The organism is Wolbachia endosymbiont (group A) of Gymnosoma rotundatum (assembly GCF_947250765.1).
GTDB lineage: Bacteria > Pseudomonadota > Alphaproteobacteria > Rickettsiales > Anaplasmataceae > Wolbachia > Wolbachia pipientis.
Window position 1 is genome coordinate 807400 of sequence record NZ_OX366347.1, and the last position, 56878, is coordinate 864277.

63 protein-coding genes, 2 tRNA genes and 2 pseudogenes (2 of these 67 running past the window's edge) are annotated in these 56878 nt (G+C 35.4%); 42 read left to right on the top strand and 25 right to left on the bottom strand.

Going from position 1 to position 56878, the window contains the following annotated elements:
* Positions 1 to 2405, bottom strand: the 5' portion of a protein-coding gene (locus tag OOK97_RS04000) for an ankyrin repeat domain-containing protein (RefSeq protein ID WP_264704954.1). The gene continues 364 nt to the left of window position 1, outside the view; 2405 of the gene's 2769 nt are visible here — the first part of the coding sequence; the start codon lies at positions 2403 to 2405; the stop codon falls past the left edge of the window.
* A 294-nt stretch (positions 2406 to 2699) separates the two neighbouring features.
* Complete coding sequence (locus OOK97_RS04005; protein ID WP_264704955.1) at positions 2700 to 3572, bottom strand: Rpn family recombination-promoting nuclease/putative transposase; 873 nt, start codon at positions 3570 to 3572, stop codon at positions 2700 to 2702.
* Between the two features lie 113 nt (positions 3573 to 3685).
* Between OOK97_RS04005 and wmk the strand changes: the two genes are divergently transcribed.
* From wmk to OOK97_RS04020, 3 genes and pseudogenes are all read left to right on the top strand, one after another.
* Complete coding sequence (gene wmk, locus OOK97_RS04010) at positions 3686 to 4597, top strand: WO male-killing family protein Wmk (protein ID WP_264704956.1); 912 nt, start codon at positions 3686 to 3688, stop codon at positions 4595 to 4597.
* Positions 4598 to 4767: 170 nt separating this feature from the next.
* Positions 4768 to 5433, top strand: a complete 666-nt coding sequence (locus OOK97_RS04015) for a JAB domain-containing protein (RefSeq protein ID WP_015587821.1) — start codon at positions 4768 to 4770, stop codon at positions 5431 to 5433.
* Positions 5434 to 5603: 170 nt separating this feature from the next.
* Positions 5604 to 6465, top strand: a pseudogene (locus OOK97_RS04020) (hypothetical protein); the annotation flags it as partial.
* A gap of 172 nt (positions 6466 to 6637) precedes the next feature.
* On the opposite strand, the gene OOK97_RS04025 reads toward OOK97_RS04020, so the two are convergent.
* From OOK97_RS04025 to OOK97_RS04045, 5 genes are all read right to left on the bottom strand, one after another.
* The gene (locus OOK97_RS04025) at positions 6638 to 7591 is read right to left on the bottom strand and encodes an IS110 family RNA-guided transposase (RefSeq protein ID WP_264377791.1); all 954 of its coding nucleotides are present in this window, start codon (positions 7589 to 7591) and stop codon (positions 6638 to 6640) included.
* A 204-nt stretch (positions 7592 to 7795) separates the two neighbouring features.
* Positions 7796 to 8563 (bottom strand): hypothetical protein, encoded by a 768-nt coding sequence (locus tag OOK97_RS04030; protein WP_264704957.1) that lies wholly within the window; start codon positions 8561 to 8563, stop codon positions 7796 to 7798.
* A 416-nt stretch (positions 8564 to 8979) separates the two neighbouring features.
* Positions 8980 to 9369 (bottom strand): helix-turn-helix domain-containing protein, encoded by a 390-nt coding sequence (locus OOK97_RS04035; protein ID WP_264704958.1) that lies wholly within the window; start codon positions 9367 to 9369, stop codon positions 8980 to 8982.
* 34 nt (positions 9370 to 9403) lie between these two features.
* Positions 9404 to 9736, bottom strand: a complete 333-nt coding sequence (locus OOK97_RS04040; RefSeq protein ID WP_264704959.1) for a helix-turn-helix domain-containing protein — start codon at positions 9734 to 9736, stop codon at positions 9404 to 9406.
* Between the two features lie 52 nt (positions 9737 to 9788).
* Complete coding sequence (locus tag OOK97_RS04045) at positions 9789 to 10733, bottom strand: hypothetical protein (RefSeq protein ID WP_264704960.1); 945 nt, start codon at positions 10731 to 10733, stop codon at positions 9789 to 9791.
* 169 nt (positions 10734 to 10902) lie between these two features.
* On the opposite strand from OOK97_RS04045, the gene OOK97_RS04050 reads away from it, so the two are divergent.
* Positions 10903 to 11976: a hypothetical protein gene (locus OOK97_RS04050; protein ID WP_264704961.1), complete on the top strand. Its 1074-nt coding sequence runs from the start codon at positions 10903 to 10905 to the stop codon at positions 11974 to 11976.
* A 150-nt stretch (positions 11977 to 12126) separates the two neighbouring features.
* Here OOK97_RS04050 and OOK97_RS04055 read toward each other — a convergent pair whose 3' ends face one another.
* The 4 genes from OOK97_RS04055 to OOK97_RS04070 all read right to left on the bottom strand — a co-directional run bounded on the left by OOK97_RS04055 (position 12127) and on the right by OOK97_RS04070 (position 13795).
* A complete protein-coding gene (locus tag OOK97_RS04055; RefSeq protein ID WP_264704962.1) occupies positions 12127 to 12489 on the bottom strand; it encodes a helix-turn-helix domain-containing protein in 363 nt (120 codons plus the stop codon).
* A gap of 1 nt (position 12490) precedes the next feature.
* Positions 12491 to 12826 carry a helix-turn-helix domain-containing protein gene (locus OOK97_RS04060; RefSeq protein ID WP_264704963.1) on the bottom strand — a complete coding sequence of 112 codons (336 nt, stop codon included), beginning with the start codon at positions 12824 to 12826 and terminating at the stop codon, positions 12491 to 12493.
* 102 nt (positions 12827 to 12928) lie between these two features.
* Positions 12929 to 13588 (bottom strand): JAB domain-containing protein, encoded by a 660-nt coding sequence (locus tag OOK97_RS04065; RefSeq protein ID WP_264704964.1) that lies wholly within the window; start codon positions 13586 to 13588, stop codon positions 12929 to 12931.
* Between the two features lie 84 nt (positions 13589 to 13672).
* A complete protein-coding gene (locus OOK97_RS04070) occupies positions 13673 to 13795 on the bottom strand; it encodes a hypothetical protein (RefSeq protein WP_255317433.1) in 123 nt (40 codons plus the stop codon).
* A 122-nt stretch (positions 13796 to 13917) separates the two neighbouring features.
* Here OOK97_RS04070 and OOK97_RS04075 point away from each other — a divergent pair, with 122 nt between their 5' ends.
* Together OOK97_RS04075 and OOK97_RS04080 are read left to right on the top strand one after the other, a co-directional pair.
* Positions 13918 to 14757: a polysaccharide deacetylase family protein gene (locus tag OOK97_RS04075; protein WP_264704965.1), complete on the top strand. Its 840-nt coding sequence runs from the start codon at positions 13918 to 13920 to the stop codon at positions 14755 to 14757.
* Positions 14712 to 16286: a penicillin-binding transpeptidase domain-containing protein gene (locus tag OOK97_RS04080; protein ID WP_213863006.1), complete on the top strand. Its 1575-nt coding sequence runs from the start codon at positions 14712 to 14714 to the stop codon at positions 16284 to 16286. The genes OOK97_RS04075 and OOK97_RS04080 overlap by 46 nt, the downstream gene beginning before the upstream one ends.
* 649 nt (positions 16287 to 16935) lie before the next feature.
* Here the strand turns inward: OOK97_RS04080 and OOK97_RS04085 are convergent.
* Entirely contained in the window at positions 16936 to 17109 is a 174-nt protein-coding gene (locus OOK97_RS04085) for a hypothetical protein (RefSeq protein ID WP_264704966.1), read from the bottom strand.
* Positions 17110 to 17242: 133 nt separating this feature from the next.
* On the opposite strand from OOK97_RS04085, the gene terL reads away from it, so the two are divergent.
* Together terL and OOK97_RS04095 are read left to right on the top strand one after the other, a co-directional pair.
* Complete coding sequence (terL, locus tag OOK97_RS04090) at positions 17243 to 18694, top strand: phage terminase large subunit (protein WP_264704967.1); 1452 nt, start codon at positions 17243 to 17245, stop codon at positions 18692 to 18694.
* 203 nt (positions 18695 to 18897) lie between these two features.
* The gene (locus tag OOK97_RS04095) at positions 18898 to 19143 is read left to right on the top strand and encodes a hypothetical protein (RefSeq protein ID WP_182320466.1); all 246 of its coding nucleotides are present in this window, start codon (positions 18898 to 18900) and stop codon (positions 19141 to 19143) included.
* Between the two features lie 92 nt (positions 19144 to 19235).
* On the opposite strand, the gene OOK97_RS04100 is transcribed toward OOK97_RS04095, so the two are convergent.
* Positions 19236 to 20285 carry a class I SAM-dependent methyltransferase gene (locus OOK97_RS04100; protein ID WP_182320464.1) on the bottom strand — a complete coding sequence of 350 codons (1050 nt, stop codon included), beginning with the start codon at positions 20283 to 20285 and terminating at the stop codon, positions 19236 to 19238.
* 101 nt (positions 20286 to 20386) lie between these two features.
* On the opposite strand from OOK97_RS04100, the gene OOK97_RS04105 reads away from it, so the two are divergent.
* On the top strand, positions 20387 to 20758 hold the full coding sequence (locus OOK97_RS04105; protein ID WP_064125057.1) for a hypothetical protein: 372 nt from the start codon (positions 20387 to 20389) through the stop codon (positions 20756 to 20758).
* Positions 20759 to 21043: a DUF2610 domain-containing protein gene (locus OOK97_RS04110; RefSeq protein WP_007549418.1), complete on the top strand. Its 285-nt coding sequence runs from the start codon at positions 20759 to 20761 to the stop codon at positions 21041 to 21043. It begins immediately after the preceding gene.
* A 6-nt stretch (positions 21044 to 21049) separates the two neighbouring features.
* Here the strand turns inward: OOK97_RS04110 and dapD are convergent, their stop codons facing one another.
* Complete coding sequence (dapD, locus tag OOK97_RS04115; RefSeq protein WP_264704968.1) at positions 21050 to 21880, bottom strand: 2,3,4,5-tetrahydropyridine-2,6-dicarboxylate N-succinyltransferase; 831 nt, start codon at positions 21878 to 21880, stop codon at positions 21050 to 21052.
* Between the two features lie 75 nt (positions 21881 to 21955).
* Between dapD and OOK97_RS04120 the strand changes: the two genes are divergently transcribed.
* Together OOK97_RS04120 and rpe are read left to right on the top strand one after the other, a co-directional pair.
* The gene (locus tag OOK97_RS04120; RefSeq protein WP_264704970.1) at positions 21956 to 22384 is read left to right on the top strand and encodes a zinc-ribbon domain-containing protein; all 429 of its coding nucleotides are present in this window, start codon (positions 21956 to 21958) and stop codon (positions 22382 to 22384) included.
* A 102-nt stretch (positions 22385 to 22486) separates the two neighbouring features.
* Positions 22487 to 23167, top strand: a complete 681-nt coding sequence (rpe, locus tag OOK97_RS04125) for a ribulose-phosphate 3-epimerase (protein ID WP_264704971.1) — start codon at positions 22487 to 22489, stop codon at positions 23165 to 23167.
* Between the two features lie 143 nt (positions 23168 to 23310).
* On the opposite strand, the pseudogene tnpC reads toward rpe, so the two are convergent.
* The 3 genes and pseudogenes from tnpC to OOK97_RS04140 all read right to left on the bottom strand — a co-directional run bounded on the left by tnpC (position 23311) and on the right by OOK97_RS04140 (position 27052).
* A pseudogene (tnpC, locus tag OOK97_RS04130) lies at positions 23311 to 24658 on the bottom strand (IS66 family transposase).
* Positions 24659 to 24770: 112 nt separating this feature from the next.
* Complete coding sequence (ribD, locus tag OOK97_RS04135) at positions 24771 to 25853, bottom strand: bifunctional diaminohydroxyphosphoribosylaminopyrimidine deaminase/5-amino-6-(5-phosphoribosylamino)uracil reductase RibD (protein ID WP_264704972.1); 1083 nt, start codon at positions 25851 to 25853, stop codon at positions 24771 to 24773.
* The gene (locus tag OOK97_RS04140) at positions 25853 to 27052 is read right to left on the bottom strand and encodes a deoxyguanosinetriphosphate triphosphohydrolase (RefSeq protein ID WP_070356885.1); all 1200 of its coding nucleotides are present in this window, start codon (positions 27050 to 27052) and stop codon (positions 25853 to 25855) included. Before OOK97_RS04140 ends, ribD begins: the two co-directional genes overlap by 1 nt.
* A gap of 47 nt (positions 27053 to 27099) precedes the next feature.
* Between OOK97_RS04140 and OOK97_RS04145 the strand changes: the two genes are divergently transcribed.
* Both OOK97_RS04145 and OOK97_RS04150 read left to right on the top strand, forming a co-directional pair.
* Positions 27100 to 27567, top strand: coding sequence for a HesB/IscA family protein (locus tag OOK97_RS04145; RefSeq protein WP_096616045.1), 468 nt, complete (start codon positions 27100 to 27102; stop codon positions 27565 to 27567).
* Positions 27568 to 27606: 39 nt separating this feature from the next.
* Entirely contained in the window at positions 27607 to 28281 is a 675-nt protein-coding gene (locus tag OOK97_RS04150; RefSeq protein WP_264704973.1) for an ABC transporter ATP-binding protein, read from the top strand.
* 238 nt (positions 28282 to 28519) lie between these two features.
* Here OOK97_RS04150 and OOK97_RS04155 read toward each other — a convergent pair whose 3' ends face one another.
* Positions 28520 to 29218 carry an alpha/beta hydrolase gene (locus tag OOK97_RS04155; protein WP_264704974.1) on the bottom strand — a complete coding sequence of 233 codons (699 nt, stop codon included), beginning with the start codon at positions 29216 to 29218 and terminating at the stop codon, positions 28520 to 28522.
* A 155-nt stretch (positions 29219 to 29373) separates the two neighbouring features.
* Here OOK97_RS04155 and OOK97_RS04160 point away from each other — a divergent pair, with 155 nt between their 5' ends.
* The 3 genes from OOK97_RS04160 (at position 29374) to tsaD (ending at position 33220) form a co-directional block, all read left to right on the top strand.
* On the top strand, positions 29374 to 30510 hold the full coding sequence (locus OOK97_RS04160) for a cysteine desulfurase family protein (RefSeq protein WP_264704975.1): 1137 nt from the start codon (positions 29374 to 29376) through the stop codon (positions 30508 to 30510).
* Between the two features lie 528 nt (positions 30511 to 31038).
* The gene (locus OOK97_RS04165; RefSeq protein WP_264704976.1) at positions 31039 to 31776 is read left to right on the top strand and encodes a WD_0702 family putative metalloprotease; all 738 of its coding nucleotides are present in this window, start codon (positions 31039 to 31041) and stop codon (positions 31774 to 31776) included.
* 436 nt (positions 31777 to 32212) lie between these two features.
* Complete coding sequence (tsaD, locus tag OOK97_RS04170) at positions 32213 to 33220, top strand: tRNA (adenosine(37)-N6)-threonylcarbamoyltransferase complex transferase subunit TsaD (RefSeq protein WP_065095013.1); 1008 nt, start codon at positions 32213 to 32215, stop codon at positions 33218 to 33220.
* 352 nt (positions 33221 to 33572) lie between these two features.
* On the opposite strand, the gene OOK97_RS04175 is transcribed toward tsaD, so the two are convergent.
* The 3 genes from OOK97_RS04175 to OOK97_RS04185 form a co-directional block, all read right to left on the bottom strand.
* Positions 33573 to 34088, bottom strand: coding sequence for an IS110 family transposase (locus tag OOK97_RS04175; RefSeq protein ID WP_065095460.1), 516 nt, complete (start codon positions 34086 to 34088; stop codon positions 33573 to 33575).
* Complete coding sequence (locus OOK97_RS04180) at positions 34078 to 34341, bottom strand: hypothetical protein (protein WP_007552904.1); 264 nt, start codon at positions 34339 to 34341, stop codon at positions 34078 to 34080. The genes OOK97_RS04175 and OOK97_RS04180 overlap by 11 nt, the downstream gene beginning before the upstream one ends.
* 509 nt (positions 34342 to 34850) lie before the next feature.
* Positions 34851 to 36485 carry a hypothetical protein gene (locus tag OOK97_RS04185; RefSeq protein ID WP_264704977.1) on the bottom strand — a complete coding sequence of 545 codons (1635 nt, stop codon included), beginning with the start codon at positions 36483 to 36485 and terminating at the stop codon, positions 34851 to 34853.
* A 127-nt stretch (positions 36486 to 36612) separates the two neighbouring features.
* Between OOK97_RS04185 and OOK97_RS04190 the strand changes: the two genes are divergently transcribed.
* Entirely contained in the window at positions 36613 to 37968 is a 1356-nt protein-coding gene (locus OOK97_RS04190; RefSeq protein ID WP_264704978.1) for a phosphomannomutase/phosphoglucomutase, read from the top strand.
* 106 nt (positions 37969 to 38074) lie between these two features.
* On the opposite strand, the gene OOK97_RS04195 is transcribed toward OOK97_RS04190, so the two are convergent.
* Positions 38075 to 38926 carry an Rpn family recombination-promoting nuclease/putative transposase gene (locus tag OOK97_RS04195; protein WP_077188186.1) on the bottom strand — a complete coding sequence of 284 codons (852 nt, stop codon included), beginning with the start codon at positions 38924 to 38926 and terminating at the stop codon, positions 38075 to 38077.
* Positions 38927 to 39136: 210 nt separating this feature from the next.
* On the opposite strand from OOK97_RS04195, the gene ppdK reads away from it, so the two are divergent.
* Positions 39137 to 41872: a pyruvate, phosphate dikinase gene (gene ppdK, locus OOK97_RS04200; RefSeq protein WP_264705661.1), complete on the top strand. Its 2736-nt coding sequence runs from the start codon at positions 39137 to 39139 to the stop codon at positions 41870 to 41872.
* A gap of 85 nt (positions 41873 to 41957) precedes the next feature.
* Here the strand turns inward: ppdK and OOK97_RS04205 are convergent, their stop codons facing one another.
* The gene (locus tag OOK97_RS04205) at positions 41958 to 42254 is read right to left on the bottom strand and encodes a hypothetical protein (RefSeq protein WP_264704979.1); all 297 of its coding nucleotides are present in this window, start codon (positions 42252 to 42254) and stop codon (positions 41958 to 41960) included.
* A 14-nt stretch (positions 42255 to 42268) separates the two neighbouring features.
* Positions 42269 to 43201 carry an ankyrin repeat domain-containing protein gene (locus tag OOK97_RS04210; protein WP_264704980.1) on the bottom strand — a complete coding sequence of 311 codons (933 nt, stop codon included), beginning with the start codon at positions 43199 to 43201 and terminating at the stop codon, positions 42269 to 42271.
* Between the two features lie 115 nt (positions 43202 to 43316).
* Here OOK97_RS04210 and glpX point away from each other — a divergent pair, with 115 nt between their 5' ends.
* Together glpX and OOK97_RS04220 are read left to right on the top strand one after the other, a co-directional pair.
* Positions 43317 to 44243 carry a class II fructose-bisphosphatase gene (gene glpX / locus OOK97_RS04215; protein WP_264705662.1) on the top strand — a complete coding sequence of 309 codons (927 nt, stop codon included), beginning with the start codon at positions 43317 to 43319 and terminating at the stop codon, positions 44241 to 44243.
* An 81-nt stretch (positions 44244 to 44324) separates the two neighbouring features.
* Positions 44325 to 45677, top strand: a complete 1353-nt coding sequence (locus OOK97_RS04220) for a hypothetical protein (RefSeq protein ID WP_264704981.1) — start codon at positions 44325 to 44327, stop codon at positions 45675 to 45677.
* A gap of 451 nt (positions 45678 to 46128) precedes the next feature.
* On the opposite strand, the gene OOK97_RS04225 is transcribed toward OOK97_RS04220, so the two are convergent.
* Positions 46129 to 46614: a hypothetical protein gene (locus OOK97_RS04225; RefSeq protein ID WP_264704982.1), complete on the bottom strand. Its 486-nt coding sequence runs from the start codon at positions 46612 to 46614 to the stop codon at positions 46129 to 46131.
* Between the two features lie 201 nt (positions 46615 to 46815).
* On the opposite strand from OOK97_RS04225, the gene carA reads away from it, so the two are divergent.
* The 21 genes from carA to rplF all read left to right on the top strand — a co-directional run.
* On the top strand, positions 46816 to 47907 hold the full coding sequence (gene carA / locus OOK97_RS04230) for a glutamine-hydrolyzing carbamoyl-phosphate synthase small subunit (protein ID WP_264704983.1): 1092 nt from the start codon (positions 46816 to 46818) through the stop codon (positions 47905 to 47907).
* A 115-nt stretch (positions 47908 to 48022) separates the two neighbouring features.
* Positions 48023 to 48105 (top strand) — tRNA-Tyr (locus tag OOK97_RS04235).
* 4 nt (positions 48106 to 48109) lie between these two features.
* Positions 48110 to 48180 (top strand) — tRNA-Gly (locus OOK97_RS04240).
* A 78-nt stretch (positions 48181 to 48258) separates the two neighbouring features.
* Positions 48259 to 49431, top strand: a complete 1173-nt coding sequence (tuf, locus tag OOK97_RS04245; RefSeq protein ID WP_264704984.1) for an elongation factor Tu — start codon at positions 48259 to 48261, stop codon at positions 49429 to 49431.
* Positions 49432 to 49445: 14 nt separating this feature from the next.
* Positions 49446 to 49766, top strand: a complete 321-nt coding sequence (gene rpsJ, locus OOK97_RS04250; protein ID WP_012673184.1) for a 30S ribosomal protein S10 — start codon at positions 49446 to 49448, stop codon at positions 49764 to 49766.
* A 9-nt stretch (positions 49767 to 49775) separates the two neighbouring features.
* Positions 49776 to 50498 (top strand): 50S ribosomal protein L3, encoded by a 723-nt coding sequence (gene rplC / locus OOK97_RS04255; RefSeq protein WP_264704985.1) that lies wholly within the window; start codon positions 49776 to 49778, stop codon positions 50496 to 50498.
* Between the two features lie 2 nt (positions 50499 to 50500).
* Positions 50501 to 51115: a 50S ribosomal protein L4 gene (gene rplD, locus OOK97_RS04260; protein WP_264704987.1), complete on the top strand. Its 615-nt coding sequence runs from the start codon at positions 50501 to 50503 to the stop codon at positions 51113 to 51115.
* Positions 51112 to 51399: a 50S ribosomal protein L23 gene (locus tag OOK97_RS04265; RefSeq protein ID WP_015589144.1), complete on the top strand. Its 288-nt coding sequence runs from the start codon at positions 51112 to 51114 to the stop codon at positions 51397 to 51399. Before rplD ends, OOK97_RS04265 begins: the two co-directional genes overlap by 4 nt.
* A gap of 1 nt (position 51400) precedes the next feature.
* Entirely contained in the window at positions 51401 to 52225 is an 825-nt protein-coding gene (rplB, locus tag OOK97_RS04270) for a 50S ribosomal protein L2 (RefSeq protein WP_015589143.1), read from the top strand.
* Between the two features lie 3 nt (positions 52226 to 52228).
* A complete protein-coding gene (gene rpsS / locus OOK97_RS04275; RefSeq protein ID WP_006279181.1) occupies positions 52229 to 52513 on the top strand; it encodes a 30S ribosomal protein S19 in 285 nt (94 codons plus the stop codon).
* A 5-nt stretch (positions 52514 to 52518) separates the two neighbouring features.
* Positions 52519 to 52866, top strand: a complete 348-nt coding sequence (gene rplV / locus OOK97_RS04280; RefSeq protein ID WP_264704988.1) for a 50S ribosomal protein L22 — start codon at positions 52519 to 52521, stop codon at positions 52864 to 52866.
* A 39-nt stretch (positions 52867 to 52905) separates the two neighbouring features.
* Positions 52906 to 53520: a 30S ribosomal protein S3 gene (rpsC, locus tag OOK97_RS04285; RefSeq protein WP_264704989.1), complete on the top strand. Its 615-nt coding sequence runs from the start codon at positions 52906 to 52908 to the stop codon at positions 53518 to 53520.
* Positions 53521 to 53534: 14 nt separating this feature from the next.
* Positions 53535 to 53948, top strand: coding sequence for a 50S ribosomal protein L16 (rplP, locus tag OOK97_RS04290; RefSeq protein ID WP_010962752.1), 414 nt, complete (start codon positions 53535 to 53537; stop codon positions 53946 to 53948).
* A gap of 11 nt (positions 53949 to 53959) precedes the next feature.
* Entirely contained in the window at positions 53960 to 54163 is a 204-nt protein-coding gene (rpmC, locus tag OOK97_RS04295) for a 50S ribosomal protein L29 (RefSeq protein WP_006279350.1), read from the top strand.
* On the top strand, positions 54156 to 54392 hold the full coding sequence (rpsQ, locus tag OOK97_RS04300) for a 30S ribosomal protein S17 (protein ID WP_007549925.1): 237 nt from the start codon (positions 54156 to 54158) through the stop codon (positions 54390 to 54392). Before rpmC ends, rpsQ begins: the two co-directional genes overlap by 8 nt.
* A 13-nt stretch (positions 54393 to 54405) precedes the next feature.
* Positions 54406 to 54765 (top strand): 50S ribosomal protein L14, encoded by a 360-nt coding sequence (gene rplN, locus OOK97_RS04305; RefSeq protein ID WP_006279348.1) that lies wholly within the window; start codon positions 54406 to 54408, stop codon positions 54763 to 54765.
* Positions 54765 to 55082, top strand: a complete 318-nt coding sequence (gene rplX, locus OOK97_RS04310) for a 50S ribosomal protein L24 (RefSeq protein ID WP_006279347.1) — start codon at positions 54765 to 54767, stop codon at positions 55080 to 55082. The genes rplN and rplX overlap by 1 nt, the downstream gene beginning before the upstream one ends.
* A gap of 6 nt (positions 55083 to 55088) precedes the next feature.
* Positions 55089 to 55622 carry a 50S ribosomal protein L5 gene (rplE, locus tag OOK97_RS04315; protein WP_010962750.1) on the top strand — a complete coding sequence of 178 codons (534 nt, stop codon included), beginning with the start codon at positions 55089 to 55091 and terminating at the stop codon, positions 55620 to 55622.
* Between the two features lie 16 nt (positions 55623 to 55638).
* Complete coding sequence (gene rpsN / locus OOK97_RS04320; protein WP_006279345.1) at positions 55639 to 55947, top strand: 30S ribosomal protein S14; 309 nt, start codon at positions 55639 to 55641, stop codon at positions 55945 to 55947.
* 21 nt (positions 55948 to 55968) lie between these two features.
* The gene (gene rpsH / locus OOK97_RS04325; RefSeq protein ID WP_007551150.1) at positions 55969 to 56364 is read left to right on the top strand and encodes a 30S ribosomal protein S8; all 396 of its coding nucleotides are present in this window, start codon (positions 55969 to 55971) and stop codon (positions 56362 to 56364) included.
* Between the two features lie 16 nt (positions 56365 to 56380).
* Positions 56381 to 56878 carry the 5' portion of a 50S ribosomal protein L6 gene (gene rplF, locus OOK97_RS04330; RefSeq protein ID WP_007551152.1) on the top strand. 48 nt of this gene lie beyond the right edge of the window, so 498 of the gene's 546 nt are visible here — the first part of the coding sequence; the start codon lies at positions 56381 to 56383; its stop codon lies off the right edge, out of view.

A 56878-nucleotide genomic window follows, 5' to 3' on the forward strand; every position in this document is an offset into this window, starting at 1 on the left:
TTAGTATTTTTTCTACTTTCTATCAGGGCTTTTATTTCCTTATGAGTGGTTAAATCTAGAGGATTATTTCCTCTTTTATCGACCAGATCAACATTTGCTCCTTTCTCTAATAGAGTCTCTACTACCTCTTTTTTGCCACTTATGACAGCTAAATGCAAAGGAGTCTGTTTTTCTCCATTTTCTTCATTAACGTTTGCTTTTGCTTTTAATAGAGCATCTACTATATCTTTATTTCCAATTTTTGCAGCGAAATGTAAAGCAGTGTAACCATTGTTGTCTTTTTCATTAATATTAATCCCTTGTACCTTTATGAGTTGTTCAACTATCTTTATGTAGCCTTTTTTAGCAGCTAAACGTAAAACAATATTACTATCGCTATTTTCAACGCTAACATTTTTGTTCAATAAAGCTGTTACTAAAGCTTCAGCTATATCTAAATGCTCATTTTCAACAGCCAAACGTAAGGAAGTATATTTATTATTATCTTGTATATTAATATTAATTCCTTCTATCTTCAATAGAGTCTCTACTACCTCTTTTTTGCCACTTATGACAGCTAAATGCAAAGGAGTCTGTTTTTCTCCATTTTCTTCATTAACGTTTGCTTTTGCTTTTAATAGAGCATCTACTATATCTTTATTTCCAATTTTTGCAGCGAAATGTAAAGCAGTGTAACCATTGTTGTCTTTTTCATTAATATTAATCCCTTGTACCTTTATGAGTTGTTCAACTATCTTTATGTAGCCTTTTTCAGCAGCTAAACGTAAAATAATATTACTATCGCTATTTTCAACGCTAACATTTTTGTTCAATAAAGCTGTTACTAAAGCTTCAGCTATATCTAAATGCTCATTTTCAACAGCCAAACGTAAGGAAGTATATTTATTATTATCTTGTATATTAATATTAATTCCTTCTATCTTCAATAGAGTCTCTACTACCTCTTTTTTGCCACTTATGACAGCTAAATGTAAAGGAGTCTGTTTTTCTCCATTTTCTTCATTAACGTTTGCTTTTGCTTTTAATAGAGCATCTACTATATCTTTATTTCCAATTTTTGCAGCGAAATGTAAAGCAGTGTAACCATTGTTGTCTTTTTCATTAATATTAATCCCTTGTACCTTTATGAGTTGTTCAACTATCTTTATGTAGCCTTTTTCAGCAGCTAAACGTAAAACAATATTACTATCGCTATTTTCAACGCTAACATTTTTGTTCAATAAAGCTGTTACTAAAGCTTCAGCTATATCTAAATGCTCATTTTCAACAGCCAAACGTAAGGAAGTATATTTATTATTATCTTGTATATTAATATTAATTCCTTCTATCTTCAATAGAGTCTCTACTACCTCTTTTTTGCCACTTATGACAGCTAAATGTAAAGGAGTCTGTTTTTCTCCATTTTCTTCATTAACGTTTGCTTTTGCTTTTAATAGAGCATCTACTATATCTTTATTTCCAATTTTTGCAGCGAAATGTAAAGCAGTGTAACCATTGTTGTCTTTTTCATTAATATTAATCCCTTGTACCTTTATGAGTTGTTCAACTATCTTTATGTAGCCTTTTTCAGCAGCTAAATGTAAAGCAGTAAGTTGATTACTACAATCTACAGCTGTATAATAAGCTAGTCTTTTATTCTTGAAAAATCCTGTAATTCCTATGTTTGTAGGATCGACGCATGTTAGATTGCCTTTCGTATTAACATTTACACCTCCCTCTAATAAAGCTTCAACTATCTTTTCATGTCCATTGTGAACAGCGTAATGCAGAATAGTAGAGTAATCTTTTTTTTCTTGATCAACATTTGCTTTTAATAGAGCATCCACTATCTCTTTATGGCCATTGTAAGCAGCCAAATGTAAAGGAGTCTGTTTTTCTGCATTTTCTGCATTAACATTTGCTTTTGCTTTTAATAGAGCATCCACTGTCTCTTTATGGCCATTGTAAGCAGCCAAATGTAAAGGAGTCTGTTTTTCTGCATTTTCTGCATTAACATTTGCTCCTTTTCCTATTAGAGTATCTACTGTCTCTTTATGACCGCTTTGAGAAGCAAGATGTAAAGGAGTCTTTTTATATTCATTTTCTGCATTAACATTTGCTCCTTTTCCTATTAGAGTATCTACTATCTCTTTATGACCACTTTGAGAAGCAAGATGTAGAGAAGTATTCTGATAATAGTTTATTAGGTTAACATTTGCTTTCGCTTCCAATAGAGCATTTACTATCTCTTTATGACCGTTTTGAGAAGCAAAATGTAGAGGAGCATTACCCGTAATTCTAATATCATTTGCGTTAACATCTGCTCCTTTTTCGATTAGACGTCTTACTTCATTAATATTACCATCCCTAGCTGCGATAAGTAATAAAGTGTCGATGTTTGTAACCTTTGTACTGAAATCACTCATCTTATTTTCTCAAAAAACCTTACTATATAACAACTTTATGAATATTTTCTGACTACCAGAATCAAATATGTTTTTATAAATTTTTTACTTGTAATTTTGTCCAACTAAATCGGCAATTGTGTGATTCATAGAGGTTATTGCAACTAATTTGTCAGATCAAGTCGGGGGGATGTTCAATGTACTAGACACAACTTGATCTGACAGGCATGAATTAACTGACAGAAGAATTGAGGTAGTTAAAACTAATATCAGTCTCTTGTTTAATACAATTAATGGCTGGAAGAAGGTAGTAGACTAAAAAGTTTCTTCCTTAAGTTGTGTAATGTTAGCCTGAGGAAGGCCAGTTGTCTGGGAAATGACATCAATAGAAATGCCAGCCTTAAGTAGATTTTTTGCAACTTCGATTTTTTCTTCTTGTCTACCCTCTTGTTTAGCATCATCAAGTTTTTGAGCAAGGACAGCCTGTTCATCACGAATACGCTTGATCTCTTGTTCATAGGCTATAAATTCTTTTTCTGACCAGTTGAATCTGTTTAGTTCTTCATACGCTCTTTTAATTATTAGATCACTTCCTATTATTCTCTCTAGCTCTTCTTCACTAGTTTCATCTGCGTATCTAAAGAAGTAGACCCATTTTTCAACTATACTTGAAAGCTGATCTTCTTTTGTTTTGGGAAATTTAGGCAACTCAATAAATATAAAATAAAAATCTTTAAGATCATGTTCATTAGTGTCTTCATCTCTAATAGTATGCTTTGACTTATACTCAGATTTATCAGGAAATAAAATACAATCTGCTATAGCAATAAAGATAATTTCTTTAAGGTCATGGTATTGATCACCTTTATCAGCTTGTCTTGAATAAGCTTTAGCTGCGTAGTATTGGGCACGTTTTTCGAAGCCTTTGGTTTTAGCGACCTGCATTTCGACTATCACTTGCAGCCCATTTTCATCTCTACAAAGAACATCGACAATGCTTTGCTTTTTAGAGGCAATATCAGGGTCTTGAATAGTACTTAAAAACTCTATATCCTTTATCGCACTTTTGCCAGTGAAGCCCAGAATATCATTAAGAAAGTGAATAAGGATATCTTTATTTTTTTCAGTGCCAAAGATGCGTTTGAATGATATATCATTCTTGGGATCGAGAAACTTCGAAAGAGCCATGAGAAAGTAAGATAAAAAGCATTAATAATTATACACAATTCTGAAGAAATATTCAACTAAAATGCAAACATTTTGTATATCTTTATTTGGTAGTATTAAACTGTATAATATTTATGGCAAATATCTCTATAAGGTATCAGATAGCACAAAAAGTAAGGAGCTGGAGGTTAAAGCAAGGTTATACTCAAAAAGATTTAGCAAAAAAAATCGATACAACATATCAGGTAATACTGCAATATGAAAAAGGAACACGCAGAATTTCAATTAAGAAGTTATATGAATTAGCAGAAGCATTATCAACAACTGCTAGAGATCTAGCTTGCGTACAAGAAGTATCAAATGAGGGAAGGTATGAGGGAGAAGAGGTATTAAATCTAGTAAGAAGACATAGAGAGATTAAGGATCAAGAATTACGTGAAACGTTTTATTTATTAACTAAATTCATCCGTATTAGTGAGGAAGAAAGTGGAAAGGCAGTAAAAGTAGAGGTGGCAAAGGGTTTAGTTAAGGAAGGAGTTTCTATCTCTCAAACGACCAGTTTATCTATTGATGAATATGATAATGATGAGAAAAAAATTTCCATTCCGTATAAAGTAGGTCAAAGAATAAAAGAATGGAGGTTGAGAAGAAGATACACTCAGGAAGATTTAGCAAGTAAAGTGGGTATAATAAATCAAAGAATATATGAATATGAACAAGGACGAGCTGCTGTTTCACTTGAAATGTTAGATGAAATAGCAAAGGTACTATCAATTAGTATTACAGACCTACTTCCAGAAACAAGAGAAAATGAGAATAGTGAAGCAGAGCTATCAAGGTTAATAGAAGAATATAAAAAGATTAAAAGCCAAGAGCTACGTAATGTACTAATAAAATCTCTGTTTGAAAGCATGCAAGTTTGCAAAGAGAAAGTGAAGAGAGTAGAAAAGATGAGAATTGCAAAGAATTTAGTTAAGGAAGGAATTTCTATCAATATTATTTTAAAAACAGTGGGCATCTCTTTAGACGAAATTCAACAAATTTAAAATAAAAAATCAGTATATATTAATATCTTTACCTATTCATGAAAAAATAAGTAAAAAAGATTGAGAAATTGATTTGACTTCACTCAAAAGCTATGGCTTTATGCCAATGCTGACAAAAAAACAGCAGTAAATATATAAAAACATTTTGTTATTAGTGAAGGGTAATTTTTATGAATAATAAGAAAGATCGTAGAGAAGAAATAGAGTTCAGAGCATTAGAAAGCAACGGTAAAGCTCTACTTGATCGTGAAGTAATAGAAACGTTTCTAAGTGCAGTGCATGACAGGGAAGAAGCTCGAGTTATTGCTAGAAAGCTAATAGATAGTTTTGGAATAGGAGGAATTTTAGGTCAGGAAATAGATGACTTGAAAACTATAGAAGGGATAACTGACTCTACAGTAGCAGTAATTTTATGCCTAAAGGAAGCTGCAAAGAGAGTACCAAGAGAAGAGTTAAAGAAAGGACCTGTAATGGATAACTTGGAAACCATCGTAAAATATTTAAGGGTGAGTATTGGTTATTCAGAGGAGGAAAAGATGAAAATAATATATTTTGATCAAAAGTGCCGTTTAAAGTGGGAAGAAGTGTTCACTGGTACAGTGGATAAGGTACCTTTTTACATAAGAGAAGTAACAAGAAAGGCATTAATAAGAAAAGCGACGTCAATAATAATATCGCATAACCACCCAGAAGGAAGGCTAAAGCCATCTGATGAGGATGAAGCTGTAACTAAAGACTTGGCTAAAGCTTGTCAGACTATAGGGATTAGGTTACTGGATCACATTATCATCACAAGTGTTGGGTATTTTAGCTTTAAAGAGCAAGGACTGTTATAAAGCAGATATTTGAAGATTTTCATGAGTTGTTTAACTACTTGAATGAAGAAAGTATTTGCAAGTGCATTAATCATTGCTTACAATTAATGAGAAAGTATATATTAAATTAATAATAAAGTAATAAAGTCGGTTGTAGACTTAGTAAAGTATATTTAATAGCGGAGGCTAATATGGTTAATAAAATAATTGTACCTTTTGATGATCAAGAAGGAGGTGTTTACGAATTAAATGTTGATCTTATCAAAGGGTGAAATATCAAATGCGATTACAGGAATTGGTCGTACTAACACCTTTGTAGGCAAAATTAATAAGGCTAAAAAACCTGGAGAAGTGCCCTCCTCTAATAGAGACGTTCAAATCAACTATGGAAAAGGGCTTGATTATATATATGGTACAAAACCTTTAAACGATCAAGCAGAATATTTAAATCCATTTACTTCAGCTTTGAAAAAAATAAAGCCAAATGCAAGCGAAAGTGAAAAGTTAAGCTGGTTTAAGAGTTCTGTAGTAGAGGCAAAAAGCGTAAATGAATTGCACAAAGTTATAGACAAAGTACTAGCTTCTGGAGCAAGGATAAATGCATGTAATGATGGGGAATGGAGCTTTGCGGAATATGTGATACTGGGCACACATTTTCATAAATTTGATAAGGCTGATCGTAAAAAGCTAATACGTAAATTAATGCTAAACGGTGCAGAGTTTCATGATACTTTATTGGAGAATAAATTGATAGGTGAAATCTATAATGAGCTACAACCAGAAGTTCAGCCACAGATAGATGAGAGACTAGAAGAACTAGAGAAAGCTGGAGAAAGTGCTGTGCAAGAAGGAGAATTAATAGATGTTGAGATAGATAATACAACATCGTATATAGAATTTTCCGAAGATAGCAAAATAGAAGTAGCCAAAATACTGAGAGAGTTAGGAAGTAATATTTTAAAAATAGGCAATGATGCAGTTGAAGTTAAAAGTGAGAAGGGAGGTATAAGAAACTATACCGATATTTCAGATGGCAGCTCTGTCATGTTAGAATCAACTATGTTTTTTAAAAATTTTTTATTTGTGTAATTTTGCAAATTATATGGGCAATAAAAACCCGTTTGTCATAGAAATAGAATTTTATATCAAACAGCTACCACAGAAATTTCTGCTTAAGCCAATGAATATGTGCTTTAAGTTTGTGTATTATTCACAATATTCATTGTCAGTTACTACTGTGTGAAATAATCGCTGCTTTAAGTCTTGCATTAGCAATTACTATAATTTTTCGCATTAGAGCTGTTATAGCCACCATCTTCTTCTTACCACTTTCGACAAGCTTAGAATAAAACGCACCAAGTACAGATTTGGACTTTGCCGCAGCCATAGCAGCTGTAAAGAGCTTTGAACGAATGTTACTTCTACCACCTATAATCCTTCGATAACCAATAGCTTTACCACTTTCCTTAGGATGAGGTGCTACTCCGGCAAGACTTGCTACTTCTCTTCTGTTTAAGTAACCAAGCTCTGGCATTAAACACAAAAAATCTTGTGATAACTTTTTGCCTATTCCAGGAACTGTTTTAAGGATTTTTTGATGTTGTTGTAGCTCATGACTTTCATCAATAATTTTTTGCATAGTGTCATTGAGTTCGTTTATTTGACTATTGAAAAATTCAATGGTCTTCTGGCAACTTTCCTTTATCTGGTCATTTTCAGGAGCTTCCAGTCTACACTTTTCCTGAGCTCTCATTTGCGTAATGTCGTCACGACGTTGACAAAGTGCAGCTAGAGTTGATTGTTCTTTTGACGTAGGTGCAAATAGAGAGAGAGTTCTATGGCGTTCACATCCATATTGAGCAAGAGCTCTTGCATCTGATCTATCAGACTTCGCCAAAGTTCCATGAGATAAAATAAAGCTTTTTACTTTACGAGTATTAGCTCGGTGCACAGCAATATTTTTGTCGGTAAGAAAATGTGATAAGCCAAGCTCATATTTCCCTGTATTTTCTAAAGTCACTAAAGAATTAGGTAGGACATCTGAAAACTCTTGGAACAATTGTTGCCAGCCAGAAGCATTATTGTCAAATTCGACAGCATTTTTCTGTTTGTGAATTGCAACGACATTTTTAAATTTTCCGATGTCAATGCCAATAAAATTTTGATAAGATGTAACCATAATAAACCTCGATAGTTTTAGTTAATTTAAGATTGTAAACGGGTGCATATATATGTCCCAAACAACTATTCAAACGTATCGAGAGATAGGGCTAGTGTACCTTGATTCTAACGGTTGTAATACCAATTTCCTCCCGGTCGCACACGCCCGTGGTAACCCTATTCCTAGTGAGCAGGGTTATCTTTCTCTCTTATCTCTTTTATATCACATTTCCATCTTACAATTTCCTGTAATACTGGTAGAACAGTCCCTCAATTGTGTATTAACAGCGCTGGTAAGTGTTGCCTGAGCAGCCAGAAATAACGTTACTGCTTGTGCAGGGCTGCCAAAAAGTAATTTACTAATATTTCTTAACTTTGAACTGTTGTTTTCCTTTCTATTGATAACAGCTTTATCTAAGATTGGCAATTGAGCAGGAACTTTTTTAGAACTTGTGTTTCTCAAATTACCTTTATCATTTAACAGAGAGTTATAATAGGCAGCCTCCCTTCTTCCTAAGCTAGCATCACCTTGAATACATCCTTTTATCAGTGAAGGTTGTGCTTTTAACTCTTCTCTAAATTCGTTTCTTACCTCTGTTAATATTTTTAGATAATTGCCTGGATTATCTAAGTTGGATATAAAATCTTCTAATCCCTTTAGTCCATCTTCATAAATGACGGGAGATAAACTATATTTACCAACCAACCCTTGTAACTTAATAATATCTGCTTCAAATACTCCTTCCAATAATCCTGATTCTAACTGCTCTTTTAGCTCCTCTATTCTTAACCTAAACAATCCTTCCCAAACTCTTTTATCAAGATAATTGACTTGATCAAACGTTTTGGCAAAATAATCACGGGGTAGATTGTTAATTAAATTCCAAAACCAACCTGAGATAGCTTGATCAGCTGAAGATATAGTATTGCCTACAAGACCTACAATCATCTGTTTCCACTTACTCTGACTCGACTTTTTACTTACAAACATATAACCCTCCTACGTTAAGTAAAGATATTTTCACCGTTAAAGCTATTTAACTTACCAAATTTAGCATCGCATTATACTTAACATAAATAATTTGGAATGCAACAACTTTTTTTATTGTATCTACCAACTTAAATTACCTTGTATCTTTCACTACGTAAGATATTAGAGCTAAAATATTTTACAGGAAGGGTGAAGCCGATAAATTACTTATGCCAACAAGGCCGATTTGGAGATTTGCTCCCCTTCCAATTAGAGTTATAAAGACTGAACAGTATCTCCAAACTATAGAAATTGACAGCATCAACAAAAAATTTCTTACTTAACTCTATTTGCTGCTACAAACTTGTTGCAATTTTCCTTTCTATTTCCAAAATGAATCGCTATTAATTTAGTAATAACTACTATTTACACCAATTTTATTTTAAGTTTGTATTAGCAAGAGCCTTTATCACTAAATGAACAATATCGCGCAATGCTTCATCCTTAATTTTTCTATATTCTCTTACTAATCTTGATATTTCTTCGCTACCTACACCGCTGCTGCTATAGTGGAAGGCCTTATCATGCAAGTCTTCAGAGGTTTTAGTAAAAAAATATGACATATCAACTGATAACGCTTCTGCCAATTTATATAATCTATCAATCACAAGCCTAATCTCTCCAGTTTCATATCCTTGTATATGCTGAAACGAAATTCCAAGCTTTTTTCCTAAGTCCCTTTGGCTAAAACCACACATTAGCCTTCTTTTCCTTATTCTTTCACCTATTTGTTTATCAATAGGGTGTTGTTCAGCTTGCACAATCATTTGTTAATATCTTAATTTATATATCAAAGCAATACTAACTCTCATTGTAACCTTGAGAAAAAGATTTTACTAACGTATAAACTACACTACGCAACCTTTTGCTCTTAATTTCGTTATATCCTTTGACTAATTTTAGTATTTCTTCATCGTAACTTTCATGTGAGTCGGCGTGCATATCAATAAAAAAATCAGCAACATCGATCGATAGGGCTTTTGCTAAGTCATACAGTCTACTGGCTAAAATGCAATTTGAACCATTTTCGTACCTTTGTATCTGCCTATATGAAACACCTATTCTTCTTCCTAACTCAGTTTGCGTTAAACCACAGTATAACCTAAGTTCCTTTATTTTTTTGCCTAATTGCACCTTTAATTTCAGTTATTCAATTTACAACAAATTTTATGAAGTGGAAAAACAGTCAACAAAAAAATTGCTTCAATAATTTCTGTCTTTCGCTAATTAAATTATGTAGCGTTATATACCTTTTCTCAATTTCCCTCATCTCTTTTTCTCGTTCTGCAATGCTATTTCGTATTACTTCAGCCGAATATCTGCTTTTACCACTTGCAAACTCTGATCTTAATCTTCTAACCTTATATTCAAGCTCAGAAAATCTTTCATGCTGCTCGAGAAGTTCTATCATGTGACTGATTTCAGAACTTAACTTTTCTTCCTCTACATCTCTCACAATAAAAGAAAGCAGAAGCTTATCTATTTGGTAATCAATATTTGGTTGAGCAGCAAATAGATCAACCATGGCTTTTACGTCAGTAGGATTTGCAACTAGTAAGTTAAAATTACTACATAAAAAACTATAGAACTTTATCGTCTTCTCAAGATAATTTTTCATATCTTGTGATAATTGCAATTCTTTGTGAATTCCTGACAGCAATATTTTCAATTCCTCCAAGTATTCTACATCAAAATTACCTACTTCTGTAGGTAAAAGGATCATTAGCAGCTTTTTTACAAGCTCAACATCATTTGATTTTACTGCATTATAAAGAGCTTTATCCTTATCTTCTTTTAAATCATAAAGCTCTGACGAGTTATCTATGCTGAATAGATATTCAGTATTTCCTTGAGGAGAGTAGATTAAAATGTCCACTTCTCTTAGCGGGTGGTCATCATTAAACTTTTCTAGTAACTGCTTATCGGTGGTTTCCTCTATTGCTACAGCAGCTTTACTGATCTTTTTCAGTTCAGAAATATTATCTCTTGAATTTTCAAGTATGTCTTTAGTCTTGTCTAGCAGCTGCTCATATAGAATTATTTTTTCTTCATTATCAAGTAGCTGACAATGCTTCTTCAACTTTTCAGTGGAGTAAGACAAGAGATCCATTTCTTTCAGTTTTACAATCACAATACCCAACTTTGATTGAAATTGAAATAATTTTTACAAGATGTGTTTTTCTAGTGTAAATGCCCGTAAAGTTTGCTATTATAACGCAAAGTAAATCAATAAGTCGTATAATATTAACAATTAAATAATATTTATCACGATATAGTAATGAAATTAAGTGAGGGTTACAATGAAAAAAATAAATGGTAAAAAATTGTCTAGTAAAATGTTAAAAGCGGTAGAGCGAATAGCAAAAGAAGGGTTATTACCTAATTTTATAAAAGCTGCTCCAACAGCGAATAAAAAGATTAGTAAATTACCTGTCTTAACATATCCTGAGGAGCTCAATCCATTTCGATCAGCTTTATGCAGGACAAGACTAAGTGAGTATGAAAATATGAAACTAAATGAATTCCTGGAAAAAGCTATTGCAGCTAAAAATATAAACGAGTTAAGTAAAGTTATCGATGAAGCTTTGGATTTAGGAATAAGAATAAATGCTGCCAATGAAGATGGCTTTGGCTTCGCTAACGTTACAATGTTTAAGATGTATCGTGACGAATTCAAAGGAAATAAACAAGAAGATATAATCAGAAAGTTAGCCTTACATGGAGCAGATTTTAATGTACAAGTTGATAAGAAAGTAACTGAAAAGGTGCAAAAAGAAATTGAGCCACAAATATATAGTAGGCTCAAAAAACTCAGGGAAGTTGGAGAGAACGCTACTATAGAAGGAACTGTTGAAAATGTAGAAATCGATAATAAGACCTTCTATATGGAATTTTCACATAGCTGCATAGTTGATGTTGCCAAAGTTGTAGAAGGTGCAAAAAATTTGGGCTTAAGTAAAGGAGACTTAAACCTTGGTGGCAATATTATAAAAATAGGTGATGGTGAAGTTGAAGTCAAAACTGGGAAAGGCGGTGAAAGAGACTACGTGGATATATCGGATAACAGTGCTTTTGCAGTCACATTTTATACTAGCCTAGGAGAGCTAAATTTAATGGTATATCATGACACAGCAGACTATCATCAAGTACAAATTGAGGTAGAAGATGAAGAAATGTGGAACGAGTTGCAAGAAATAGGAGAAATCGTAGGAAAGGGTTGTTTATTTGGTGGAATGTCTGTTAAAGAAGCAGTAGAAAAAGGCAGTTTTACTAGATGTGGAAGGTGGGGCGACCAAAATTCTAGAAGTAGTGAGACTTTTTCTTGGGTGAGCAAATTAAAAGATACCAAAACGACATCTGTAGGACGTTCTTGATTGGTGGCTATGTTTTACATAGCCATAATTATCGCAAAGTAAAGTAGTTCTTGAAATTTAATTAAGATTACCATAAAAAATTTACCTTAATTAGTATTGCTTGTAGAAGTGTTTTATATTATAAAAAATACCTGAACTTTAAAATTTGTACTATTTGTTAGCAAGAGCCTTTATCACTGAATGCACAATATCACGCAATGTTTCATCTTTAATTTTTCTATATTCTCTTACTAATCTTGATATTTCTTCGCTGCCTACATCGCTGTGAAAGGCCTTATCACGCAAGTCCTCAGAGGCTTTGGTAAAAAAATATGACATATCAACGGACAAAGCTTCTGCTAATTTATATAACCTATCAACTATAAGTCTAACTTCTCCAGTTTCATATCCTTGTATGTGCTGAAATGAAATTTCAAGCTTTTTTCCTAAGTCTCTTTGGCTAAAACCACACATTAGCCTTCTTTTCCTTATTCTTTCACCTATTTGCTTATCGATAGGACGTTGTATGGTCATTTTACGTATCAGATAATATACTTTGAGAAAAAGATTTTACCAATATATAAACTACACTACGTAACCTTTTGCTCTTAATTTCGTTATATCCTTTGACTAGTTTTAGTATTTCTTCATCGTAACTTTCATGTGAGTCGGCGTGCATATCAGTAAAAAAATCAGCAACATTAATCGATAGGGCTTTTGCTAAGTCGTATAGTCTACTAGCCAAAATGTGGTTTGAACCATTTTCGTACCTTTGTATCTGCCTATATGAAACACCTATTCTTTTTCCTAATTCAGTTTGTGTCAAACCACAGTATAACCTAAGCTCTTTTATTTTTTTGCCTAATTCCACCTTTCATTACTAATTTTAGCTGTTCAAGCTTATATTGAATTTTTTAATTTATAAAGTGAAAAAAAGAAGGAAAGTTGGAGAACTTTCCTTCCGGTCTACAGATTACAATAAACCACTGTCATAAAAACTAAAGTGGCTTTTCTGTGTTACGATTATATGATCTATTAATTTCATTCCTACATTTTCACAGGTTGCAGCTAATGTAAGTGTGTTATCCTCATCCTCCTTTGAAGGTTCTATATCTCCGCTTGGATGATTATGTGAAATTGCAACAGATGCTGCATCAATCAGTAATCCCTGTTTTATTATTTCCCTCACATATAGAGGTACTCTGTCTATAGTTCCACAGTCTTGAATATACTCATATATTAAATGACCACCTCGATCTAAGTATACCACTCGTAAGCTTTCCTTTCGTGAATGCCCTATTGCTGCTTTAAAGTATTTTAATAGCTCTTCTCTGTTATCAAGAATCGACAGCTTTTTTAACTTACCTTTCAATATCCTATCAAAAATCTCTTTCAGACAAAAGATATTTGCTATTGCTCCATCATTCATTCCTGTAACATTTTTTAGTTCATGAAAGTCAGCATTAATTACCCTTCCTAAACTACTAAAGAGCTCAATTAGCCTTTTTGCCACTTCTCTTCCTTCTGCATATTCAGATAGAGTACGTTCCAGTAGCTCATGGTCAAGTAAAGACCTGCCTCTACTTGATAAAATGCGAGTTTCCAATTTTTCTTTTCTCTCACTATTATTCATAAAAACCTCCAAGGTCAACATTATATACAAATTCAACGCCAGCTTTCTGACGCAGTAGTTCTCGAGGAATAACCCTTTTGAACTCTAAATTTGCAATGTTGTCCTTGTTGCTTTAAAAGCTGGAATACCATTTGCCATATGAATTTGTGCATTGACATTTACTGTGCTAATTCCCTGAAGCGCAACGGTATTTATATTTGCAATCATAATATATTATATAAAATTGTTAATACAATATATTAAAGAAGCGATGAAGTAAAGGCTACAGCAATTAAAGATGGCTTAACTTAGCAAAAAAGTGTAGTATTCTATCACTTTGCTGATTACAAATGTTTATAAGGATAATCACTTTTTTCTTACTATATTCAAGTACGGCTTTTTGTAGTGATTGTAATTTTAATTTACCATACTGTGGGCTCAGTTGTAATCTGGATCTATCATATAGGAATTTAAGTAATATAAAAAAATTATTGAATAATGACGATAAGTTTGTTGCGCTTACGTTTGATGATGGACCGTCTAACAATAGAGTAAACGATATTATTAACGTTCTGGAAAGCTATGAGGCAAAAGTAACGTTTTTTGTGCTTGGTGAACGTATAAATAAAAAAACGTCTGAAATAGTAAAGAAAATTCATGAATCAGGTCATGAGTTAGGCAATCACTCTTGGTCGCATAGGAAATTGACATCGCTTTCAAGTGAGGAACAATTGCAAGAATTGGAAAAGACAAATACAGCAATTAAAAATGCAACAAAACAAGATGTAAAATGGTTTCGTCCGCCATATGGATGTTATGACGATAATCTGATTGAAAATACTGATCAATTAAATATGTATTCAATATTATGGACAGTTGATTCGCTAGATTGGCAAGGTGATAAGCCAGAAACTTTAGTTGAAAGAGTTTTAAGTAATGTACATAATGGAGCAGTTATACTGTTTCATGATCACAATAACAGGTCAAACACAATTGAAGCTTTACCTCATATTATTAAAATACTAAAAAAATCAGGTTATAAGTTTGTGACCTTAAGTGAGTGGGAAAAAAGGGTTTGTAATACGGTAAAAGCCAGAAGTGTAACAATAAAAGAGGGGAAAAAAGTGCGTTTTGAAGGAATGTTATGTGGACAAAAAACAAAGTCTTTAACCGCAGAGCATTCATATTAGGTGGTATTCAGCTTACCATTTCTGCGGTTTTTAGTTGCAGGTTATATAATTTACAAATACGAAACAGACAAAAGTACGAAGCACTATCTAATAGTAATAGAATAAGAGTTGCTACTATTATGCCTAAGCGGGGCAAAATTTTAGATAGGAATAGCATTGAACTTGCGGTAAACAAAATTTCGTATGTTGTTTTGTTTGATGGTTCTGGTAAGGAAGTTGATTTGCAGACATTATCAGAAGTCGAGTCTAAAATAGCAAAATCGTCAGAAAAAATAACTGCTCTTTATAAACGTTATTACCCGTTTGGTTCAATGTGTTCTCATGTAATCGGATATACAAAAAGACAGCAAGGCATAAGCGAAGTAGGAATCAGCGGTATTGAATATACATATGATCATATATTGAAAGGCAAGTCAGGAAAATCTGAGCAGGAAATAAATTCTAAAAAACGCGTCATAAAAGAATTATCAAGCATACCACAACAAGACGGACAAGATGTACAACTGACAATTGATATTAATCTGCAAGAGAAAACCGCAGAGGTATTTAAAGATCACCAAGGCTCCGCAGTGGTAATTGATGTAAATAATGGAGAAATTTTAGCATTATATAATTCACCTTCTTACGATAATAATCTTTTTGCTAGCAGGCTATCAAATGAGACTTGGGAAAACTTGAATGCTCCTTCATTACCGCTTGTGAATCGTGCGTTATCATATCAAATTCCACCTGGTTCAATATTTAAAGTAATAGTTGCGCTTGCGGGTTTAAAAGACGGGATAATAACACCAGAAGAGAAATTCTCGTGCAAGGGCTATATGAAAATAGGTGAGCGGAAATTTCGTTGTCTGAAAAGCAAAGTCCATGGGTATGTATCTTTAAATGAGGCAATGGCATTATCATGCAACACTTACTTTTATAATATAGGGAAAAAAATAAGTGTAGACTCTCTGGTAGAAATGGCCAGAAAATTTGGTATTGGAAGTGGGCCACTGATTGGAACGTTTAAAGAAGAAGCTCCAGGGTTGTTGCCAGATAGAGATTGGCGTACACGAAAGCTATATTCGCAGTGGTATTTAGGTGACACTATCAACTTAGTTATAGGACAAGGGTATATGCTTACAACACCACTACAGCTTGCAGTTCTTGCAGCGAGGATTGCAACAGGAAAAGAGGTAATTCCCCGCATTAAGATGAATGAAACGATACAAGATTTTCCCGATATTGATGTGGATTGTGAGCATCTTAGCATAGTTCGAAAAGCTATGTTTGATGTGGTGAATTCTAAAACTGGAACCTATAAGAAAGGGCTAAGCGGTATACAAATTGCCGGTAAAACCGGTACACCAGAGATAAACTCTAAGGGCGAAAGTCATAAGTTATTTATCGCCTATGGCCCTTACCATAACCCGCGCTATGCAATCTCTGTGTTTATAGAACACGGCAAAGCCCCACGCCAAGATGTTGCAATTGCTAATGAGATATTTCAGTATATGCTTGAAACTATGAGTATTAAACTTCTTGCATAACCATATAACAAACTTTTATTGGGAATAGAAACGAAAAAACTTACTTGACACCCTTCGCCAGCGCCCTTATCATGATAGTGAAGCTATTGTATTTGCTTTCGCCAATCTGCAGATTAAAAGGTAAGGATTACTTAATGTATCGGCGTCTTATGTTCAATTTTTTGCAGTATATAGATACTGTATGTCTTTACAAAACTTCATCTACATCTAGATTTTTATCTAAATAAGCTGAACGCGCTTATAAAGCGTTACAAGACATCAAAAAATGCCAATACTCGACAGAGATAGTAAAAGACTAGCTAACTCGGGGATTCTTTGTCTTTTTTTCTGCTTAGTAAATTTCTTAAACATTTGCAGCGTAGGTTAGTTGCAATTAAAAGCGGCTGAATCTCGCTTGTCAAGCGTTTAAAACATAAAAAACGCCAATATTTTAAAGCGGATAATAACCACGGGGCTTCTTTTGCCTTTTTTTTCATTTGGTAAATTTCTTAATGTTTATGGCTAAACGACAACCGTCATCCCGCTACGTGTTAGCGGGATCTATGCTTTGAGATACCGCGGCGGTATGACGGTGTAATGATGGTTAAGTAATTCGTCATCCCGCTGCTTGTTAGCGGGATCTATGTTAAGGTATAGTAGGGGATCTATGTTAAGAGATACCGCGAATGAATCGCGGTATGACGGTGTAATGATGGTTAAGTAATTCGTCATCCCGCTGCTTGTTAGCGGGATCTATGTTAAGGTATAGTAGGGGATCTATGTTAAGAGATACCGCGAATGAATCGCGGTATGACGGTGTAATGATGGTTAAGTAATTCGTCATCCCGCTACGTGTTAGCGGGATCTATGTTAAGAGATACCGCGAATGAATCGCGGTATGACGGTTAAGTAGGGTGTCATTCCAGTGCTCCTTTTTTTGTCATCCCAGCGTCACGCGTTGGTTTCAACATTATATCATGAACTTTCTAAAATTCATTGAGTTATGCTTTCAAACGGTAGTGCCGGGGTGTGAGTATAACGATTATCAGTATATAAAAGTCATAGCAGACAGGCTGGAAGCGGCGAGCGCTGGTGAAGTGAAACGAATAATATTCAATATGCCTCCGCGTTCAATGAAATCCCTGTGCGCTAGTGTTGCGTGGCCCGCATGGATACTGGGAAACCAACCAACTGCGAGAATAATAGTTGCAAGTTATTCTCAGCGGCTCAGCGAAAAGCACTCGCTCGACACCAGGTGCGTGATGCAGTCTAGTTGGTATAGAGCGCTATTTCCAGAGATAGAACTATCCAAAGACCAGAATACCAAATATAAATTTCAAACAGTGCAGAGAGGATACAGAATCGCAACATCAGTTGGTGGAACACTAACTGGTGAAGGTGGTGATTTTATCATTGTGGACGATCCGCTCAGTTCTGCTCAAGCTTTGAGTGAAACGCTTAGAAAGCGTGCCACAAACTGGTTTGATCAGACTTTAGTAACCAGGCTGAACGATAGAAAAAAAGGAGTCATCGTTCTTGTAATGCACAGGCTACACCAGGAGGACTTAACTGGACACCTTCTCTCCAAGCCAAAAAACATATGGCATCATATTTGTTTGCCAATGATTTCTGAAAATAAGCAGGTTATTTATTCAATCAAAAAGCCAATGCCTCCCGTTCCTGTCATCCGAGTAGCTCAGCACTGTGCGACCAGGCGATTATATAATAAACCAGCGTCACCTGTAAGGATATTATATTCAAGAGAAGAAGGTCAGTTGTTATATCCCCTCGATGGAGGAAAAGAAGAAGTTGAGATAATAAAAGCTGAACTTGGGAGTTACGCTTTTGCTGCTCAATATCAACAAAACCCTCTGCCGCTTTCAAGTGGTATAATTAAACCAGAGTGGCTAAAGCGCTATAAAAATGTTCCTGATAATCTCTCGCATGTAACACAAAGTTGGGATACTGCGGTTTCAACAAGCGACATGAGCAACTTTAGTGTCTGCACCACCTGGGCAAAAATAGATAATAAATTCTATTTACTTGATGTATATCGCGCAAAGCTTGAGTATCCAAAGCTTAAAGAGCAAGTTTTGTCCTTAGCAGCAAGATGGACACCACACGCAATTTTAATCGAAGCAAAAACAAGTGGTCAGCAATTGGTGCAAGAGCTAAAAACAAGCAGTGATTTACCAATTATCGAAATAGTACCACATGATGACAAACTCACTCGATTTTATCAAATTGTTCCGATTATAGAGTCTGGTAAGGTTTTTCTGCCGCACCAAGCAGTATGGCTGAACGATTTTGAGTATGAAATTTTAATGTTTCCAGAAACGCGCCACGACGACCAAGTGGACAGTACCGTGCAATATTTGCAGTGGGTGAGAGATAGTAGCTCTAGGGTTGCAGCTATACGAGCATTGTGATTTGAATCCACTAGGGATGACACCCTCTTGGATGGAGACCAGTGTCAGCTACTTTCATGACACCCTGACAACCGTCATCCCGCTATGTGTTAGCGGGATCTATGCTAAAAGATACCACGGCGGTATGACGTAGAACTGCTGCTTGTTAGCGGATGAGATACCGCGAATGAATCGCGGTATGACGTAGGACTGCTGTTATTCCAGTGTCTGGGCACTGCCGTCTTGGATGGAAAGGCTGGATCCAAGTAGTCAGCTACTCGTATGACATCTTTGTGTTTGAGGCAAAACCAGCTATAACATTTCTTCGCAAACAAATGTTCGTACAGTTGTGGGTCGTGCACAACTCTATTCCTATAGTGAGTAGCTCCCTCCTATCTTATTTATATCATATTTTTAACTTACCCAATAACATAAATTACTTTAGCTATGCTATAGCTAAAGTGGCTTAGGTTTACTTACAATTTGAAAAACAACAAATTCGTCATTCCGCTACTCGTTAGCGCTGCGGCGGTATGATGTAGGGAAACCTTTCTTGGGTTAGCTATATCAATAGCATTGCTTTAAAAAGAGTGCCCATATTTTCAGTCAACCTTAAGAATTCACTAAAGATCCTATTCTTTTGTTCATCACTTGCGCTTTTCATTAAAGCCAGGGTTCTTTCTTTTATGCCAAAAAGATATAAAAATTCTCTTTGAGTTAAAATCTCGCAATCTACGTGTTTTAATGAATCTTTTAATGCTTGAAAGTTTACAAGTGCGGTAATATCACTATTACCAACATTCTCAAGAAAATTAGCATACTTATGTTGTTTTATCGATTGCAAAGTGCTCTTATATGCGGGGTATACATAACCGTAATCTACAATCAAAGCAGCTCCTTTATTATTATATATCTTCTTCTCAAGTTTTTTTAATATTTCAACCCCAACTGAACATATTTCCACCACTGCACCATTAAAAAATTTTCCATTTGTCATCTGAGTAGCTGACACTGGAATCCATGATTCTTTTTTTCTGGATTCCAGTGTCACGCACTGGCATGACACCAAGAGACTGCCATCATCTTGTTTTGTCACCATATTTTCATACCACCCCTCATCATGATATACAAACTGATCTATCGGAAGAGCGTCAAAGAACTCATTTGCTAAAAAAATGGTTGGTTGTTCTGGTAGGTTGTCAATATTTTTGTGCCAATTAACATCTAAGCTTTTTAATTTTTCCTTTTGTATCTTCCGTAAAGTAGGGCTTATTTCAACTAAGTGGATCAACATTGAATTAAAAAAGCTGCTGTATTTTTTAGTGACTCTTATTATATCGTGAATGAGTGTTCCTTTGCCTGGCCCAAGTTCAACTAGAGAAAATTTTGATGGCTTTCCTAATTTTTCCCATGTATGCATTATCCAAACTGCAATTACTTCACCAAATAATTGGCTGATCTCAGGTGCGGTAGTAAAATCACCATCCTTACCAAGCGGTAGTTTACTTGTATAATAGCCGTATTTTTCATGGTACAAAACGGCATTCATGAAATCACTGATGGATATTGATCCTTGACTTTTGTCAATTAATTCGTGTATATAAGTGAGCATGTTATTAATAAATGTTTAACTATAGCGTGCCATAATATAAAATAGTAGAGTATTTATATATATAGTATAAACTTAAGTTTGTGAGTAATAGTGCTTCAGTTATGGACGACAAAAACACCGATTATGTTGCCCTTATACCTCAAGATGATAGTATTGAATACAAATTTGAAGAAGCTGTCAATTTTATAGAAAACAAGGTTATAAATGCTGATGGACTAACTTTAGCGGAAGTGTTTCAAGTGCTAGTTCAAATGCTAGATGGTGATCTAGCATTGGTAAAAAAAGTACTAGCATATGCTAATATTATGGCAAAGCATGGAATGAAGGTAGCAAAAGAGTCGCAATTAAGCAGAGCTGATGTTCGCCGAGCTTTGGAAGGTAGAGAAAGTGTTGTCAATAGACAAGATTTTATAAAGAAACCACCTCTTCCACCTGCTATAAAATCGACCAAAAAGAAAAGTAGAGGTCTTTAAATGGCCGAATCTATAAAAAAATTTACTGTACAATGTGACTTCAAAGGGCAAAGTTCACCTTTTGCAATATATATAGGAAATCCAAAAAGCGATGCTCATCCAATTCATCATCAAGATTCCTGGCTTGTAAAAGAACGTGGAGGGAATATCCCTAATAAAGTAAAAGAAAGTCTACAAAAATTATATAAATTATCTCAAGAAAATGGAGTCTCTTTCTCAGAGCTATGCGCGTATGCCATTACTGTGGTTAGTAATAATGATAAAAAAAGTGACGACAAGCAGTGAGATAGTTTAATCCCTCAATATTTCATTTATAGAGATTTTCGATCTCGTCTTTTCATCCACTTTTTTTACTATGACTGCACAATAGGTTGAAATGTTATTTTTAGATGGAATAGACCCTGGTACCACTACAGAATAAGGTGGCACTTCGCCGTAAAATACCTTGCTAGTTTCTCTATCAATAATTTTTGTTGACGCCCCAATAAACACACCCATGCCAAGGACTGATCCTTCTCTCACTACCACACCCTCGGCCACTTCGCTACGTGCTCCAATAAAGCAATTATCTTCTATAATGACAGGTGAAGCTTGAATAGGCTCAAGAACTCCACCTATTCCCACTCCACCGGAAATATGACAGTTTTTTCCTATTTGCGCACAGCTACCAATCGTTGACCAGGTATCTATCATTGTTCCTGAATCAACATATGCACCAACGTTGATAAAACTTGGCATTAGAACAACATTTGTACCTATATAAGCAGATCGGCGGACAAAACACCCAGGAACTGCTCTAATTTTTAACTGGCGAAATTTCTCCTCATTCCATTCACTAAATTTGTTACCGATCTTGTCAAACCAGCAATTGGTATTGTCTATTATTTTGCTTTCTTCAGTGAGAAAATGTAATAATATTGCTTGCTTTATCCACTTATGTACTACCCATTCTCCACTTGATAGCTTTTCTGCTACTCTAATTTTGCCACTATCAAGGAGCTCAATTACCCCTTTAATTGCTATTCTTGCTGTTTTCTTTAGATTACAGTCATTAAATTTTTCTCTATTTTTCCAAATATTTTCTATCTCACTCTTTGTTTTTTTTAGTTGCGAACCTTCCATTTGTTATATATATATTGATATTAAATTTGTAGCTCTGTATCATTTGAGCTTGTTACTACTTTATATGTAAGTGCTATGAAAATACAATGTAATAGTTGTACTAAAACTTACTTAGTATCTCCTAAGCAAATAGGTGCATCCGGAAGAAAAGTGAAGTGTACGAACTGCAATCACATATGGCATGAATATCTAGAAGAAGTGTCAAACAAACCGCACTTTGCTAATATACAGGAAAAAAAAGTTAGTGGAAGGAATTTTTTACAAAATCTAGCATTTACCACTCTAGCTTTTGCAACAGCTACAGGGTTATGCGTCGTAATTGCTAATGGCATCTTTCCTAGAGAGATGAACAAAGCATACAAAACGATCAGTTTATACAAGGATTCAATAAGCTATAAATTAGGGTACAAAAAAGAACAAACAGAAAGTCCAAATGTAAAAAAACTTGCTGTAAATAAGTTTTATCAAGACTACCTTTTTTTATCTAATTTAAGATCTAGTTAAATAGGCATACCGATATCGGTATCCAGCTTCTCTAGCTACTTAGATGGTGTTTAGGGTGACAGAGTTTAAAAATAAGTTATTTTTTAGTAAAAAAGGCAGCTCATGAGTATTAAAATTGCACCTTCTATACTTTCAGCAGATTTTGCAAAATTAGGAGAAGAAGTAAGAAAAATTAGCGATTTAGGTGTAGATTACATACACATAGACGTTATGGATGGGAATTTCGTTCCAAATATTACAATTGGTCCTAGCGTTGTCTCTGCAATACGTAAATATAGCAATCTTCCTTTTGATGTGCATTTAATGGTCAAATCTCCTGGTAACCACATTGAAAGCTTTATAAATGCTGGTGCTGATATTATCACTGTACATGCAGAAGCAGAGATACACCTTGAGAGGTTGATAAGAAAGATAAAGTCATACAAAAATGTAAACGACGAAAAAAAACCGATTCAAGTTGGAGTTTCAATTGTTCCTTCAACTTCTCCAAGTGTGCTTGAATATATAATACATGAGCTAGATATTGTGCTGATTATGACAGTCAACCCTGGCTTTGGAGGGCAGGAATTTATTCATTCACAGTTGAACAAGATATCTACTATAAAAAAAATGATACAGGAGCGTAATCTTAAAACACAAATTTCAGTGGATGGTGGAATTAACTTTTTTAACGCAGCTGATATAATAAAAGCAGGTGCAGATATTTTAGTTGCGGGATCGGCGATATTCAAGGCTGAAGATATTAAGAAGGCCGTAAACGATCTTAAAAATCCATTGTTGTGACCCTATATAGCTAAAGTGGCTTAGGTTTACCTACAATTTGAAAAACAACAAATTCGTCATTCCGCTACTCGTTAGCGGAATCTATGCTGAGATACCGCGGCGGTATGACGTAGAAAAACCTTTCTTGGGTTGTATCCGTTCAGCTAAGCGGTGTGAGAGATGATAGATAAGAGGTTTTGGAAAGCCCATTTGTTTCCATGTCAAGTATAATGAAATTATCCGTTCAAGTTCCCCACTTCGATTGGGTAAAATATGAATTTTTGCGATAAACGACATAATGCCGTATCTGCTGTTCAGCATGGTTGTTTGTCAGCGGAATGTTTTCTGGGTCATCTAAAAAATTCCACATTATTCTTTCAGATTTCAAAATATTTTTTGCAACTCGAGAAGCTCCAATTGCTTCAGGTAAACGGCTTCAAGTAATACCTTGTACGTTTTCGCAATTTTCTGGCACGTCTGGTAAATCTAAAAACATCTATCTCATTTTTTAGCAAGGCCTTTTTTAGTGCAAATAATTCAGTGGCTACGTTTCTTAAGTAACAGCCCAGAACTTTAACTTCAACTATGTGCTAATCTTTCAAAATCTCTTGATAAATGTGCCCAACAGATTTGCCTGTTCTTATCGGCAAAGTAGTTGTATGCTGCGTACCTGTCGTAAGCTATTGCGATTGCAGAACTTACTATTTTGTAAAACCTTCATTCCTCTTGACTCTGTCAATTTTATAAAACTTGCTGTATTACTGGCAAACATCCAGCACCAACCAAGTTTACCTTTGTTATAATGGCTCGTTTCATCGATATGCAGAACTTCACTTTTACTTACTTCTTGCTCGATTTGCTCATATGCTTCTTGGCATTTTTCTGCAACTCTAGCCTCGCTATTTGACACGCTACCAACACTGATGTCCAGGTTGAAAATATTTTTTATAATATTTGCTACTTCTCTTTTCGAGTTCTTGTAAAATCCGCTCAGCGCCGCAATTGTTGACTTAACTTTTGGACCAAATGTATCCGCAGTAACACCTTCTGGTAGCCTGCTACTTTTTCTTTTTCCACACTTGCAACAGCGGCCATTGGTATTCCACAACATAAGGCTTAATTTCTGGCAAATCAACTTTTTGATGAATGTATGGCTCTTTCGATATCGCAATTTCTCCTCCGCACTCGCAAGAACTCTATTTTCACCACTTCATCTGCTTCCATTTTAGGGCGATACTTTCCTTCATGCCCAATCTGTGCCCCTATTTTCCTGTCACTTTTTTTCTTTTTCTTCTTTAGCTTGTATAACTCTTTTGAGCTCGGTATCGATGAATTTTGTGAATTCAGACCTAGTCTTTCTTTCAATTCAGCATTTTCGATTCTTAGCGCCTTATTCTCAGATCTAAAATTTTCGTTTTCTATCTCTAACCTCTTTATCTCTGCTTTTAGTTGCTCTATCTCTATTTTAAAGCTTTCACAGAGCTTGAGAAGACTAGCTAGTAGATCAGACATATTTACCACACATACTACTTGTGATATTATGTTTTTAGCACTCCTTGTCTACTTTTTATTTTACCGCTCCGCTGAACGGATACCTTTTTTTTACTGTTTGAGTATGTAAGGATTATGACGACCTATCCCAAACCTCAACTATATCCTCACTAAACTCTATTATCTTTGTTTTTTTAAACTGATAACAGTTGTTAATGAATTGAATCCCTAAATCTCCTACAAAAGGAGTGGCATCATTGCCTAAAATTTTACCACTGCGGCATATTATCAACCTGTCGATTAAATTACACTTTAATAGTTCTGTGATTAACACTCCTCCACCTTCAACTAATAACCTTGTTATACCGATTTCTGAAACAAGTTTTAATGCCATGTCCTTTAGGCAGGCTTTGCCTGCATCGTTTGAATTGACTTTCAAGTAGTTAATGTTTTTTATTTTTTTCTCTACTTCTTTATTTGTGATGACCCAAGTTATTACTTTGTCTGCAGTCTTTGCAATGTTATGCTCTTCCTTTAATCTCCCTTGACTATCTATAATTAGCCTTATTGGCGATCTACTTCCGAGTCCTGGTAATCTGCAAGTTAAGAGTGGATCATCATTAATAAGAGTATTGCTGCCGATCATAATTGCATCATATTTCGTTCTGAGCTCATGCACCCAGTTTCTCGTATTTTCACTTGTTATCCATTTGCTATCGCCTGTAAATGTTGCGATTTTCCCGTCAAGAGTTGTTGCGATTTTACAGGCTATAAATGGCCTGTGTAGTTTTTTAGTGGTGAAAAAACCGACATTCAGTTCTTCTGCCTCTTTTTGCATGATACCTTGCTCAACTTCAATTCCTGCTTCTTTCAGAGCTTTCATGCCTCTGCCTGAAACTCTACTATCTGGGTCAATAGTTGCAATTACTACTCTTTTTATGCTAGCTTTTATGATTTTTGCAGTGCAAGGCCCCGTGACTCCGTGATGACAACATGGCTCAAGAGTGATATATATAGTTGCGCCATGAGTTGAATCTTTAGCGTTTTGCAAAGCGACTACCTCCGCATGCGGACGCCCACCAATCCCTGTGTATCCCTCACTAACAATTGTACCATCCTTTACAATAACACACCCGACAGCAGGATTTGGTGCAACATTTCCAAGATTTTTTTCTGCAAGCCTTAATGCAATTGACATGAAATGATCATCAGTCATTAGAAAGAAGTCATTTCGTATGAGGTATCAAAAATTCTTCTGTGCTCGTGTATAGCAAATCTATCTGTCATACCTGAGATATAGTCACATATTATTACTGAACGCTGAGATTCACAAGCGAGTTTGCTCCACTCTGTGGGAAGTAATCCTGGGTTTTCATAAAAACATTGAAAGAGTTCCTGTATTATGCGTTTTGCTTTGTTCATCGTTCTACTCAGTTTATAGCTTCTGTATATTTTCTCCATGTTGAATCTTTTCATTTCTTTTGTAGCATTCGCAACTTCTGGTGAAAATGTGACTAGCATTTTATTTAGACTTCTTACGTCTTCTACGCTTTTTATTTTGTGATCTTCAATATTTCTTTCAGTCTGAGAAACAACATCACTTATCATAGTTCCTATAGTTCCACTCAGTGATTCATGTATGAGTTTGCTCTGAGGCAATTCTGAATATCTGCTCCTTATGTCTTTAAACATTTTTTCAATTAAAGGAACATTCAGCAAATCTTCGATGGTTACTAAATTCGCCCTGAGTGCATCATCAAGATCGTGAACACTGTAAGCAATATCATCGGCAATTGAAGCAACTTGCGCTTCAATGCTTGAAAATTCTTCAAGTTTTAGATCATATTTTTTGTTGTATTCTAATAACAGCTGATTATTTGTAGAAGACTCCGCGTTTTGACCAAGCAAGGGACCGTTATGTTTTGCAACTCCTTCAATCACCTCCCAACTTAGATTCATACCATCAAAATCAGCATGTTTTTGTTCGAGGTAAGTTAAAATCCTTATAGCTTGAACATTATGATCAAACTCATACTTCTCGTTATCAAGATTCAAATCTTGAACTGATTTCTTTAGAGCATCTTCACCTGCATGACCAAATGGAGGATGACCAAGATCATGTGCGAGCGCTATGCATTCAGTGATATCCTCATTTAAGCCAAGTCTACGCGCAATGGACCTTGCAATTTGTGCAACTTCAAGGCTATGAGTAAGCCGAGTGCGATAGTAGTCGTGCTCATAATTGATAAAAACTTGTGTTTTGTACTCCAATTTTCTAAACGCATTAGAGTGAATGATACGGTCCCTATCACGCTGAAAGCAGCTGCGATTCTCATCTTCTGGCTCTTTGAAGTATCTCCCTTTTGTTTTGCTTGGAAAACATGCATAATTTAATAGAAAATTATTGTTTGACATGTAAAATTTCTACTATAATAAGTTATCAATAATAAATGGTGGTTACTATGTCAACAAATTACAACATCAACTTAACTGATAATGCACTAAAAAAAATCCACTCTCTTGCAGAGCAGGAAGGGGATAAGAGTTCCGTTTTACGGGTTGCAGTTTCAGGTGGTGGATGTTCTGGCTTCAAATACAATTTTCTTATGGATCAAATGAATAAAAATCTATCTTTGGATGATGAAGACGATGATTACGATGATGAGTTTGATGACGAAGACGAAGATGATGACTATGACTATGAAGAAAGTGAGGACTATAGAAGCCACTCCAGTTTTAGCGAAAAAGGTAAAGATATAGTAATTAATGATGAAAATGGCAATCCTGTATTAATGGTTGATAATTGTTCAGCAAAATTTTTAAATAACTCAGTTATAGATTATACTGAGGATCTCAGTGGTTCTGGTTTTCAAATAAAGAATGCCTTTGCTAAGTCTCAATGTGGTTGTGGTAACAGTTTTTCGGTTTAATTATTACTAAAACTTAGATGCCTTCTGGATCTTTTAAACATGGGTGGTAATGTAGCACTAGAACTAACTTCCGTAGATAAAAGCTTCAAGAACAATTCTGCTGTTGTAAAGGATATCAACTTAAGTGTTACAAGAGGGCAAGTAGTAGCGCTGATTGGCGATTCAGGTGCAGGGAAAACAACTATATTGCAAATCGCAGGCTTGTTGGACAAGCCAACTTCAGGTATAGTTACGATAGATGGAATAAATTGCACACAAGCCAGTAATAAGCATAAAACTCATGTAAGAAGAAATTTTCTTAGTTTTGTTTATCAATTTCACTATTTGTTACAAGAGTTATCGGTGTTGGAAAATATTATGCTTCCTCAACTCATTGCAGGAAAAAGCAAAGCTGAAGCAAAAAAAAATTCGCAAGCAACATTGGAAAAATTTGGTCTGGAAAACAAAGCAAGTAGTATGATATCTGAAGTTTCAGGTGGGGAAAGGCAGAGAGTTGCAATTGCAAGAAGCATTGTAAATTCTCCAAAGCTTTTACTTGCAGATGAGCCAACAGGAAATTTAGATCCAACAAATTCTTTTAAGGTGTTTTTACTGCTACATTCATACGTAAAGGAAAATAACAGCTCTATGCTTATAGTAACACACAATCATTTCCTTGCAGAAAAGGCAGACTGCATTTTCCAATTGAGAGATCGATCATTAGTGAAGTTGTGAATAGGAAAAATAGCACAATTTCTATGCCCTATACTTATCTAACCAATGATCATTAACAGAGTATAACTCGCATGAAATGCTTTCATTGCTTTTTATACATGGACTTTTTAACTTACGCTGTTTACTTAGGAAACACCCCGATAACATAAACACAGCTAAAACAAAAAATAATAGCTTTTTAAACATAACAAAACCCTTTTATTTATATTACTACACTCATTTCTCTTATTTGTAAAGATTAGGCATATTCTTTTACCCTTACCTCTTTTTTGACCTTTTGAAAAGAAATAGTTGCACTATTCAAGCGCAGTTTTATATAATTGTCCACGATTTGAGTCACTTCCTCTTCTTTATCCTTTAGAAAGTGATTAGTATCATCTATTATATGGTATTTCATGTGATCACTTCTTACTGAATTTATCAACCTTTTTGCTAAGTCTGTTACATCGCTTTCTTCTGAGATTGTATCATTACTGCTTTGTATTATAAGCCCAGAAACTGGACAGGGAGAAAGAAAAGAAAAATCGTACTTAGTTACCGGAAGAGAAAGAGCAATAAAACCCACTATCTCAGGGCGGCGCATTGTTAGCTGCATAGCCACCCATGCTCCAAAAGAAAAACCAGCGATCCAAATTGGAACATTGCTAGGATTATGTTCCTGAAGCCAATCAATGGCTACCGCAGCGTCAGTTAATTCTCCTATACCCTTATCAAAAGTTCCGGTAGATTTTCCCACACCACGAAAGTTAATTTTCAATGCAGAAAAATTGTTATCGATAAAAGACGTATATGTACTATGTACAATTTTACTATCCATATTACCACCATATTGAGGATGATGATGTAAAACCAGCACAACCGGCGCGTTGGCATCTTTGCTTTGGTGGTATTCACCTTCTATCTTTCTTGTTGCATTATTTAAAAAAACTTCAACCATGGTAACTCCTAATAAGAACCCGCTTGACAGGTATTGATGACGTGAGTTATTAATTATGTATTAATTTCGCTGTTTTTGCAATAAATTTTTTATCGTGTTAAAGCTAACGTACATAGTTATGGCTATAGTTGATGGTAAACTTATTTAAGTGACAGATGAATCCATTCTCTTTAGAAAATAGTGGTTGCGTATATGCTGATTACAATGCAACTGCTCCAATTAGTGAAAATGTAAAAAAAAGTATATTTGAGGTCTTGTCAAAACAAACGCTCAATCCATCATCACTACATAAGAGAGGACAAGAAGCGAGGAAGATTCTTCAGGATGCAAGAGATAACGTACGTGGTGCTATTGGCGTTTCAAGTGATAAAGAAATAGTTTTTACGTCTGGTGCAACTGAAGCGAATAACCTTGTTATGAGAGGAATAGCAGGCTACCTGCATATAATTTCAGCTATAGAGCATCCTTCAATTCTTAATTCTGCATGTAATCCATATATAATACCTGTTAATCAGGAGGGCATTGTTGACTTTTTAGAGCTAGAAAAAATTCTAAGCGAACTTAAAGGAAACAAAGCAATAGTTTCAGTTATGATGGCAAATAACGAAACCGGAGTTATTCAGCCTGTTAAGGAAATAGCTGAAATAGCACACAAATTTGGAGCAATTTGCCACACTGACACTGCTCAAAGTGTTGGAAAAATTAAAGTTAATATGGAAGATCTAGGAGTGGATTTACTCACTTTATCCGCCCATAAATTTGGCGGTATAGCAGGCAGTGGAGTTTTAATATTCAATAAAGAACTTGCGATAGAACCTATTATAATAGGTGGTGGACAAGAGAAGGGATTTCGTGGTGGTACGGAAAATATTGTTGCGATTGCAGGCCTTTCTGCTGCACTGCAAAATATTCCAGACCTTCTATCAAAAATGGATGAAGTAAAGGAGCTACGCGATCAATTAGAGTGTGAATTATTAAATCTTGCCAGTGACATAAGAATCTTCGGTAAAAACTCTAAGAGGCTGCCAAACACAAGTTTTATTTATATGCCAGGAGTAAAGAGTGATGTGCAGCTCATGCATTTTGACTTGAATTATATTGCAGTTAGTAATGGCTCCGCATGTTCTTCTGGAAAAGTTGAGCCTTCCCATGTTTTGCTTGCAATGGGGGCAACAAAAGAGCAAGCAGAGTGTTCAATTAGAATCAGTATAGGTCCAGAAACTAAACCACAAGACATAAAAAAAATAGTGGATTGTTGGTATAATATCTACAAGCAGAACTCCTTGGTATAGATAATACGTGGTATCATGCAGGCACTGGCCGAGCATTAGATGTAAAAAATTACTTTACAACCCCGCGGTATCTCTAGATCCCGCTAACAAGCAGCGGGATGACGGTTGTTAGGCTAGCTGTCATCCAAGTAGCTGACACTGGTTCCTTTATGACGGCAGTGCCCCTATGGTGTCATTCCAGTGCCCTGACTACTTGGATCTAGCAAGCTTTGCTTGCAAATAAGTCTAATACGTGTCGCGTTTTATGCCAAAACACAATTGGAGTTACATGCAAAATAGATCCCAGACTGGGATGACAAAAAAAGAGCACTGGAATGACACCATTTGCTGTGCAATTTACCTTCAAAAATGAATGTTCGTACAGCTATGGATTCATTCGCGGTATCTCACCATAGATCCCGCTGACAAGCAGCGGTATGACGGTTATCAGTAAACATGAATTACTTTAGCTATGCAATCAGGCTTCCTAAAAACACTTTGTAGCCAATCAATTCTTGAGTATAAAAAAAATTCCTTTAATAATAAGGTATGCTAATCAGGAATTTAATAAAACAAGCAACTCAAGTAGGAAGCAGTGAAAATGCAATACGGTATGTCGAATATCTCTATCAATTTGAGAAGTTTAGAAACACATTAAACCTCACTTTATCACTAATAAAGCAAAATAGGCTCTCATTTGAAATATACCAAGAGGGATTAGTGGATATGGAAGAGGGAGTGTGTAAGATAATCAGGTCTTCCAGTGTAAATAGATATGTTATTGTACTGAGGAAGTCAAACCCATACATTATAGTGCATGAACTTTCACACATGGTTGAAAATGAACTGAACTTAAATTTGGAGCAGGAATTCCTCCATAAAGTTTACCAGGATATTGAGCAGAACCTAAAGCAAGCAAATATTCTTGTGCAGAAAATTATCGGCCAAGTTATATTTAAGGAGATACAGGCTTATCAAACTGCAAAATCACGCGCATCTGAATTATTTGCACGCTATTTTGAGCTATTTGCTTGGGCGCAGGAGGTTTACCCTAAAGATAAAGAATACTTAATCCGCACTCAAGACTTAAACAAAGTGTTCCTTGCTACTGGCCAATGGAAAAAGAGCTACCTTGATTCACAAATGATGGAGAGAATAGATAAGGAAATCAAGGAATACAGCAATAAAACTGCCACTAAAGACGTAACCAAAGTGCAAAGCAGTTGGACTAATAAATTTTCTCCTGGGGGCAAAAAAATTAGCTCTATATTTGGAGATGATGATTAGCTTATAGTGCAGGCCAGACGTCATACCGCCGCGAACCGTCATACCGTGATTCATTCTTTTGGTGTACGAACATTGCAATTTGCAGGTAATTTGAGTAGTAGATGGTGTCATTCCAGTGCTTGACACTGGAATCCAGGAATTTGGATTGGGCACTAAGTTGGTGAGCATAAAAGTGGCTGATCTTATGTTAAAACACAACGTTCTTGATGAGATTACGGCAAGGCTGGATTCCAGTGTCAAGCACTGGAATGACACCATTTGCTGTGCAGTTTACCTTTAAGAATGAATGTTCGTACAGTTGTGCGCGGTATCTCATCAGCTAACACGTAGCGGAATGACGGTTGTCGGTAAATCTTTTAGCTATAGAAGTTAACTTTGCAGTTAACTTCTACAGCGTTTCAAAGTATAGTTTTGGTAATACAGTAACTAAATATACATGAAAACCATTTTAGCTGTTGAAACAAGCTGCGACGAAACTGCAGTAGCGATTGTAAATAGTGACAAGCAAGTCCTTGCTCACGAAATTCTCTCCCAAGCAGAACACAAAAAACGTGGTGGGGTGATCCCTGAAATAGCTTCACGTGCTCATATGAAGCATTTAAGTGGTCTAATAAAAAGCGCCGTGGAAAAATCTAACCTTAACTTTTGTGACCTCAATGCAATTGCAGCAACATCAGGACCAGGACTCATAGGTGGATTAATAGTTGGTACAATGATGGCTAAAGCAATTGCGCATGTAGCACAAAAACCGTTCATTGCAGTGAATCACTTAGAAGCGCATGCATTGGTTATTAGGTTACTGCATGAGGTAAAATTTCCATTTTTAGTCCTACTAATATCAGGTGGTCACTGTCAATTTTTAATTGCACAGGATGTAGGTAAATACATTAAACTTGGAGAAACGCTCGATGATTCACTAGGAGAAGCATTTGATAAAGTTGCTAAGATGCTGGGTTTAAGCTATCCCGGAGGGCCATTAATTGAAAAGTTAGCTAAAAAAGGCAATGGTGCAAGATTTAAATTGCCAAGGGCAATGATAAAACGTTCTGGATGTAACTTTTCGTTTTCTGGAATTAAAACAGCAGTAAAAAACTTAGTGCAAGAACTTAAAATGAGCGAGCAAGATGTGTGTGATGTATGTGCTTCGTTTCAAGAGTGTATTAGTGACATACTGCTGGACAGGGTTAGTAATGCGATTATTATGGCCGAATCTTTAAATATCAAAATCAATGACTTTGTGATTACCGGCGGAGTTGCAGCAAATAATTTCTTGAGAGAAAAATTAAAACAACACATAAACTTAAACATATTTTTTCCTCCCAACAACCTATGTACAGATAATGCAATAATGGTTGGATGGGCAGGAATTGAAATGTTACAGAAAAGCTATATAGATTCTCTCAATTTTGCACCAAGACCTAAGTGGGAGTTAGAGAGTTATTAAAAGCTCTCAATTCTGAATTATAGCTAAAGTGACTTAGGTTCTCTAATTGCACATAAGTCAACAATAATTTTCACACAAATCAAAACAGCATATCTTCTCCATAATCCTTGGTAATTTTACATAAGTTAAAAGTAGCATATGGTTCTCTCCGCGGTCTGAGATGACAATAAATTTGTCAAGCCGCATTATACTTGTTAGGCGGAAGTGGACGGCAACATATTTACCACGAAGTCTAACTAAGTTCTTGCTTGTCCCTTCCATCGGCATTGCTATCTTTATTTTCAATAAAATTATTGTCCTATGCTCTTTTGATGTTTATTGATAATAAAATTCTGTTTTATCAACCAACATCCTATGCATAATTACAGCTAATTTTCTTGCTACTGCTACAATTGCTTTTTTCATTCCTTTTTTCTTCGCAACCCCAGTTTTTTAATTTAAATGTCCTCTTGGTAACTGTAAGCATTGTTTGTGCAGCTTCATATAACATACTTCTACATTCCGCTGGTCCCATCTTTGATATGCTGCCATGCCGATCAACTTCTCCAGAAGAATATTGCCTTGGTGTCAACCCTATATATGCTCCAACTGTATCAGATTTCTCAAACCTATGTGGGTTATCAATTGCAGCTTTATACGTCATTGCTACTATAATCCCCACTCCTGGAACAGTAGTTAACAATTTACAATCATCGTCTTTTTCACCTTGTTCTGAAAGCATTTTGTCAAGCTTTCTTAATGACTTTTCTATTGCTTCCAAACTACAAACTAACGCTTCAATTGAACTCCTACTGATTTCATCCAAATTATTTATTGCCTCTTGTATTCTTAAAGCGAAAGTTTCAAATTTTGATCCTTTATCGACCATGTATCTTCAACAACCCTCTTATTGTTCCAATAACCTGCTGTTTGCTACACATTAGCTGTCTTCTGCTTCCAAGCGCTATTTTAATTTGACAACTGATTTTACTAACACTTCTCATCATCTGCGCTATACCCCTCGCATCGTTTTTATCATTCTTATTGATTCTTGCAGACAACGCTGCTGCCATATGCCTTGCATCTACACAAATTACTGGTAATCCAAAACTCCTTAACTCTTTGCACATTGATATTGACAACTATCCACTTTCTATTCCTATGGGTTCGTATTTTTTGCCTTGGCTAATCTGCTATTGCCTTACTTTCGCTTGCAACAACTTCTTCCTTAACAACTTTTCCTTTCTCATCAACGATACTTATAAAAGTTTCTTTTAATGAGATCGCTATAATATTTCATGACCTACTGTAAAAGTTTAAATTATTTTTGAAGAACCAATTCATTGAATTTGTTACTTCGTGCTAAAATAATGGAGTATGTCTCTCCATCATTCAATAGCAATTACAGTATGTTTAGCTATAATTTGAAAAACAAAAATTCGTCATTCCGCTACTAGTTAGCGGGATCTAGAGATACCGCGGCGGCATGACGTAGGATTGCTGTCATCCCGCTGCTTGTTAGTGGCTAAGAGATACTGTGAATAAATCACGGTATGACGGTTAAGTATCCCGCTACGTGTTAGCGGCTGAGATAACGCGAATAAATCGCGGGATGACGTGTTGCTTGGGTCAGCTATAGAAGCAAAACTCATCATTTTGAAAGAGGAGGAGATTTTTCCGGACCCTCAGCGGAGATTGATTTTGGATCTGATAATTCTGTATTTACCTTGATTGGCTCTAATGGAGTTTTCTGCTCTTCCGGTTTATCATCTGGAATTGGAACAGGCCAATCCATAATGTTTTGCGGTATAACTTCTGTTTCTTTAGCTTCTTTTTGACCTGTTGAAGATGATGCATCAATTCCTGCATTTTTAGTAACTTCTTGTTTGAGTTGTTTATTTTCTTCTTGTAATTGCTTTAAATTTTTCTTTAACTCGTCAATCTCTCTTATTTTTTGTTTTAATTGTTCAGATATAGTTAGTTTGTCTCTAGTCAATTTTTTGTTTTCTTGTCTTAACCCACTAGCTATTCTGCTTGAGTTGTTGTTTACAGCTTGTATACCTTGGTCTTGCTGCTGCATGCTTGTTCCTCTACTTTCATATTCAACTTCAGTTTGAGTTGCCTGACCTTTTTCCTGCTGTAATATGTTCTGCAGTTGCTCTAGACTTTCTTTGACAGACTTCAACTCTTCTTGTAACATGTCTTCCTTTTCTTTATAACTCTCTTCGAGTTCCGCAAGTGTGGATTTTAAGGAGTCACGTTCTAAGCTTAGATTGTCACGCTGCTCTGCAAGTTTGTTAATTTCATTTATAGCCTCATCTACACCTTTTAATCTTTCTTGTTCATACTTTTTCTCATAATCTTTGTGTATTTCTTGTTCATCGTAGTCATCGTCAATGTATTCATCAGTGATTTCGAACTCTTCATCATCAATCTTGCTTTCAACAGAAAAAGAACTTCTACGAGAAGAAGGTGTGCTAGGAGAGAAATACCCACTGCTGCTCGGTGTAGGTGACTGTGGTGATATATGTGGATCTTTTGTAAATATTTCCTCTGCTGGTACTTGCTGATCATCTACACTCCTGGACATGCCAGTAAAAGCTTGATACAGAGTTTTTCCGTTGATAAAAACTTCTTTATTTTGTCCGACTAACTTTAATACTTCTTCTGAACTCGTTATTCCTCCAAATTTTGGCTCACCAATAACACTCTGTATACCACCAGAATCCAATTTTACGGTCATGCTACAGTCTATGCTGTTACCTTCAGAATCCTTAGCCTGCCAATTAATGGTCATTTCACATGAGCTTGAACCAGTAAAATCATAGTGCCTTTCGCTGCCTTTTTTGGTTGCAGTTATTTGACTATCTTTCCCTAAAGATATGTTATAAACCTTACCTTCACTGCTGGCCCTTAAAATATTGCTAATTTCTATTGGTTTTTCTTCATTTTCAAATCTAATTTTGAAGTCATTATCTTTTGTTGAATACGCTAAGAAATTTTGACCAGGCAGAGACGACTTAAGTTCTTTATGCGTTGCGTCTATTGATTGCTCAAATTTTTGGAACTCCTTTTCCCACTTTAAATTTATCTGTCCTGTAATGTTCTCATCTTTGCGTAAAGGACCAATAAAGTACCAGATGAGATTTTCTTCCTTTAGTTTTTTTATAAAATCCTGAAGATCGTTGCAAGATTCAATGACACTTAAAATATCATTTTTCTTCTGTTCATCTACATCTAAACTTTGACTTTCAGCTATCAATACATTTTCGTTTTCCTGTGGCATAATTTTACATTTTAAAAAATATACTATAATATTAACAGATTTCTTTAAAAAGTCAACTAATTGTTGGATAAATAAACTTGAGCATTTGGCTAAAATGTTATATAGTAGTCACTTCAAGAAGTACAGTATGGACAATACCATTATAAGAAAATACGATATTAGAGGTATAATAGGCAAAGATTTGCAGATTAATGATGGGTACGAAATAGGCAGAAAGTTTGGCCAAACCGTAGCTAATGTTTGTGTCGGCTACGATAGTAGAATAGATTCACCAGGTATAGAAAGAGAATTAATTAGGGGCTTAACTTTATCCGGTGCAAATGTTATACGCGTTGGACTATGCTCTTCACCTATGCTTTACGCTGCAACACAAATCACACAGGCGGATCTTGGTATCATAATAACTGCCTCTCATAACCCCAGCGAATATAATGGCTTTAAATTTTTTAGTAATAAAAAAGTCTTCTCAGATCAAGAGATAAAGGAAATTATAAGCAGTCCAATTAAAAACAGCACAAGAATTGGAAGCTTAATTAACATAAATATATATAGTGAGTACATTAGCATATTGAAAAGTGCGGTAAAGAACAATAATACACAAAAGTTAAAAATAGCCTGGGATTGTGGAAATAGTCCAGCAAGTGGAATCATAAGGTATATTGAAAAGATCTTGCCCGGTCATACGCATATCGTAACCAATAACTCTATAGATGGGGCATTTCCACTGCATGATCCAGATCCCATAGAGGAAAAAAATCTTGCTCAATTAATTGACATTGTGAAGGAATATGGATGTGATCTTGGCATTGCGCTAGATGGTGATAGTGATAGGGTGCGCTTAATTGATGATAAAGGCAGTGTTGTTTCCAATGACCATTTATTTATAATTTTTGCACGTGAAGTGTTGGAGGAATATCCAGAAAGCAAAGTTATTGCTAACGTAAAAATGAGTATGAAAGTGCATGATTTTGTTAGCAAGTTAGGAGGGCAAGTTATCACCTGTGCTACTGGACATTCACTAGTTAAGAAGAAGATGGTAGAGGAAGAGGCAAAGTTTGCTGGTGAATTAAGCGGGCACTTCTTCTTTTCTGAGCTAAGTTTTGATGATGGGCTATATTCTGCTGTTAAAGCAGTTGACATTTTGCTTAAGAAAAACCAAAGCCTATCTCAGGTGATTGAGGATTTACCGAAGTTATATATCACTCATGAAGTGAAGATTGTAGTGAAAGATGAGAAAAAGTTTCAAATAATTGAATCAATAAAGAAAACACTGGAGCAGCAAAATATTGTATTTTCAGATCTTGATGGTGTTAAGGTAACCGATAATAAAGGTTGGTGGCTTCTTAGGGTATCAAATACGCAAAACTGCATTACAGCAAGATGCGAAGGAGAGACTTTAGAAGGTTTTGAACTTACTAAAAAGGTTTTGTTCCATTACATTGATGAAGCAAGGTCTTTAAATTGTAGCTACTCACAGAAATAAATTTGATTTATAAAATTGGCATGAAAGTATAAAGATAAATAGGCTAAATGTACTTATCACCTGGTCAGGCTGCAGCATTATTTCGTGTAACCGTTTGCGGGTCCACTTAATTCTGCAATTCTTTGATCTCACTCATGGAGAGGCCAGTAAACTTAACAATAGTGGTGACATCAACATTATTAGCCAGCATTGTTTTTGCAATTTCAATTTTTCCTTCCTTTTTAGCATCATCAAGTTTTTGTTCAAGAACAGCCCGTTCATCACGAATACGTTTTATTTCCTGTTCGTAGGCAATAAATTCTTTCTCTGACCAGTTGAATCTATTTAGTTCTTCATATGCCTTTTTAATTATTACATCACTACCTATTATCTTTTCCAATTCTTCTTCGCTAGTTTCATCTGCATATTTAAAATAATAGATCCATTTTTCAACTATACTCTCCAATTGGTCTTCTTTAGTTTTAGGAAATTTTGGTAACTCGATAAATGTAAAATAAAAATCTTTTAAATCATGTTCATAGCTATCTTTGTCTAACATTACATGATCTGACTTATACTCAGATTTATTAGGAAAGAGAATACAATCAGCAATAGCTATAAAAATGATTTCTTTAAGATCCTGATATTGATCACCTTTATCAGCTTGCCTTGAATAAGCTTTAGCAGCGTAATATTGAGCGCGTTTTTCAAAGCCTTTAGTTTTGGCAACTTGCATTTCGACTATTACTTGCACCCCATTTTCATCCCTGCAAAGAACATCAACGATACTTTGTTTTTTAGAGGCAATTTCAGCATCTTGAATAGTGCTGAGGAATTCTATTTCTTTTATTTCATCTTTGCCAGTGAACCCCAAAATATCATTGAGAAAGTGAATGAGGATGTCTTTATTTTTTTCAGTACCAAAAATACGCCGGAACGCAACATCATTCTTGGGGTCGAGAAACTTAGAAAGAGCCATAAAAAAATTTTTAAATGTATCTTTATATTATATATTCTTATTGATAATAATTCAATAATTTGTCATCTTTTTTGTTAACTTTACTGATGTTGTTGTAAGGAACGTTGTTGCCAAATTTTGTAAAATTTATTATCCTAAGGTTTCAAGTCTTCACAGGTTTATTGGAACTATATGTACAATGTGTTTATCAGTGAAAATCCGGAGAAAATGATGGGGGAAAAGTTAATACATTACTTTAGCCAGGGTAAATGCGAAGGCAATGCAGAAATGAAAAATCTGCTGGGAGGAAAGGGGGCAAATTTAGCAGAAATGTGCAATGTTGGCATTTCTGTTCCACCTGGTTTCACAATTTCCACCTCTGCTTGCAAAGTCTATTATCAAGACAATAGATCTTCTGTCATCCAAGTAGCTGACTACTCGGATCCAGAAAAAAATGTGGTCACGCACTGGAATGACATATGTAGTGAAATCAAAAACTACATGGCGATGCTCGAAAATGACATCGGTTGTAAGTTTGGGGATTTAAATAACCCCTTATTAGTTTCAATACGCTCTGGTAGTGTTAGTTCAATGCCGGGCATGCTTGATACTATTTTAAATGTTGGTCTAAATGATGAAACCGTTGTTGGGCTTGCAAAAAAAAGTGGCGAACGTTTTGCTTACGATAGCTACTGCCGTTTCATCATGATGTACTCCAATGTTGTACTACAGCTTGATCATCACCTATTTCAAGATGTTGTTGATAATGAGCAGCAAAAGAGTGGAGCAAAAAGCTTAGCTGATCTTGATGTTGATGTTTTAAAGAGAATTGTTAACGATTTTAAAAAGATAGTATATGAAAAAACTGAGAAACATTTCCCGCAGAACGTTGAAGAGCAATTGTTAAACTCAGTTAATGCAGTATTTGCCTCTTGGAAAAATGATAGGGCTGTTTCCTATAGAAGAATACATAATATTCCTGAAAACCTTGGAACAGCGGTCAACGTGCAAGCAATGGTTTTTGGTAATTTAAATGATAATTCTGCAACTGGTGTGATATTTACACGAAATCCTTCAACTGGAGAAAAAAAGCTTTTTGGTGAGTTTTTGGTTAATGCTCAGGGTGAGGATGTGGTTTCTGGTGTTTATACTCCTATGCCAATTGACGGAGAGCAAAAAAACACCATGGAGAAGTTGCTGCCAAGTGTCTACCGAGAATTATGCGTGGTATGTGAAAAACTTGAAAGGCATTATAAAGACATGCAGGATATCGAATTTACTGTGCAGGACGGTAAGTTATGGATTTTGCAAACTAGGTCTGGCAAGCGCACGGCTGAAGCTGCTATTCGCATAATAGTTGATATGGTAAACGAAGGAACGATTACAAAAGAAGAAGGAATATTGAGAATTGATCCAAAAACTTTTGACAATTTATTGCATCCAGTTCTTGACGTTAAGAGCGATCAAAAAGTAATAGGGAAGGGGCTGCCGGCTTCTCCAGGGGTTGCTTCTGGATATGTAGTGTTTAGTGCAAGTGATGCTGAAAAAGCTACAGAGCAGGGCAAAAAAGTGATTTTAGTAAGGTCAGAAACGAGTCCTGAAGATATTAATGGAATGAATGCTGCAAGTGGCATAGTAACAGCACGGGGAGGGATGACCTCGCATGCTGCTGTTGTAACCCGTGGAATGGGTAAGCCATGCATTTGCAGTGTAAGTGGACTTTATATCGATAAAGATGGAATTTTCTTTTCTGTAGGGGATACAAAAGTAAATAAAGGTGAACCAATTACCATCAACGGAGGAACAGGGGAGGTTATGCTTGGCATTCTTCCTACAATTTCGCCTGAATTATCGCAAGAATTCAAAACGATAATCAACTGGATAGATGAAATCAAAACGATCAAAGTGAGAGCGAACGCTGATACTCCAAAAGATGCAAAAATTGCAAAAGAATTCGGTGCAGAAGGTATAGGCTTATGTCGCACAGAACATATGTTTTTCGCTAGTGATAGAATCGAATTCATTCAAAAGTTGATAATAGCTGACGATGAAAATGAAAGGGCAAATGCGCTCATTAAACTGGAAGAAATGCAAAAGTCTGATTTCAAAGAAATATTTTCTATTATGGAGGGCAGGGAAGTCACTATACGTTTGCTTGATCCACCTTTGCATGAATTTTTACCCAATAATCAGTCTACTATAGAAAAAATCGCCAAATCGCTTAGTAAGTCAGTTGAATCAGTAAAAAATAAAATAGCACAGTTATCAGAAAAGAACCCAATGCTTGGCCATCGAGGTTGTAGACTTGCCATTTCTCATCCTGAAATATATAGCATGCAAATCAGGGCAATACTTAGTGCTGCAAATGAGCTGAAGGAAGAGAAAAAGGTAGAAGTTAAGCCTGAAATCATGATTCCTTTTATCATGAGTGAGAAAGAGTTTGTTCTGATATGCGAGCTAGTGAAGAAAGAATTTTCTGTCATCTCAGCTAGGATCAAGAAGCGGATTCCAGCGTCACGCGCTGGAATGACATCAGACAAGGCTTATTCAATTGGAACGATGATAGAACTGCCACGAGCGGCACTGATTGCTGATAAGTTAGCAAAACATGCAGAGTTTTTTAGTTTTGGCACTAATGATTTAACGCAAACAACCATGGGACTTTCAAGAGATGATTCAGTTAATTTCCTCGATTCTTATAAGGAAAGCAACATATTCGGAAACGACCCATTTGAAGTGCTGGACATCGAAGGGGTAGGGGAGTTAATCAAGATAGCCATTGAAAGAGGCAAAAAAACCCGAAAAGAAATAAAACTGGGTATATGTGGAGAGCATGGAGCAGATCCAAAATCCATAGAGTTTCTCATCGAATCAGGGGTGGATTACGTTTCATGCTCACCCTATAGAGTACCGGTTGCAAAGTTAGTGGCAGCACAGTTTAGTGTTAGATCTAAATTTGCTAGGTAAGTATAGTGGCAGTGTTGGCTACTCATATGGTTTGAGCCCACCAGAGGGTGTCATTCCAGCGCGTGACGCTGGAATCTAGTTTTTATTATGGCCTTTTGGATCCCAGTGTCTGGGCACTGGGATGACATCCTGTTACATGTTCAACTTCATTCTCTCTCATCTCCCTATAACTTGGTAATGTAGAATTTTTTACATGCAACCCGGTATATATTGCAATCAAAGCAGCTATGACACTGCAAACTACTGCACCAGCTACAAATGGAACCATCACAGCAGCAGTAATGAATAATCCTGTAATAACAACTCCAACAACATCTTTTGTCAATGAGGTGTAAAAATCCTTTTTGCTCTCTTTATATTTAGTTTCTTGTTCATTTGGCATAGAAAATTGAGCATCTACAAAGCCGTTAGCTTTATTACCATTATTGGTGTGGCAGTTTGGTCAATCCCTGTTACTACAGGCGTTTTATTTTCGTTATTATGATGCTGACCGTTACCACTATTTGGTGTAACAGTTTGATTGGTATTTGTCTTCTTTGTTAATATAGAAGGCACTGTTACTACAGGCGTTTCATTTTTGTTATTATGATGCTGACCGTTACCACTATTTGGTGTAATAGTATGATTTGATAGACCATCGCCGTGAGTTCTTATATTACTAGACTTATCATTACCGCTTGACATAGCGGATGTGCCGGCGTTTGTTGATACTACAGGAGATACTGGTTTATTAATAACACTCCTACCGTTACCACTATTTGGTACAGTAGTTGGATTTGTTTTTTTTGTTGATGTTGCTATAGATTTACTAGTGGCATTACTATTACTGCCAGATCCTACTTTAATTTCCTCATTAGATATTTTTTGCTTTTCTTGTTTCTCCTCTATCGCTGACACGAGTAACGTAACAAGTTTTTCATTGTTTTTGTCTATAGCCTTATCTAACGCATTACTCTTTAATTGTTCTGCGTTAACATTTTGTAAGAGTAGATCTAAAATTTCGGTATTACCAAAATGGACAGCATAATTTAATATAGATTGACCATTTATAGTTTTGGGAATATGGCATGTTTCTTCTTGTTGGGAAATGATACTAATAATTTTTAGCTCATTTTTAAAGAGAAATTTTATAAAATCTAGATTACTTTTTTCAATTGCAAGTGCTAATAGTAAATCTCCCAACACACAGCCATTATGAAATTTTTGCTTTAGATCAATTCTTGCATTTAGCTCTTTACTTAATTCTTCAAGACTTGCTTGAGGCTTCTGTTTTACAGTCTCATTTATATTTAGATACAACTCTCTAATATCATCATTACTATATATCATAACTAACCCTACTACTATATGTTAGTTTATTATAGCAACTTTCCCACAACCAGTCAAGGCATATTGCAGTTTCAAGCAGCATGATATATATTGAATATAGTTCTTAAAGCAAATGATGGAAGATTTAGCCTATAAATTAGTTAAAGTGACCGAAGCTGCGGCGCTTGCTGCATATAAACTAGCAGGCTTCGGCGATGAAAAAAAGGCTGATCAGGTTGCAGTTGATGCAATGCGTACAGTATTAAATTCAATGGAAATAAATGGTACTATCGTAATTGGTGAAGGTGAGAGAGATGAAGCGCCGATGCTATATATTGGCGAGAAGGTTGGCACTGGAAATGGTCCTGAGATTGACATTGCTGTTGACCCACTTGAAGGCACTACGATTTGTGCTCATTACAAATCAGGGGCAATGTCCGTTCTTGCTGCAACGAAAAAAGGTAATTTTTTACATGCACCTGATGTTTATATGGAAAAGATAGTAGTAGGAAAAAATCTTCCAGAGGGTGTAGTCTCACTAAAAAATAGCATTGAAAAGAATCTAGACAATTTAGCCAAGGCAAAAAAATGCAAAGTGAATGATCTCGTGGTAACTGTACTTAAACGTGAAAGGCATGGTGAATTAATAGAGAAAATCAGGAAATTAGGAGCAAAAATTAAACTAATAGATGATGGTGATGTTGCGGCCATAGTTTCACTAGTAAATGGCAATCATGATATGTATATCGGTATAGGAGGAGCACCAGAGGGAGTGCTTGCGGCTGCAGCGCTAAGCTCTATCGACGGACAGATGGAGGGAAGATTAGTACTTGATACGGATCAGTTAAGAGAAAGAGCAAAAAATTTAAATATTGATGACCCAGAAAAAGTCTACGCCGTAAAAGATATGGCAAGAGGTGAATCAGTGTTCATTGCAACTGGAGTAACAAGCGGAGAACTTGTGGATGGAGTTAAATTGAATCATAATACCTATTCAACTAATTCTTTAATAATTCTGCCTAATAGGCTGATAAAGCTGCAAACAATGCAGAACTTATGTTAGCTTTTTTAGTTTCTAATTTTAGCTTTACAACATTTAGCATTAAGATATAATCAAGTTTACTTATAACAATAGAGGTGTGAAATGTTTTCTAGTATTATAAATCTATTTAATGGTTTGTACAAAAATTCGAGTACCAAGGAAAGTGAAGAAAAGTTGACTCTTCTATCTCCTCAAGCAAATCTTCAATTCGATGAGACTCAGGTACAAAGTGTGCTCTCAGATTTTGAGGAATTGGAGTTTAAGGATAATAAGTGTTTTGACAAAATAGCAGACGATTATGAAAAGAAGGGGAAGAGTTCCCTCTTTAATTACGTGATATTGAATAAGCGGAAAGAAATAATCGATATATTAGATAGGAATCTTCCTCTCCTCGAAGAACAGGAGGAGTTTAGAAAGAAATATGGTCAATATGTTCTTCAAATTGACAAAGGAATGAGTTATGGAAAAGAACTTCAAGATGGACTTCGGTCTTTTGAAGATAGGCCAGAAAAAGTATTATCAGATTTTGAAAGATTGAATTTTGATTTTAAGGATAATAAGTGTGAAGATTCTTCTGATTCCGTAAATTATAATAACGGTTGGCCGGAAGATCCATTTGACAAGATAGCGAATTATTATCGAGAGGATGATATTTTCCTTTTCAATTATGTGGTATTGAGTAAGCGAAAAGAAATAATGGGTATATTGGATAAGAAGCTTACTTCTAAAGATCAGGAGGAGTTAAAAGAAAATTTTAAAAAGAGGTTGGGTAGATATCTTATTCGAATTGGTGAAGGAATGAGCGATGGACAAGAATTTCTAAAAACTGGTAGTGCAATTGCTTTCTTTGATGGGTGTTATGTGCCATGTCCATATGCAAACCGTCTTCTTAATCATTATGACCATCTTAATATCAACATTACTAAACCTGGACAGAGTTTAGAAACTAGTCGTCTTTTTAGCGAAAAGACTAAAAGGATGGAAACAATTAAAAATGAGATACAAAGAGTAAAAATATATAGTAATGATAAAAGAATAGTAACAATTGAGAAGAATGAGAAACAACAGAGGAACTACTCCTTTACAGAATTTGCAATATGTGACATCGAAATTAGTTGGGGTGCAAAAGATGAATCTGGAAAAGACCTTAACTGTACTGTTGTTCTAAATATAAATTTAGGTCAAGTTAGTATTAAAAAATCAACTATTAATGGTGAAAATGTTGAACCAAAGAAAATTTTAGAGTTAGCTAAGCAAAACGAGGCTGTGCTTGTAAAAGGTAAAGCTTTACATGAAGTTTTAGCAGCACATTTCATTAAGCAAACACCATGTGAGGAAAAGAAGAGTACGCAATCGCACGAAAATATTGTTGTACCTGGTTCCGGTGCACCTCGCTCAGCTATTGATGAGGAAATAACTGTAGAGCATCCGTCCGGAAAGCAGCAAGGAAGGTAGACAAGATAAACCAAAAATCAAGAAAAAGTGAGTTTACAACAAATGGTGTCATGAAAGTAGCTGATACATAACTGTACGAACATTTGTTTGCGAAGAAATGTTATAGCAGGTTTTGCCTCAAACACAAAGCTGTCATTCCAGTGCTTGACACTGGAATCCAGCCCTTTTACACAGTCCCATTAAAAACGTTGTATTTTAACGTAGGATTAGCTACTTTTATACTCACCAATTTAATCTCTAATCAAAATTCCTGGATCCCAGTGTCTGGGCACTGGGATGACATCCTCCCTAGTGGATTCAAATCACAATATTCGTATAGTAAGCACTGACCACTTTTGCTTCAATATTTGCGATGCCCCTGAACAGATACAATTATTCTATTATTAGGAGGATGCCATTAATCGCTTTATATAATGCTACTTGTAACACTTATGCCCTGAACGGAGACAGTTTAGGCTGTTATGCCTGGCGGCTTTGTTGGAATAAGTTTTTCAACACTGCTAACAATAAACTTGATTGTATCGTCAGCTACCTTATCGAATTTATCATTTATCTCTTTTCCTATTTCTTGATTTTTAACATATTCGTGTAGAGCTAAAGCAGTTATAGCTGCACATGCTGCAATTAAGCCAGTTTGTGCTATAATGAATAGTGATAATCCTCCTACAAGTATAGATGTTAATCCAATAGCTAGTTTTATAATTTTACTTTGTGTTGTTTGTTGTGCTGCCTGATTTTGACCTGCTTCCTTCTCTTCAAGAATGTTTGATATTGTTTTTGAGGCAGTTTTTACCGCGATTGTTGCAATTGCGATCATAGCTAATCCTATGGCTATTTTTGCTAAGAGAAAAAATGATGGCAACACCATCGCAAAGAATAGTAAGCCAGCTCCTGCAATTAGTAACTTGTTTTTAGGTTGGATCTCACTTGTAAACATAATAACCCCTCTATTTTCTAATACTAAGTTGTATCTAATATAAAATACGGAGATAGTCAACATATTTTATGAAAGGGCACATTAAAAATTTTTTTCATATTGTTCTTCGCTGCCTCGTGGTTAAATTTGGAGTTTTAGAAAGAGTTACGTATTATTTGAAATTCTTGTATACTGTTTTGAATCAGTTAAATAGATAATGAAGTGCAGGACGCAGTTTTAATTTTACAAGATGGCAAGTGCTTTTGGGGAAAATCAGTAGGTAAAAAAGGCAAATGCATAGGTGAGGTCTGTTTTACCACTGGTATGACCGGTTATCAGCATACTATAACTGATCCTTCTTTTGCCGATCAAATTATAACGTTCACTTTTCCTCATATTGGTAACGTTGGAATAAACCATAAGGATAATGAAGGAGAGAAAATTTTTGCAAGTGGTGTGGTTATGCGTGAACTTTCTTCTATGTCCCACCCTTCTTCATATATCAGTTTAAATGATTGGTTAGAGAAAAATAACGTGATTGGGATATCAGGAATTGATACTAGAGCTTTAACGAGACATTTGAGAAAACATGGATCTCAAAATGGAATGATATGCTCATCGAGTAAGGCGCATGCGTTAGACAAATTGAAGGAATACAAATCTGTAAATGGGATAGAAATAACCAATAAAGTTAGCTTGCATAGTAATTTTAAAAGAGACCTTAATGCAAAATATAGGGTTGTAATCGTTGATTTTGGCGTAAAAATCAGTATAGTTTCACGCTTAATAGAACTTGGTTGTACAGTTGAATTAATCAGACCAAGCACAGGTTTTGCTCAAAAAGTGTTGAGTATGAATCCAGATGGTATAGTGCTTTCAAATGGTCCTGGTGATCCGCAAGAAATAGGAGAAAGTGTAGTTTCAGAAATAGACATTATTATAAAATCTAAAATACCAATTTTTGGCATATGTATGGGCCATCAATTACTTGCGGTTACTTTGGGGGCAAAGACCATTAAGATGGATATTGGTCACCGAGGGAGTAACCATCCAGTTTATGATGTAAGTAGTGGAAAAGTTGAGATCACTAGCCAAAATCATGGTTTTGTTGTTGATTCAGCTTCTCTTCCAAGTAATGTTGAAATTACTCACATTTCTCTATTTGATAATAGTGTAGAGGGAATAATGATGAAGGATTACCCAGTCTTTTCTGTGCAATACCATCCAGAAGAAGCGCCAGGTACGCATGATTCGCATTATCTATTTAAGCATTTTATTGATAATATTGTGTTATATAAAATGAAATCTGCATGATTTTAATCAAGGTAGGTTTTATTGCTTGATTTTTTAATTTTAGGTGTTTAGTATTTAAATACAATAAAAGCTTAAGTTAAGGTACTAAAATAGCGTTCTCTTAACAAATTTTTGTGGAGGAGTGACCGAGTGGTTAAAGGTAACAGACTGTAAATCTGTCCGCGTGAGCGTACGTAGGTTCAAATCCTACCTCCTCCATTGTGCGGGTATAGCTCAATGGTAGAGCTCTAGCCTTCCAAGCTAGTGACGTGGGTTCGATTCCCACTATCCGCTCTTTTTTTTGTTGTATTTTTATAAAATCAACATATTATTTATTGATGTATTTGTATTTTAGGTAGAAAAGTTTAAATTATGACAGCAGTAGTGGAAGCATTTGGAAAGCCGCATGTAAATGTGGGAACAATAGGACATGTGGATCATGGGAAGACAACGTTGACAGCGGCGATAACGAAGCATTATGGAAATTTTGTAGCGTACGATCAGATAGATAAAGCGCCAGAAGAAAGGAAGAGGGGGATAACGATAGCAACAGCGCATGTTGAGTATCAGACGGAAAAAAGGCATTATGCACACGTTGATTGTCCTGGACACGCTGACTATGTAAAGAACATGATAGTAGGTGCAGCACAGATGGATGCGGCGATATTGGTAGTGTCGGGGGTTGATGGGCCAATGCCACAAACGAGAGAGCATATATTGCTGGCGAAGCAGGTGGGTGTTGGATATATCGTGGTGTATATAAATAAAGCTGATGTTGCTGATGCTGATATGATAGATTTAGTAGAAATGGAAGTGAGGGAATTACTGAGTAAATACGGATTTCCAGGGGATGAAGTGCCTGTTGTGGTTGGTTCAGCACTCAAGGCGCTGGAGGATGACAGCAGCGAATATGGAAAGAAATCAATAGACAAATTGATGGAAAAATTAGATGAATATGTGGCAGTTCCACCAAGGCCTGTGGATTTACCATTTTTATTGCCAATCGAGGATGTATTTTCGATATCGGGGCGAGGAACGGTAGTAACAGGAAGAATAGAGAAGGGGGAGGTAAAGACAGGAGATGAGATAGAGATAATAGGTCTGAAAGCGACGCAAAAGACGATATGCACAGGTGTGGAAATGTTTAAGAAGTTACTGGATAAGGGAAGTGCAGGGCTCAATGTAGGAATATTGCTGAGAGGAACAAAAAGAGAAGAGGTGGAGAGAGGGCAAGTATTAGCAAAACCGGGGACGATAACACCGCATAGAAAGTTTAAGGCGGAGGTTTATATATTAAAGAAAGAGGAAGGAGGAAGGCATACACCATTTTTTGCGAATTACCAGCCACAGTTTTATTTAAGGACAACAGATGTAACTGGGAGCATAAAATTGCTAGATGGGAAGGAGATGGTAATGCCAGGAGATAATGTGAGTGTGGAAGTAGAATTGCAAGTACCGATAGCAATGGATAAGGGATTGCGTTTTGCGATAAGAGAAGGCGGTAGAACTGTTGGTTCTGGTGTTGTTTCTGAAATTTTTGAGTGAGTGTAGTAACTAAGATGAAGCAAGATATATATATTAACATTAAGGCTTTCGATTGTTCTTTGTTGGAAGAGTGTGTTCGAAAATTTGTTGATGAATTAAAGCGGTCCAGTGCAAAATTATCTGGTCCGATTGCGTTACCAAGAAAAGATTCTAAATTTATTGTTAATAGATCTCCTCACGTTGATAAAAAATCTCGTGAACAGTTTGAAATGAGAACTTCTAGGCGTTTGATTGTTTTACATGATCTTACTCCTACTATGATGCAGATGCTTACAGGTTTATCTTTTTCTGCTGGCGTAGAAGTGGATTTAAAAGTCAAGGAAGTTAAGGTTTAGGAGAAGGAAATGAAGAGAATAAATTCGCTGAGGAGAATTGGTTTACTAATGATGAATATTGGTCATACTGCTATGTATTCTGACAATAGTCGCATGGCTGTAACTTTATTGCATCTCAGCGAAACTTATATTATTGATATAAAAGGACAAGATAAATGTGGCTATAATTCAGTCATTTTAGGCACAGGAGATTTTAAAAATATAGCAAAACCTCAGTTGGAATATTTAAAGAAAAAGGGTATAAATAATAAATGTAAGTTATACGAAAGTAGATTAAATGACCTGTCGGGAATAGAATGTGGTAAAAAAGTGGGAATCAATCATTTTGTGGTTGGTCAATATCTTGATATTACGGGTTATTCTATAGGTAAAGGATTTGCTGGTGTGATGAAGCGGCATAATTTCAGTGGGCTTAGGGCATCTCATGGTGTTTCTATTGCTCACAGATCACAAGGTTCCACTGGCCAATGTCAGGATCCTGGTAGAGTATTCAAAGGAAAGAAAATGGCTGGTCATTTAGGTAACAGCAGGATAACTGCACAAAATATGAAGATATTATCCATTGATCATGAAAATAGTATAATTGCTGTGAAGGGTAATAATGTTCCTGGGTTTAAAAATTCCTATGTTTTTGTAAGAGATGCAGTTAAAAAATCTTTACATAAAGATGTTCCTTTTCCGGCAGGTTTACTGTTAGATGTAAATGATGATGCTAGTAATTTGGTAAGTTAGTTATGGAATGTAATTTAGTTAATCTATCTAATAATAATGTAGGTACTGCTCAGCTCAATCCTTTGATATTTTCTGCTAAGCAAAAATTGAGTATTTTGCATGATATAGTGAGATGGCAATTAGCGAAGAGAAGAGCTGGTACTCATAAAACAAAAGGTGTCAGTGATGTCTCTGGTACAACAGCTAAACCTTATGGTCAAAAACGTACCGGTAGGGCAAGACAAGGGAGCTTGCGATCTCCTCAATTTAGAGGTGGTGGGATTATTTTCGGCCCTGTTGTGAGGAGTCATACTTATTCTCTTAATAAGAAGGTACGCAAATTTGGTTTAAAAATTGCTTTATCTCTAAAGTATTTAAATAATCAAGTAATTGTTCTGGATAATTTAAATATTGATGTGAAGAAAACGTCTGAAATGTGTAAATGTATTAAAAATTTTAAATTTTCTTCCTTTTTGATAGTTGGTGATTATGGAGATGATTTGTTGCGTGCGGCTAAAAACTTGCACTATGTAGACTTAATCAAACCTATTGGGTTAAATGTTTTTGATATATTGAATCACGAATGCGTGATGTTGACAAAGGATACTTTAAAGCATCTTGAAGGTAGATTGTTATGATCAAATATAATAATATAATAAAATCTCCTATAATTACAGAAAAGGCCTCTTTTTTGAGGGAGAAGTTTAATAAATATTCTTTGTATGTTTTTGTAAATGTAAATAAGCGTCAAATAAAGTTGGCAATAGAGTCTCTATTTGATGTTAAAATTTCTTCTATAAATGTTGTTAGAATTAAGCCTAAATATAGGCGTTTTAGGGGTGTGATTGGTTGTGAAAAACAGAAAAAGAAAGTTTATTTTTCTTTGATGGATGGTCAAAAATTAGATATAATGAGCGTTTAATATGGGTATGAAATTTTTTAATCCTGTTACTCCGTCTTCTCGTGGGACTGTGTTAGTAAGTAAAGTTGGTTTATCAAAAGATGAGCCAGAAAAGTCTCTTACATCTGGTAAAAAGTCCAGTGGTGGAAGAAATAATCATGGTAGAATTACAACTCGTCATAGGGGTGGTGGTCACAAAAAGAAGTATAGAGTGATAGATTTTAAGCGTAATAGAAGTGGTCAAGGTATAGTTGAAAAAATAGAGTATGACCCAAATAGAAGTGGGTTTTTGGCGTTAATATCATATAAGGAAGATGATATTAAGTCTTATATATTAGCTCCTCAAGGTATGAAGCCAGGTGATGTTGTTACAGCTGGGAATGATGCTGATATTTTGCCAGGGAATTGTTTGCTACTCAAGCATATACCTGTTGGTTCTTTCGTTCATAATGTTGAGCTGAAGCCAGGTAATGGTGCTGCGATTGCTAGAGCTGCTGGTTGTTATGCACAAATCGTTGGTCGTGATGGCCAATATGTTTTATTACGACTCAGGTCTGGTCAAATTAGGTTGATTTTATCTTCTTGCAAGGCTACTATTGGTGTAGTATCTAACCCTGACCATAAGAATAGAAAGTTGGGTAAAGCTGGGAGAAGTAGGTGGCTTGGGATTAGACCTACTGTACGTGGAGTTGCAATGAATCCGGTTGACCATCCTCATGGAGGCGGGGAAGGAAAAACCTCTGGTGGTCGTCATCCTGTTACTCCTTGGGGTGTTGCAACAAAAGGAAAGAAAACTCGGAGGAGAAATAAATCTAGTGATAAGTATATAAAACAATTGAAAGGTTAATTTATGAGTAGATCTGCGTGGAAGCCTCCTTTTTGCCATCCTTCTATATTAAAGTCGGTGAATAATGCTTTAAACAAGGGGTTTGTTAACATGGCTATAAAAGTTCATTCCAGGGCTTCTGTAATTCTTCCTAATTGTTTAGGTTTAAAGTTTGCTGTTTATAATGGTAAGGATTACATTCCTGTGAATGTTAATGATCAGAATATGATAGGTCATAAGTTTGGTGAGTTTTCACCCACTCGTAAATTTACTGGGCATAGTGGTGATAAAAAGGCGACAAGAAGGTAATTGATATGAAAAACAGAGATGTAATAGTTAAAGCTGGTTCTAGGGTTTTAAAATCAACTCCTCGTAAATTGAATTTGGTTGCTGGTTTAGTACGTAATAAAAAAGTTTCTTTTGCCACTGTGCAATTAAGATTTTGTGAAAAGAAAGCTGCAGGTCTTATAAGGAAGGTATTAAATTCTGCGATTGCTAATGCTCAAAATTATGGATTGGATATCGATAATTTATATATAAAAGAAATTTTAATAGGTAAGTCTCTTACTTTGCGTAGGGTATGTCCAAAAGCTATGGGTAAAGCTAATAGAGTTAGTAAACGTTATAGTAATATAACTGTAAAATTGGGGGAAATTATATGATTCATAAAAATAGAAAATTAATAAGGAAAGTGCAAAAATATGGGAAACGTTAATCCTAAAGGATTTAGGTTAAAAATAATTAATACCTGGTTATCTGTTTGGTATGCTGAGAAGGGTTATAAACAAGGGTTGCATCAAGATTTATCTATTCGCAGTTATATAAATGAATCTTTTAAGCATGCTGGTGTTTCTAAAGTAATTATAGAGCGTACGATCGATTTGGTGTCTGTAATAATACATTCTTCTAAGCCTGGAGTGATAATAGGTAAGAAAGGCTCAGATATTGAGAAGATAAAGCAAAAAATAGCTGAAAAAGTAAAAAATAATGTGGAAGTGAATGTAGTAGGGGTTAAAAGGTCTGAAATAGATGCAACTTTAATATCAAACAGCATCGCACAGCAGTTAGAAAAAAGGGTTTCATTTAGAAGAGCGATGAAAAAAGCTATTCAAAGTTGTTTGAGGATGGGTGCTAGAGGTATTAAAGTAAGTTGTTCTGGGCGCCTTGGCGGAGCTGAGATAGCTCGTACTGAATGGTATAAAGAAGGTCGTTTGCCTTTACACACTTTACGTGCTAATATAGATTATGCTTTTGCTGAAGCAAAAACTATATATGGCATCATAGGAGTTAAGGTCTGGGTTTATATTGGTAACTAATTAGGTATATTGAAATGTTTATTCCTAAAAAAAGTAAATATAAAAAAGTATTTAAAGGACGAATTAAGGGTAACACGAAAGGTGGTAGCACATTATCTTTTGGAGATTATGGTCTAAAGGCTATGGAAGCAGGTAGGATTCAATCTAAGCATATTGAAACTGCAAGGCGTGTAATATCTAGAACATTAAAACGCTCTGGTAAAGTGTGGATAAGAATTTTTCCTGATACCCCTGTTAGTAAAAAGCCGGCGGATGTGCGTATGGGTAAAGGGAAAGGTAGTGTTGAGTTTTGGGTATTTAAAGCTAAGCCCGGTAGAATGTTGTTTGAAATTAGCAGTGATGTTCCCATGCATTTAGCAAGATTGGCGCTTGAAAAGGCAACTGCTAAGCTTCCTATGAAGTGTAAATTTGTATCTAATCATAATTAAATGGAGTTGCAATGGATATAGCTGACATTGAATCGAGGTCCTCGCAAGAATTGCATGAAATTCTTGTGAATTTGAGAAAAGAGTTTGTTAATTTGGTTTTTCAAAAGAAGCTGGGCCAGTGCAACAATATTTCGCGTTTTAGCTTAATAAGAAAGAGCATAGCTCGTATTTTAACTACATTAAATAAAAGAAGAAGAGAGGAAAAGAATGCCTAAAAAGGTTTTTTGTGGTACTGTAACTAAGGCTAAGTGTGATAAGACTGTAAAGGTTTCGGTATTACAAGTGTATAAGGATGAGCTGTATAAAAAGGTTATAAAAAAATACAAGAAGTATACAGCACATGATGAGAATAATAGTTGTAAAGAAGGGGACAAGGTTTTAATACAAGAACACAAGCCTATTTCTACTACTAAAAAATGGGTTATTGTTAATAGCTCACATTGAATAGGATATTTATATGATTCAAAAAAATACATTGTTGGAAGTAGCTGATAATTCTGGCGCGCGTGCAGTGCTTTGTATTGGTTTATTGGGTGGTAGAAAGTCTGCATCTATAGGTGACACAGTTATTGTATCTACTAAATCTATTACTCCAAGAGGGAAAGTTGAGAAGGGAAAAGTATATAGAGCAGTTGTGGTGAGGGTGAAAAGCCCTATTAGAAAATCTGATGGTTCTGTAATTCGTTTTTCTAGCAATGCTGTAGTTTTGATTAACGATCAAGGTGAACCACTTGGCACTCGGGTGTTTGGTCCGGTAAAAAAGTTATCATCTGGTTCTTTTATGAAGATAATGTCATTAGCTGTTGAGGTTTTATAATGAGTGCTAAAATAAAAAGTGGTGACGACGTTATAGTTTTAACTGGTAAAGATAAGGGAAAAATTGGTAAGGTAATCAAAGTTATAGCACGTGATGCTAAAAAGAAAGTAATTGTTTCTGGAGTGAATGTGCATAAGAGACATACTAAACCAAAAGCTGGTAGTAGTGGTGGTATATTAAATAAAGAGTTAGCTATTGATATATCCAACGTTGCAACATTGGACCCTAAATATAAAACTCCAACTAGAGTGGGGTTTAAGGTTATAGACGGTAGAAAAGTGCGTTTTGCAAAAGTTTCTGGAGAAGTGATAGATTAGGTTGATATGTTTAAAGAATTGTATAAAGATAGCATAGTAAAGTCCTTGAAGGATAAGTTTAATTACGGCAATATAATGCAAGTGCCTAAACTTGTCAAGGTGTGTATCAATATGGGCGTTGGAGATGCTGCTACAGATAGTAAAGCAATAAATGAACCACTTGATAGCCTATATTTGATTGCTGGGCAGAAGCCTTTATCAACTTTTGCAAAAAAATCTATTTCTGGCTTCAAGATCAGAAAAGGTGCTACAGTAGGTTGCAAAGTAACTTTGCGTAGAGATAAAATGTATGAGTTTTTAGAAAGATTGATATATATTGCTTTGCCAAGGGAAAAAGATTTTAGAGGATTTAGTGTGAAGCAATTTGACGGTAATGGTAATTTTTCCTTTGGTATAAAGGAACATATCTCGTTTTTAGAAATAGACTATGATAAAATAAGTAAAATTAGAGGTATGGATATTAATATTATAACAAGTGCAGTTAGTGATAAGGAAGCAAAGGAATTATTACTGGCTCTTAAATTTCCTTTTTTTGATTAATTGAGAGGAGAAATATATGGCAAAAAAATCTATGATAGAAAGAAATCTTCGCAGAATAAAGTTGTGCGATCAATATAAAGAAAAAAGAGAAAAATTGAAATCTATAATAAATAATAAGAATTTGTCTATTGTAGAAAGGTTTACAGCTCAAAATAAATTAATTAAAAAATTGCCTAGAAATTCTTCTAAAACCAAAATTAGAAATAGGTGTGCTTTAACTGGGAGACCAAGAGGAGTATATAGAAAATTTGGTTTATGTAGAATTGTTTTGCGTGATTTATGTTCTTTTGGGCAAATTCCAGGAGTTACAAAGTCTAGTTGGTAAATATAATATAAGGAGTATATTGTGGCGTTATCTGATAGTATTGGTGATTTTTTAACAAGGATACGTAATGCTCAATTGGCAATGCATAGGGCAACAAGGGTACTATTTTCTAAGATGAATTCTTCTATATTGGAGATTTTAAAAGAGGAAGGGTATATCCTTGATTATGAAAAGCAAGTTGTAGATAATTTACCTTCTTTCATTGTAAAATTGAAGTATTATGAGAAGTCACCTGTAATTAGTGACATAGTTAGGGTGTCAAAGCCTGGTTGTCGTCGTTATTCTAAGTATAAGGACATTTCTAAAGCATATAATGGTCTTGGTATTTTTATTATATCGACACCCAAAGGAGTGATGACTGATTATAATGCACATAAGTTAAAGGTTGGTGGAGAAGTTTTGTGTCGTGTGTTTTAAATAATAGGAGAAATTCATGTCTCGTATAGGTGCTGCTCCTATCAATATTCCTGCTGGTGTTTCAGTTGAATATAATAATGGTAGTATGTTAATAAAGAGTGCTAAGGCTGAAAAGGAAGTTAGCTTGATCAGGGATGTTGTGTGTCAAATTATTGATAATCAGCTATTGCTTTCTGTTGATCAAGATAAAGATAATTATGATAAAATAAAGCCTATGTGGGGCACTTATAGGAGTAATATTAATAATATCATTAACGGCATGGTTGATGGTTTTTCTGTTAATCTTGAGATTAACGGTGTGGGATATAAGGCAGAGTGTGATGGTAAGTATTTGACTTTGTATCTTGGTTATAGCCATAATGTTAAATATAAAGTGCCTAAAGATGTTGAGATTAAGTGCATAAAGCCAACTCACTTAGTAGTTAGTGGTATGGATAAGCAGAAGGTCTATATGGTGGCGTCTGATATATGCAAAATTAGAAAATATGATCCTTATAAAGGTAAGGGTGTTGTA

Coding starts and splice junctions, on each gene's coding strand:
- rpsJ (WP_012673184.1), top strand. CDS start 49,446: ATGAAGCAAGATATATATATTAACATTAAGGCTTTCGATTGTTCTTTG.
- ppdK (WP_264705661.1), top strand. CDS start 39,137: ATGGGGGAAAAGTTAATACATTACTTTAGCCAGGGTAAATGCGAAGGC.
- OOK97_RS04030 (WP_264704957.1), bottom strand. CDS start 8,563: ATGTTTGTAAGTAAAAAGTCGAGTCAGAGTAAGTGGAAACAGATGATT.
- OOK97_RS04175 (WP_065095460.1), bottom strand. CDS start 34,088: ATGGTCGATAAAGGATCAAAATTTGAAACTTTCGCTTTAAGAATACAA.
- OOK97_RS04025 (WP_264377791.1), bottom strand. CDS start 7,591: ATGGTTACATCTTATCAAAATTTTATTGGCATTGACATCGGAAAATTT.
- dapD (WP_264704968.1), bottom strand. CDS start 21,880: ATGGAAGGTTCGCAACTAAAAAAAACAAAGAGTGAGATAGAAAATATT.
- OOK97_RS04050 (WP_264704961.1), top strand. CDS start 10,903: ATGAAAAAAATAAATGGTAAAAAATTGTCTAGTAAAATGTTAAAAGCG.
- rpsN (WP_006279345.1), top strand. CDS start 55,639: ATGGCAAAAAAATCTATGATAGAAAGAAATCTTCGCAGAATAAAGTTG.
- rplC (WP_264704985.1), top strand. CDS start 49,776: ATGAAGAGAATAAATTCGCTGAGGAGAATTGGTTTACTAATGATGAAT.
- OOK97_RS04055 (WP_264704962.1), bottom strand. CDS start 12,489: ATGACCATACAACGTCCTATCGATAAGCAAATAGGTGAAAGAATAAGG.
- rpsS (WP_006279181.1), top strand. CDS start 52,229: ATGAGTAGATCTGCGTGGAAGCCTCCTTTTTGCCATCCTTCTATATTA.
- OOK97_RS04140 (WP_070356885.1), bottom strand. CDS start 27,052: ATGTCAAACAATAATTTTCTATTAAATTATGCATGTTTTCCAAGCAAA.
- rpsQ (WP_007549925.1), top strand. CDS start 54,156: ATGCCTAAAAAGGTTTTTTGTGGTACTGTAACTAAGGCTAAGTGTGAT.
- OOK97_RS04205 (WP_264704979.1), bottom strand. CDS start 42,254: ATGCCAAATGAACAAGAAACTAAATATAAAGAGAGCAAAAAGGATTTT.
- OOK97_RS04165 (WP_264704976.1), top strand. CDS start 31,039: ATGCTAATCAGGAATTTAATAAAACAAGCAACTCAAGTAGGAAGCAGT.
- OOK97_RS04145 (WP_096616045.1), top strand. CDS start 27,100: ATGTCAACAAATTACAACATCAACTTAACTGATAATGCACTAAAAAAA.
- OOK97_RS04065 (WP_264704964.1), bottom strand. CDS start 13,588: ATGAATAATAGTGAGAGAAAAGAAAAATTGGAAACTCGCATTTTATCA.
- tuf (WP_264704984.1), top strand. CDS start 48,259: ATGACAGCAGTAGTGGAAGCATTTGGAAAGCCGCATGTAAATGTGGGA.
- rplX (WP_006279347.1), top strand. CDS start 54,765: ATGAGTGCTAAAATAAAAAGTGGTGACGACGTTATAGTTTTAACTGGT.
- OOK97_RS04015 (WP_015587821.1), top strand. CDS start 4,768: ATGAATAATAAGAAAGATCGTAGAGAAGAAATAGAGTTCAGAGCATTA.
- tsaD (WP_065095013.1), top strand. CDS start 32,213: ATGAAAACCATTTTAGCTGTTGAAACAAGCTGCGACGAAACTGCAGTA.
- OOK97_RS04105 (WP_064125057.1), top strand. CDS start 20,387: ATGGACGACAAAAACACCGATTATGTTGCCCTTATACCTCAAGATGAT.
- OOK97_RS04035 (WP_264704958.1), bottom strand. CDS start 9,369: ATGATTGTGCAAGCTGAACAACACCCTATTGATAAACAAATAGGTGAA.
- glpX (WP_264705662.1), top strand. CDS start 43,317: ATGGAAGATTTAGCCTATAAATTAGTTAAAGTGACCGAAGCTGCGGCG.
- ribD (WP_264704972.1), bottom strand. CDS start 25,853: ATGACTGATGATCATTTCATGTCAATTGCATTAAGGCTTGCAGAAAAA.
- OOK97_RS04185 (WP_264704977.1), bottom strand. CDS start 36,485: ATGCCACAGGAAAACGAAAATGTATTGATAGCTGAAAGTCAAAGTTTA.
- OOK97_RS04080 (WP_213863006.1), top strand. CDS start 14,712: ATGTGGACAAAAAACAAAGTCTTTAACCGCAGAGCATTCATATTAGGT.
- OOK97_RS04160 (WP_264704975.1), top strand. CDS start 29,374: ATGAATCCATTCTCTTTAGAAAATAGTGGTTGCGTATATGCTGATTAC.
- OOK97_RS04225 (WP_264704982.1), bottom strand. CDS start 46,614: ATGTTTACAAGTGAGATCCAACCTAAAAACAAGTTACTAATTGCAGGA.
- OOK97_RS04100 (WP_182320464.1), bottom strand. CDS start 20,285: ATGCTCACTTATATACACGAATTAATTGACAAAAGTCAAGGATCAATA.
- rplN (WP_006279348.1), top strand. CDS start 54,406: ATGATTCAAAAAAATACATTGTTGGAAGTAGCTGATAATTCTGGCGCG.
- OOK97_RS04150 (WP_264704973.1), top strand. CDS start 27,607: ATGGGTGGTAATGTAGCACTAGAACTAACTTCCGTAGATAAAAGCTTC.
- OOK97_RS04220 (WP_264704981.1), top strand. CDS start 44,325: ATGTTTTCTAGTATTATAAATCTATTTAATGGTTTGTACAAAAATTCG.
- OOK97_RS04070 (WP_255317433.1), bottom strand. CDS start 13,795: ATGATTGCAAATATAAATACCGTTGCGCTTCAGGGAATTAGCACAGTA.
- rplV (WP_264704988.1), top strand. CDS start 52,519: ATGAAAAACAGAGATGTAATAGTTAAAGCTGGTTCTAGGGTTTTAAAA.
- terL (WP_264704967.1), top strand. CDS start 17,243: ATGAACTTTCTAAAATTCATTGAGTTATGCTTTCAAACGGTAGTGCCG.
- rpsC (WP_264704989.1), top strand. CDS start 52,906: ATGGGAAACGTTAATCCTAAAGGATTTAGGTTAAAAATAATTAATACC.
- rplE (WP_010962750.1), top strand. CDS start 55,089: ATGTTTAAAGAATTGTATAAAGATAGCATAGTAAAGTCCTTGAAGGAT.
- OOK97_RS04085 (WP_264704966.1), bottom strand. CDS start 17,109: ATGACGAATTACTTAACCATCATTACACCGTCATACCGCGATTCATTC.
- rplP (WP_010962752.1), top strand. CDS start 53,535: ATGTTTATTCCTAAAAAAAGTAAATATAAAAAAGTATTTAAAGGACGA.
- rpe (WP_264704971.1), top strand. CDS start 22,487: ATGAGTATTAAAATTGCACCTTCTATACTTTCAGCAGATTTTGCAAAA.
- OOK97_RS04210 (WP_264704980.1), bottom strand. CDS start 43,201: ATGATATATAGTAATGATGATATTAGAGAGTTGTATCTAAATATAAAT.
- OOK97_RS04195 (WP_077188186.1), bottom strand. CDS start 38,926: ATGGCTCTTTCTAAGTTTCTCGACCCCAAGAATGATGTTGCGTTCCGG.
- OOK97_RS04190 (WP_264704978.1), top strand. CDS start 36,613: ATGGACAATACCATTATAAGAAAATACGATATTAGAGGTATAATAGGC.
- OOK97_RS04120 (WP_264704970.1), top strand. CDS start 21,956: ATGAAAATACAATGTAATAGTTGTACTAAAACTTACTTAGTATCTCCT.
- OOK97_RS04155 (WP_264704974.1), bottom strand. CDS start 29,218: ATGGTTGAAGTTTTTTTAAATAATGCAACAAGAAAGATAGAAGGTGAA.
- rplB (WP_015589143.1), top strand. CDS start 51,401: ATGGGTATGAAATTTTTTAATCCTGTTACTCCGTCTTCTCGTGGGACT.
- rpmC (WP_006279350.1), top strand. CDS start 53,960: ATGGATATAGCTGACATTGAATCGAGGTCCTCGCAAGAATTGCATGAA.
- OOK97_RS04265 (WP_015589144.1), top strand. CDS start 51,112: ATGATCAAATATAATAATATAATAAAATCTCCTATAATTACAGAAAAG.
- OOK97_RS04075 (WP_264704965.1), top strand. CDS start 13,918: ATGTTTATAAGGATAATCACTTTTTTCTTACTATATTCAAGTACGGCT.
- wmk (WP_264704956.1), top strand. CDS start 3,686: ATGGCAAATATCTCTATAAGGTATCAGATAGCACAAAAAGTAAGGAGC.
- OOK97_RS04110 (WP_007549418.1), top strand. CDS start 20,759: ATGGCCGAATCTATAAAAAAATTTACTGTACAATGTGACTTCAAAGGG.
- OOK97_RS04005 (WP_264704955.1), bottom strand. CDS start 3,572: ATGGCTCTTTCGAAGTTTCTCGATCCCAAGAATGATATATCATTCAAA.
- rplD (WP_264704987.1), top strand. CDS start 50,501: ATGGAATGTAATTTAGTTAATCTATCTAATAATAATGTAGGTACTGCT.